At 65.2% G+C, this 45,376-nt stretch carries 36 protein-coding genes and 2 tRNA genes; 21 read left to right on the top strand and 17 right to left on the bottom strand.

The window, feature by feature from the left end:
• Positions 1-554: 554 nt before the first annotated feature.
• Complete coding sequence (locus tag E4P29_RS25350; protein WP_135047950.1) at positions 555-2,144, bottom strand: adenylate/guanylate cyclase domain-containing protein; 1,590 nt, start codon at positions 2,142-2,144, stop codon at positions 555-557.
• A 42-nt stretch (positions 2,145-2,186) separates the two neighbouring features.
• Between E4P29_RS25350 and nucS the strand changes: the two genes are divergently transcribed.
• On the top strand, positions 2,187-2,858 hold the full coding sequence (nucS, locus tag E4P29_RS25345) for an endonuclease NucS (RefSeq protein WP_135047948.1): 672 nt from the start codon (positions 2,187-2,189) through the stop codon (positions 2,856-2,858).
• A 41-nt stretch (positions 2,859-2,899) separates the two neighbouring features.
• Positions 2,900-3,217, top strand: a complete 318-nt coding sequence (locus E4P29_RS26490) for an ATP/GTP-binding protein (protein WP_072692233.1) — start codon at positions 2,900-2,902, stop codon at positions 3,215-3,217.
• 28 nt (positions 3,218-3,245) lie between these two features.
• On the opposite strand, the gene E4P29_RS25335 is transcribed toward E4P29_RS26490, so the two are convergent.
• Complete coding sequence (locus E4P29_RS25335; protein ID WP_135047946.1) at positions 3,246-4,208, bottom strand: hypothetical protein; 963 nt, start codon at positions 4,206-4,208, stop codon at positions 3,246-3,248.
• A gap of 59 nt (positions 4,209-4,267) precedes the next feature.
• Positions 4,268-4,744, bottom strand: a complete 477-nt coding sequence (mce, locus tag E4P29_RS25330; protein ID WP_135047944.1) for a methylmalonyl-CoA epimerase — start codon at positions 4,742-4,744, stop codon at positions 4,268-4,270.
• Between the two features lie 112 nt (positions 4,745-4,856).
• Between mce and E4P29_RS25325 the strand changes: the two genes are divergently transcribed.
• The 3 genes from E4P29_RS25325 (at position 4,857) to E4P29_RS25315 (ending at position 7,479) form a co-directional block, all read left to right on the top strand.
• Positions 4,857-6,047, top strand: a complete 1,191-nt coding sequence (locus E4P29_RS25325) for an acetyl-CoA C-acetyltransferase (protein ID WP_135047943.1) — start codon at positions 4,857-4,859, stop codon at positions 6,045-6,047.
• Between the two features lie 65 nt (positions 6,048-6,112).
• Entirely contained in the window at positions 6,113-6,484 is a 372-nt protein-coding gene (locus E4P29_RS25320) for a DUF3817 domain-containing protein (protein WP_209205517.1), read from the top strand.
• 47 nt (positions 6,485-6,531) lie between these two features.
• Complete coding sequence (locus E4P29_RS25315; protein ID WP_245154494.1) at positions 6,532-7,479, top strand: tetratricopeptide repeat protein; 948 nt, start codon at positions 6,532-6,534, stop codon at positions 7,477-7,479.
• Positions 7,480-7,484: 5 nt separating this feature from the next.
• On the opposite strand, the gene E4P29_RS25310 is transcribed toward E4P29_RS25315, so the two are convergent.
• Genes E4P29_RS25310 through E4P29_RS25300 form a run of 3 tightly spaced genes read right to left on the bottom strand, consistent with a single transcriptional unit; the run spans position 7,485 to position 13,153 of the window.
• On the bottom strand, positions 7,485-8,933 hold the full coding sequence (locus tag E4P29_RS25310) for a metallopeptidase (RefSeq protein WP_135047939.1): 1,449 nt from the start codon (positions 8,931-8,933) through the stop codon (positions 7,485-7,487).
• On the bottom strand, positions 8,934-11,135 hold the full coding sequence (gene glgB, locus E4P29_RS25305; protein WP_032368540.1) for a 1,4-alpha-glucan branching protein GlgB: 2,202 nt from the start codon (positions 11,133-11,135) through the stop codon (positions 8,934-8,936).
• Between the two features lie 11 nt (positions 11,136-11,146).
• On the bottom strand, positions 11,147-13,153 hold the full coding sequence (locus E4P29_RS25300) for a maltotransferase domain-containing protein (RefSeq protein WP_135047937.1): 2,007 nt from the start codon (positions 13,151-13,153) through the stop codon (positions 11,147-11,149).
• 204 nt (positions 13,154-13,357) lie between these two features.
• Between E4P29_RS25300 and glgP the strand changes: the two genes are divergently transcribed.
• Positions 13,358-15,889 (top strand): alpha-glucan family phosphorylase, encoded by a 2,532-nt coding sequence (glgP, locus tag E4P29_RS25295; RefSeq protein ID WP_135047935.1) that lies wholly within the window; start codon positions 13,358-13,360, stop codon positions 15,887-15,889.
• A 7-nt stretch (positions 15,890-15,896) separates the two neighbouring features.
• Here the strand turns inward: glgP and E4P29_RS25290 are convergent, their stop codons facing one another.
• A complete protein-coding gene (locus E4P29_RS25290) occupies positions 15,897-17,945 on the bottom strand; it encodes an ATP-dependent DNA helicase (RefSeq protein WP_135047933.1) in 2,049 nt (682 codons plus the stop codon).
• A gap of 50 nt (positions 17,946-17,995) precedes the next feature.
• Positions 17,996-19,345, bottom strand: coding sequence for a nicotinate phosphoribosyltransferase (locus E4P29_RS25285; RefSeq protein ID WP_135047931.1), 1,350 nt, complete (start codon positions 19,343-19,345; stop codon positions 17,996-17,998).
• Between the two features lie 57 nt (positions 19,346-19,402).
• On the opposite strand from E4P29_RS25285, the gene clpS reads away from it, so the two are divergent.
• From clpS to E4P29_RS25245, 8 genes are all read left to right on the top strand, one after another.
• Positions 19,403-19,762: an ATP-dependent Clp protease adapter ClpS gene (gene clpS, locus E4P29_RS25280; RefSeq protein WP_245154493.1), complete on the top strand. Its 360-nt coding sequence runs from the start codon at positions 19,403-19,405 to the stop codon at positions 19,760-19,762.
• A gap of 44 nt (positions 19,763-19,806) precedes the next feature.
• The gene (locus tag E4P29_RS25275) at positions 19,807-20,376 is read left to right on the top strand and encodes a DUF2017 domain-containing protein (protein WP_135047929.1); all 570 of its coding nucleotides are present in this window, start codon (positions 19,807-19,809) and stop codon (positions 20,374-20,376) included.
• Between the two features lie 9 nt (positions 20,377-20,385).
• The gene (locus E4P29_RS25270; RefSeq protein ID WP_135047927.1) at positions 20,386-21,471 is read left to right on the top strand and encodes a P1 family peptidase; all 1,086 of its coding nucleotides are present in this window, start codon (positions 20,386-20,388) and stop codon (positions 21,469-21,471) included.
• Between the two features lie 51 nt (positions 21,472-21,522).
• On the top strand, positions 21,523-22,152 hold the full coding sequence (locus E4P29_RS25265) for a rhomboid family intramembrane serine protease (protein WP_135047925.1): 630 nt from the start codon (positions 21,523-21,525) through the stop codon (positions 22,150-22,152).
• Positions 22,153-22,264: 112 nt separating this feature from the next.
• On the top strand, positions 22,265-23,023 hold the full coding sequence (locus E4P29_RS25260) for a cyclic nucleotide-degrading phosphodiesterase (RefSeq protein WP_209205516.1): 759 nt from the start codon (positions 22,265-22,267) through the stop codon (positions 23,021-23,023).
• 21 nt (positions 23,024-23,044) lie between these two features.
• Positions 23,045-23,830, top strand: a complete 786-nt coding sequence (gene rph, locus E4P29_RS25255; RefSeq protein ID WP_027497665.1) for a ribonuclease PH — start codon at positions 23,045-23,047, stop codon at positions 23,828-23,830.
• Positions 23,823-24,437: an RdgB/HAM1 family non-canonical purine NTP pyrophosphatase gene (gene rdgB, locus E4P29_RS25250; RefSeq protein WP_135047923.1), complete on the top strand. Its 615-nt coding sequence runs from the start codon at positions 23,823-23,825 to the stop codon at positions 24,435-24,437. The genes rph and rdgB overlap by 8 nt, the downstream gene beginning before the upstream one ends.
• A gap of 2 nt (positions 24,438-24,439) precedes the next feature.
• Positions 24,440-25,249 carry an alpha/beta fold hydrolase gene (locus E4P29_RS25245; protein ID WP_135047921.1) on the top strand — a complete coding sequence of 270 codons (810 nt, stop codon included), beginning with the start codon at positions 24,440-24,442 and terminating at the stop codon, positions 25,247-25,249.
• 2 nt (positions 25,250-25,251) lie between these two features.
• Here the strand turns inward: E4P29_RS25245 and E4P29_RS25240 are convergent, their stop codons facing one another.
• From E4P29_RS25240 to E4P29_RS25225, 4 genes are all read right to left on the bottom strand, one after another.
• Positions 25,252-25,605 carry a DUF3817 domain-containing protein gene (locus tag E4P29_RS25240; protein WP_027497662.1) on the bottom strand — a complete coding sequence of 118 codons (354 nt, stop codon included), beginning with the start codon at positions 25,603-25,605 and terminating at the stop codon, positions 25,252-25,254.
• Positions 25,602-26,003 carry a transcriptional regulator gene (locus E4P29_RS25235; protein ID WP_167735615.1) on the bottom strand — a complete coding sequence of 134 codons (402 nt, stop codon included), beginning with the start codon at positions 26,001-26,003 and terminating at the stop codon, positions 25,602-25,604. The genes E4P29_RS25240 and E4P29_RS25235 overlap by 4 nt, the downstream gene beginning before the upstream one ends.
• An 89-nt stretch (positions 26,004-26,092) precedes the next feature.
• A complete protein-coding gene (locus E4P29_RS25230; protein ID WP_135047919.1) occupies positions 26,093-26,752 on the bottom strand; it encodes a maleylpyruvate isomerase family mycothiol-dependent enzyme in 660 nt (219 codons plus the stop codon).
• A 70-nt stretch (positions 26,753-26,822) separates the two neighbouring features.
• A tRNA-Leu gene (locus E4P29_RS25225) sits at positions 26,823-26,904 on the bottom strand.
• A gap of 83 nt (positions 26,905-26,987) precedes the next feature.
• On the opposite strand from E4P29_RS25225, the gene E4P29_RS25220 reads away from it, so the two are divergent.
• Positions 26,988-27,776 carry a TetR/AcrR family transcriptional regulator gene (locus tag E4P29_RS25220; protein ID WP_135047917.1) on the top strand — a complete coding sequence of 263 codons (789 nt, stop codon included), beginning with the start codon at positions 26,988-26,990 and terminating at the stop codon, positions 27,774-27,776.
• Here E4P29_RS25220 and E4P29_RS25215 read toward each other — a convergent pair.
• Entirely contained in the window at positions 27,743-28,474 is a 732-nt protein-coding gene (locus tag E4P29_RS25215) for a hypothetical protein (protein WP_135047915.1), read from the bottom strand. The two genes, E4P29_RS25220 and E4P29_RS25215, sit on opposite strands and share 34 nt — an antisense overlap.
• Positions 28,475-28,907: 433 nt before the next feature.
• Here E4P29_RS25215 and E4P29_RS25210 point away from each other — a divergent pair, with 433 nt between their 5' ends.
• Both E4P29_RS25210 and E4P29_RS25205 read left to right on the top strand, forming a co-directional pair.
• Positions 28,908-38,240, top strand: a complete 9,333-nt coding sequence (locus E4P29_RS25210; RefSeq protein WP_135047913.1) for a type I polyketide synthase — start codon at positions 28,908-28,910, stop codon at positions 38,238-38,240.
• Positions 38,240-38,632, top strand: coding sequence for a holo-ACP synthase (locus tag E4P29_RS25205; protein WP_008715184.1), 393 nt, complete (start codon positions 38,240-38,242; stop codon positions 38,630-38,632). The genes E4P29_RS25210 and E4P29_RS25205 overlap by 1 nt, the downstream gene beginning before the upstream one ends.
• 77 nt (positions 38,633-38,709) lie before the next feature.
• On the opposite strand, the gene E4P29_RS25200 is transcribed toward E4P29_RS25205, so the two are convergent.
• Positions 38,710-39,426 (bottom strand): TetR/AcrR family transcriptional regulator, encoded by a 717-nt coding sequence (locus E4P29_RS25200; RefSeq protein WP_167735614.1) that lies wholly within the window; start codon positions 39,424-39,426, stop codon positions 38,710-38,712.
• A 280-nt stretch (positions 39,427-39,706) separates the two neighbouring features.
• Between E4P29_RS25200 and E4P29_RS25195 the strand changes: the two genes are divergently transcribed.
• Together E4P29_RS25195 and E4P29_RS25190 are read left to right on the top strand one after the other, a co-directional pair.
• The gene (locus tag E4P29_RS25195) at positions 39,707-40,999 is read left to right on the top strand and encodes a hypothetical protein (RefSeq protein WP_135047911.1); all 1,293 of its coding nucleotides are present in this window, start codon (positions 39,707-39,709) and stop codon (positions 40,997-40,999) included.
• Between the two features lie 74 nt (positions 41,000-41,073).
• On the top strand, positions 41,074-42,438 hold the full coding sequence (locus E4P29_RS25190; RefSeq protein WP_135047909.1) for a dipeptidase: 1,365 nt from the start codon (positions 41,074-41,076) through the stop codon (positions 42,436-42,438).
• A 3-nt stretch (positions 42,439-42,441) separates the two neighbouring features.
• Here the strand turns inward: E4P29_RS25190 and bcp are convergent, their stop codons facing one another.
• Positions 42,442-42,915 carry a thioredoxin-dependent thiol peroxidase gene (gene bcp / locus E4P29_RS25185; RefSeq protein WP_135047907.1) on the bottom strand — a complete coding sequence of 158 codons (474 nt, stop codon included), beginning with the start codon at positions 42,913-42,915 and terminating at the stop codon, positions 42,442-42,444.
• 78 nt (positions 42,916-42,993) lie between these two features.
• On the opposite strand from bcp, the gene E4P29_RS25180 reads away from it, so the two are divergent.
• Positions 42,994-43,215 (top strand): DUF3618 domain-containing protein, encoded by a 222-nt coding sequence (locus E4P29_RS25180; protein WP_027497653.1) that lies wholly within the window; start codon positions 42,994-42,996, stop codon positions 43,213-43,215.
• Positions 43,216-43,307: 92 nt separating this feature from the next.
• A tRNA-Lys gene (locus E4P29_RS25175) sits at positions 43,308-43,381 on the top strand.
• 330 nt (positions 43,382-43,711) lie between these two features.
• Here the strand turns inward: E4P29_RS25175 and E4P29_RS25170 are convergent.
• Both E4P29_RS25170 and E4P29_RS25165 read right to left on the bottom strand, forming a co-directional pair.
• Entirely contained in the window at positions 43,712-44,842 is a 1,131-nt protein-coding gene (locus E4P29_RS25170; protein ID WP_167735613.1) for a site-specific integrase, read from the bottom strand.
• A gap of 61 nt (positions 44,843-44,903) precedes the next feature.
• Positions 44,904-45,376: XRE family transcriptional regulator (locus E4P29_RS25165; protein WP_135047903.1), on the bottom strand; the 473-nt coding region annotated here is incomplete at its 5' end.

The raw sequence follows: 45,376 nt of genomic DNA, 5'->3' as shown, positions 1-45,376 counted from the left end.
GAAGCTAAGCCCTCCAGCGCCGATGGTACTGCACTCGACAGGGTGTGGGAGAGTAGGACACCGCCGAACACAACATCCCGAAATGCCCCTGACCCTCCACGGTCAGGGGCATTTTGCATTCGAAACCCCCTACTGCCACAACAGTATTCGCCGCTCTCGTTCTACTGAACACGCAGGCACCTACACCTACACCGGCACCCCCCAGTCCCACCACTCGCCGTACGGACTGCCCATCCAGCCACCCCCGATCGCGAACGCGCGCGCACCTGCCGAACGCGCGCGCGTGTGCGGCCGTCGAACAGAACCCGACCCCAACGAGTCGACTACTGCCATCGAAGCTTGGCGATCAAGCCTCAGTCGGCTCGCTCAACACTTCCATTCGGCAAATGCGCTCGCATTCGCGAGGCGCGCGAAGAATCGTCAGCGATGTCGTGGGCGTTCGACAAATGCGCGTGCATTCGCGAGGGGGCCGGGCACAGGACGGCCGAGTAGTCAGTGACGGAAACGGCTGAAGCGCAGTGCGCTTTACCTACTGAGCCCAGTGATTGGGTGGATCAGGCGTTAACGGATTCGGCCTCGTCTGCGGAAACCTTCACGTCCTTGGGGTTCGCTAGAACTGTCTCTGCCGATCGTCCGCGAAGGGTTACACGATCACCGAATTCCCAGCGGTCCGCTTCGTTCTTGGCAGCACCGTCTACCGCTGTCTTGGATGCGAGTATCGCACCGGGAGCGCTCTTGGCCAGTTCCGATAATCGGGCAGCCTCGTTGACCGGATCGCCGATGACGGTGTATTCGAATCGCGACTTTGCTCCGACATTGCCGGCAACGGCTCGGCCGGCTGCAACGCCGACGGCTGCGCTGCATTCGGGTACTTCGACCAGTAATCGGCGAGCAATCGCACGTGCGGCCGAGAGTGCCGATCCGCAATGATCCGGAATGTCGTTCGGTGCTCCGAAGATGGCGAGCGCCGCGTCGCCTTCGAACTTGTTGATGAAGCCACCGTGTTCGTCCACCTCGTCGACGACGACCGCGAAGAAGCGGTTGAGTAGATCCACCACCTCGGTCGGCGGTCGTGATGCGGCCAATTCGGTGGAGCCCACCAGATCGATGAAGAACACTGCAATATCGCGTTCTTGGCCCCCGAGTTCACTCTCTGACTGCAAGGCCTTCTCGGCTACTTCGTGTCCGACATGTCGTCCGAACAGGTCGCGGATCTTCTCTCGATCGCGCACACCGTCGGCCATCCGGTTGAAACCGCTCTGCAGTTCCCCGAGCTCGGTGCCGTCGTACACCGCGAGTCGGACATCCATGTTGCCCTTCTCGACTTCGGCCATGCCCGCCCGCACGTTGTTGATGGGGGAGGTGGTCGCGAAACCGCCCAGGACGGTCAGTGCGAATCCGAAGACGATGGTGATTCCGCCGAGCGCGAGGATGGACACAGCGAGCTGGTTCGCACTGGTCTCGGGTCGAAGGAAGCGGAACACCGCGATCATCATCAGGCCGGAGACCGGAACGCCGGTTCCCAGCAACCACGACAGGATGGAACGCCCCATGACTCCGGCGATTCGGATGCGCCGTGGGTCACCTGCTTGCAGGGCGCGAGCCGCGATGGGTCGCAGAGCGAATTCGCTGAGCAGGTAGCTGAACGCGCACACGACCGTACCGCCCGCGGCAATGGTGAACGCCACCTTCGGGATTGCCTGGGGGTCGATGATGCCGTCGATCGTCGTGAGCAGAATCAGTCCACCGGTCCATAGCGCAACCTGCATGCGCGTCAGGCGCCAGGGCATGGCCAGCGTCGCGACCTGCTCGGATCGGGTGGGCTCGCGATCCTCGATGCCCCACCGCAGACTGCTCAGCGCACGTGTGGTGCCCCAGACGACACCCACCAGGAACGCGAGAAAGACGTACACCGGGACGACGATGAAGTTCACCCACCAGTAGTGATCCATATTCAGAACGTCCGGGCCTGGAACGACGACACTGATCAGGACACCGACGATGACCGCACCGATCAGGTTCGACAGGACCAGAAACACCGTCAGCAACAGCTGGATTCGGATCCGGCGTCGTCGTGGCGATTCGGTGGTGTCTCCGAGGAGCCGGGAACCCAGCGGAGCGGCAGATCGTCTGAATTGGGGCATGGTGGTCACAGACTAACGGCCGTGCTGCCTTATGGTGGTCGAGTGCGTTTAGTTATTGCTCGTTGCCAAGTGGACTACATCGGCCGCCTCACCGCACATCTGCCTTCCGCTCGACGCCTGCTGCTCGTCAAGTCCGACGGATCGGTCAGTGTGCACGCGGACGACAGGGCGTACAAGCCCCTCAACTGGATGTCTCCGCCCTGTTGGATGGTTGAGACCACCGAGGACGAGACCATCAAATGGGTGGTCACCAACAAGGCGGGCGAAGAACTTCGCATCACGATCGACGACGTCGAACTGGATTCCAGTCATGAATTGGGTATCGATCCGGGGTTGGTCAAAGACGGTGTCGAGGCTCATCTGCAGGAGTTACTCGCAGAACACGTCAACACCCTCGGTGAGGGGTACACGTTGGTACGGCGTGAATACATGACGGCAATCGGACCGGTGGATCTGTTGTGCCGCAACGCAGATGGCGGCACTGTCGCCGTCGAGATCAAGCGTCGCGGTGAAATCGACGGTGTGGAGCAGTTGACTCGGTACCTCGAATTGCTCAATCGTGATCCGTTGCTGGCACCGGTCAGCGGTGTGTTCGCCGCACAGATCATCAAGCCGCAGGCGAAGACCCTGGCCACCGATCGCGGTATTCGTTGTCTGACACTCGACTACGACGTTCTCCGCGGCACCGACAGCACCGAGTTCCGGCTCTTCTGACGGCTGTCTGCCGAAGCGGCGCGATTCTCTACACTGGATGCGTGCCTCGTCGCAATCAGCCCCGCAAAGCGAGTCGGAGTGGTCCGAGCAGTCTCGGCCCGGCAACCGATTCCGTCCTGGGCGGCAATCGCGTCGAGGTGGGTCCTGACGGGGACACGTACACGACGCGGATGATTCCCGGTGCCAAGGCCGTCAAGACCTACCGTTGCCCGGGCTGCGATCACGAGGTGCGGCCAGGGGTTGCCCACATCGTCGCGTGGCCGTCGGACGATTTCGGTGGGGCAGACAACCGGCGACATTGGCACACCGGATGTTGGAGCGGCAGAAACACGCGAGGCCTCACCCGTAGGTGGTCTTAGCGAGTGAGGACTCGCGTGTGCTGCGAAGTCAGGACGCCGAGTCGGCGGATTCCTTCTCTTCTTCGTCGTCCTTCTCGGCCTTCGCCGCAGCCTTCTCTTCTTCTTTCTTGAGGATGGCCGTCGGGTCGGGGTTGTCCAGCAACTCGCTTTCGCGGTTGACCGAGGCCAGCATGGCCGGTACCGAATCGAGCTGGCCCCGGATACCCAGTAGCTGAGCGAGGACGCGACTTCGCAGCACGCGCAGCTCCTCGGCCAATTCCTTCGAGTGCGCGATGCGTCGCTCGGCCTGCTCGCTCGCGGACTGCAACCGGCGTGCGGCTTCGGTTGTCGCCTCTTCGATTCGGCGAGCAGCATCGGCCTTGCTCGACGCCTCCAATTCTTCGAGCGCGGTGAGCACCTTGGTGCGGCGCTCGGCCATCGTGATCTCGAAGTCCTCCTGAACCTCGGCGCGCTTGGCTTCGGACTCGGCGGCCAACTTGTCGCGCTCGGCCTGTGCCTCCTCGACGACGCGCGCCGCTTCGGTACGTGCCTGCGCCATGGTCTGCTCGTGCTCGGTTTCGAGTGCCGTGCGGCGCTCCTCGAGTTCTGCGACCAACGACTCGTGACGGCTTCGCAGGCGAGTGCTCTCTTGCTGCGCAACCGAGATCATTTCCTCGGACTCCGCATGTGCCTTCGCGCGAACCTCGGAGGCCTCGTCCGACGCCAGTCGCAACATGCGGGAGATGCGATCGCTCATGCCTTCCGCGGTGGTCGGCGGCACCGAGAGACGGTCGATGTCCTTGCGCAGCTCGTCGATCTCGTCGCGAGCGTCGTCGAGTTGCTTGGCCAGATCACGCGCCTGCGCCGCGGCGGCATCACGGTCGGCCGTCGTCAGGCGTAATTCAGCGTCGAATCGCTCGAAGTAGTTGGTGACTTCGTCGCGATCGAACCCCTTCCGAACGATGGAAAAGGGAAGTTGCACCGTGGAAGTGCGTTCATGATCGATGGCCATGGCCGTCAATTTACCGGTGAGTCAAGTGGAGAGCCATACGGCGTAATCACCGGGTTCGGTCAGTGCGCGTTCTGGTTCGGTTCGACCAGTTCGATCAGTACTCCGCCTGCGTCCTTGGGGTGGACGAAGTTGATACGCGAGTCGGCCGTACCGCGGCGGGGAGCGTCGTAGAGCAACCGAACGCCGCGGGCGCGCAACTCGGAGGAGATCTCCTCGATGTCGGTGACTCGATACGCCAACTGCTGGAGTCCGGGGCCGTTTCGGTCGATGAACTTCGCGATGGTCGAGGATTCGTCGATGGGTGCGAGCAACTGCAGTGCTGCGGACTTCTCGCCCGCCCCGGGGAACGAGAGCATCGCCTCGCGGACTCCCTGTTCCTCGTTGACTTCCTCGTGCACCGCAACCATGCCCAGGTGGTCGGTGTACCAGGCGATTGCGGCATCGAGATCGGGTACCGCGACGCCGACGTGGTCGATAGCCGTCACCAGGTCGGAGCGAAGTGGGGCACCCGTGTAAGACTGCGTGCTGGAGGTCATGGACAAGACGTTAGCGTCAGCTGCGTCACGGTGTTCCGCCAGGCTGGTATCGGTAGGGAGCCTGGCGAGCGTTGATCTCGACAAGGCCGTCTTCACACTTTCGGAGGAAATCGTGACCACAACAGTCATCGTCGCCGGTGCTCGTACGCCCGTCGGGCGCTTCTCGGGTGCTCTCAAGGACTTCTCGGGTTCCGACCTCGGCGGAATTGCCATCAAGGGCGCACTCGAGAAGGCAGGCATCGCTCCGGACCAGGTCGACTACGTCATCATGGGTCAGGTCCTCACTGCCGGTGCCGGTCAGATTCCGGCGCGTCAGGCCGCCGTCGCTGCGGGTATCCCGATGACCGTTCCGGCCCTGACGATCAACAAGGTGTGCCTCTCCGGCGTCGACGCCATCGCGCTCGCTGATCAGCTCATTCGCGCGGGGGAGTTCGAGATCGTCGTCGCCGGTGGCCAGGAATCGATGACCCAGGCACCGCACATGCTGGAGAAGTCGCGGGCTGGATTCAAGTACGGCGATGTCACCATGCGCGACCACCTCGCGTACGACGGCTTGTACGACATCTTCACCGATCAGGCCATGGGTGCGCTCACCGAGCAGCGCAATCAGAGCTCCGAGGCAATCAGCCGTGAGGAGCAGGACACCTTCGCGGCCGCGTCGCATCAGAAGGCTGCCGCGGCGTGGAAGAACGGGGTCTTCGACGACGAGGTAGTGCCCGTGTCGATCCCGCAGCGCAAGGGTGAGCCGATCCAGTTCACTGCCGACGAAGGAATCCGGGCCGACACCACGGTCGATTCCCTCGGCAAGCTTCGCCCCGCGTTCGACAAGGCGGGCACGGTCACTGCCGGATCCGCGTCGCAGATTTCCGACGGTGCCGCCGCCGTCGTCGTGATGAGCAAGGAAAAGGCCGAGTCGCTCGGTTTGAGCTGGCTCGCCGAGATCGGCGCGCACGGTGTGGTGGCCGGCCCCGACTCCACCCTGCAGTCGCAGCCCGCTCGCGCCATCGCCAAAGCCTGCGCGAAGGAAGGCATCGACCCGAAGGACCTCGACGTCGTCGAGATCAACGAGGCATTCGCGGCGGTCGGAATCGCGTCGACGCGTGAGCTCGGCATCGATCCGGAGATCGTCAACGTCAACGGCGGGGCGATTTCGATCGGTCATCCCCTCGGAATGTCGGGCGCTCGCATCGCACTGCACCTGGCTCTCGAACTGCAGCGGCGAGGTGGCGGAGTGGGTGCCGCAGCATTGTGCGGCGGCGGCGGACAGGGCGACGCGCTCATCGTTCGAGTCCCGAAAAGCTGAGTCGGTAGTGGCTCTGGTCCGATGAGACCAGAGCCACTACGTTCTGTCGTAGCAAACCGGGCACAATAGCGGGCATGACGAATTTCTTCGACCTGAGCAGCACGGCCAAACGCTTCCGTTTCATTGCCGTGCTCGAAGCGTTCACCTGGCTCGGTCTACTGGTCGGCATGGCGTTCAAGTACCTGCCGGCCGACGGCAACGAAATCGGCGTGAAGATCTTCGGGCCCATCCACGGTGGGGTGTTCATCGTCTACCTTGCCGTTGCCGTGCTGACGGCGGTGAAGCTGAAGTGGGACATCAAAGCCACCCTGCTGGCGCTGGTCGCGGCATTCCCGCCGTTCGGAACCGTGGTCTTCGAGATCTGGGCCGTGCGTACCGGACGCCTTGCCGAGCTGAGCACCGGCCGACCCGCTGCCGACGCGAAGGTTCTGTCCTGACCGCCCGCCAGTGGATGACGCATCGCGTTAGTGACAAACTGTAGGACGTGACTCGACCCGGTTCCCGTCCTCCTGTCCGCCCGTCGGCCGCCGTCCCCGCATCCATTGCCGGAGCCGTCGACCTGTCCGTTCTCAAGGACCGTCCGGCACCTGCTCCCGCTGCCGAAGCCAGTGGCGATGCGGGAGGGTTGGCTCCGATCGTCGACGTGACCACGGCCAATTTCGAGGCCGAGGTTCTGCAGCGATCGATGCAGGTACCGGTCATCGTCGACCTGGGATCGGCTCGGTCGCCGCAGTCCCAGGCGTTGACGCGTCAGCTCGGGCAACTTGCCGTCGAGGCCGGCGGCACGTGGATACATGCTCGCGTCGATGTCGACTCCAATCCGCAGATCGCACAGGCATTCGGCGTGCAGGCCATTCCCACGGTGGTTGCCGTCGCGGGTGGGCAACCACTCGCCGATTTCCAGGGAACGCAGTCCGACGAGCAGTTGCGTCAGTGGCTGCAAGCCGTCGAGCAGGCAACCGCCGGAAAGCTGTCCGGTCCACCCGGGTCGGCTCCCGCCGCCGAGCCGGAACCCGAGGTCGAGGATCCGCGCATCGTCGCTGCGGAAGAGGCGATCGACGAGGGTGACTTCGACAAGGCAGCGGCGGCGTATCAGGCCATCATCGACGCCGAGCCGAAGAACACCGACGCGGTCGCCGCGTTGCGTCAGGTCAAGTTCCTGCATCGGGTGCAGAACGTTGCACCCGATGCCGTCGAGGTGGCCGACGCCGATCCAGGCAACGTGCAGGCCCGGATCGATGCGGCCGACGCGGAAATGGCCGGGCAGCAGCCCGAACAGGCTTTCGCACGGCTCATCGACGGAATCAAGATCAGTGCAGGGGACGACCGCACGGCCCTGCGTACCCGACTGCTCGAGCTGTTCGAGCTGTTCGACGCCGCCGATCCTCTGGTGGTCTCGGCGCGTCGCAAACTCGCGTCCGCTCTGTACTGAATCCCTCAGCTGTAACGCGAATCGCACAGGGGCTTGCCGCCGAGAACTCCCGAGCGGAACGCATCGACTCGGGAGAAGCCGGACGGCAGCGTTGTTCCATTGACGTCGCTGGCGGCCAATCCGTCGCTGAGCAGGCCTGAGACGGCCTCGTCGAGATCGCCGGGAGATAGATAGACTTCGAGACCCGTCGAACCGTTCTCGGCGCTCATTGCAGAGGTGATGACCCCGGACAGGCACGCCGAACGGAGAGCGGTCTGCGGATCGTCGAGGGTCTGGCCCGCTTGCTTCTGCACCGCAAGCGTGTAACGCGAGGCGAACAGCACATACGCGCTGTAATCACCGGATACGTTGAGCGGCAGTATGTCTCCGCGCTGAGGTGTCTCGGGTTGTCCTCTTTCGGCCAGGTCCTCCACGTCGACACCGATGGTGTTGCTCGACGGGCAGTACGACACCGGAGCGGTGGCCTCGGCGTCGGTGCACCGAGTGTCAGACCCTGAGAAGTCCACGGTCGGCGGATCGGCGACGGGCAGCACCTTCTCGAAGGATCGTGTGAACGCTTCGAGCGAGTCCTCGGTGACCGGTAGTTCGCCGGATTCGTCGGCGCTGTCGAACTTCTGCGGCAACGACGCTCGGCGTGAGTCGATTTCGGCCTCGTCGATGCCTGTGCAGGTTGCCGCACCGTCCCTGAATCCGATCTGCACTGCCGTGACGCGCTCGAATGCGGACCCGTGCACCGATTCGGGATCGTTGGGGTCCACGTCGCGCACCGCGACGGTCGCAGCGAGAACACCGTTGAGCCCATCCGAGGTGTTGATGGTGAAGTGCGGCGAATCGCCCTCTGCGACATGGCGGATGAATGCGCCGGCGAAACAGTCGGCTTGCTGCTCGGCCACGATGGTCGGGGTGTCGTCGCCGACGAGTCCCGACTGGTGCTGGATCGCGTGACCGTATTCGTGCGCGATCACCATGACCACCGACATCGGCCCGAACGCGTCGACCAACGCCGGAAGCAGAATGGTGCGGTCCCACCCGATCGAGTCGTCGCGGGTGCAGTACGCGGCATTGGGGACACCACCGGTTCTGTCTCCACAGAACCGGATTCCGGATCCCTCGTCCTCCGACGCATCCCACGAGGTCAATGTCGAGACCGGCGTGAACGAGCCCTTGAACAAGGCCGGATACTGCTCCACCCAGAACTGCTGGATGTCATCGATCGCGTTGGTTGCCAGGATGTCCGAGTCGGTGCCTTCGGCGTTCTCGACGGCGATGGTCGAATCCGGTACTCCCGGACGCGGTCCGCTCGGTCCGCTGGTGACCGGAAGGCCGGCGACCGTGAACGGATTCTCGTAGATCGAAACCGCATTACCGCCGACGGTGGCGGCGCACGATGTCAACAGTAGTAACCCTGCAGTGGCGGCCGCAGCCAGAAGTCGTGGTCTGCGGCCGCCGGTCATCTACTGCTCCAATTTGATCCAGATCGCCCCGTTGGCGGGAAGTGCAACCTGGCCTGATGCCGGTCGACCGTGCCACGAGTGCGATGTTGCCGTCACTTCACCCAGGTTGCCCATTCCGGAGCCGCCGTACTCCGTTGCATCGGTGTTGAGGATCTCGATCCAACGGCCTGGTTCCGGTAGTCCCACACGATAGCTGCCGTGCTCGGAACCGGAGAAGTTGAAAATACACGCGACGACCGAACCGTCGGAGCCGTACCTCAGAAAGCTGAGCACGTTGTTCTCGGTGTCGTTGGCGTCGATCCACGAGTAGCCACTGGGCGAGGTGTCCAGCGTCCACAGTGCCGGATGGGATCGGTACGTCGAGTTCAGATCTGCGACAAGCGATTTCACACCTCGGTGCAGCGGCTCCTCGTCGATCTGGTACCAGTCCAGGCCTCGCTCCTCGGACCATTCGCGAGTCTGACCGAACTCCTGGCCCATGAACAGCAACTGCTTGCCCGGATGTGCCCACATGTAGGCAAGCATTCCGCGCAGCCCTGCGGCCTTGGCGTAGTCGTCCCCGGGCATACGGGTCCACAGCGTGCCCTTGCCGTGCACCACCTCGTCGTGGCTGATGGGGAGCAGGTAGTTCTCGCTCCACGCGTAGACGAGTGAGAACGTGATCTCGTGGTGGTGGTAGCTGCGGTGGATGGGATCGCGCCCGACGAAGCCGAGGGTGTCGTGCATCCACCCCATGTTCCACTTCATGTTGAACCCGAGCCCGCCCACGTTCGTCGGGCGAGTGACGCCCGGCCACGCGGTCGACTCCTCGGCGACGGTGACCACTCCGCGGTGCTTCTTGTGCACCGTGGCGTTCATCTCCTGCAGGAAGGACACTGCTTCGAGGTTTTCTCGGCCACCGTAGATGTTGGGCGACCAGCCACCCTCGGGACGCGAGTAGTCCAGGTACAGCATCGATGCGACGGCGTCGACGCGCAGTCCGTCGATGTGGAATTCGTCGATCCAGTAGAGCGCGTTCGCGACCAGGAAGTTGCGGACCTCGCGTCGGCCGAAGTCGAAAACCAGTGTGCCCCAGTCGAGTTGCTCGCCTCGCTGCGGGTCTCCGTGTTCGTAGAGCGGCCCGCCGTCGAATCGGGCGAGGGCCCATTCGTCCTTGGGGAAGTGGGCGGGTACCCAGTCGACGATGACACCGATGCCTGCACTGTGCAGGTGATCGACGAAGAACCGGAAGTCGTCCGGACTGCCGAACCTGGACGTCGGTGCGTAGTAGGACGTCACCTGGTAACCCCAGGATCCGCCGAACGGGTGCTCGGCGACCGGGAGCAACTCCACGTGGGTGAAGCCGGTCTCGATGATGTACTCGGCCAGTTGCTCGGCCAGCTCCCGGTAACCCAGGCCCGGTCGCCACGACGCCAGATGGATCTCGTAGACGCTCATCGGAGCCTGGGTGGGTTCGATGCCGGCTCGGGTGTCGAGCCACTTCTCGTCGTTCCAGGTGTACGTCGACGCGGTCACGACAGACGCGGTGGACGGCGGAACCTCGGTGGCGAAGGCCATCGGGTCGGCCTTGTCCTTCACCGAACCGTCGGAGCCGTGGACGCGGAACTTGTACAGGGCACCGGGTTCGATGTTCGGGACGAACAGCTCCCAGACTCCGGTGGAGCCGAGGACGCGCATCGGCCAACTACGGCCGGTCCACCCGTCGAAGTCGCCCACCAGCGTGACGCCCTGGGCGGCAGGGGCCCACACCGCGAACGAGGTGCCGGTGACGGGACCGTCGGGAGTGGCGTACGACTGCTGGTGCGCTCCGAGGATGTCCCACAGCCGCTCGTGGCGACCCTCGCCGAACAGGTGCAGGTCGAGTTCACCGAGGGTCGGTAGGAACCGGTACCCGTCGGCGGATTCGGACACGTGCCCACCCGGCCAGGTGACCACGAGCCGGTAATCGATCAGGTCCTCGACAGGGACCAGCGCAGAGAAGAGGCCGTGGGCGACGTGGGTCAACTCGTGGTCGACGCCCCCGACGCGTGCGATCACTTTCTCCGCGTCGGGCTTCAGCGCGCGAATTGCTGTTCCGCCGGGCACGGGGTGCGCACCGAGCACGGAATGCGGGTTGTAATGCCGACCAGCGGCGAGGAGATCGAGGTCGTTGTCGGACGGGGCTGCGACGGTGTCTTCGGGCGTCGTCGGATTCTTGGTCACGTTGAATCCACTCACTTTCGGTTGCCGCGGTAGGCCAGTTCGATTCGTGCCGGATAGGGAATGTGGGGGAGCGTGAATATGTGCGCCACCGAGGTCCAGGGCTCGAGTCGGACGAAGTTGGTGTGGCCCCAGTCGTAATGGATGCCGCTCACCTCGTCCTTGATCGTCAGGGTGTCCTGCCAGTCGTGACCGAGCGCGGGCATGTCCAGATGGACGGTGCCCTCCTCGGCTCCGAACGGGTTGAGGTTGATGACCACCAACACCGAGTCGCCGGTCTGCGGATCGAACTTGGAGTATCCGATCAGCGCTTCGTTGTCGATCGTGTGGAAATGGATGTTGCGTAGTTGCTGCAGGGCCGGATGCGCGCGGCGGATGGAATTGAGAGTGGTGATCCACGGCTCCAGCGATTCACCACGGGCGAGCGCACCCTCGAAGTCGCGCGGTCGCAACTGGTACTTCTCGGAGTCCAGATATTCTTCGCTGCCCTCGCGCACGGCCTGATGTTCGTACAGCTCGTACCCGGAGTACACGCCCCACGTCGGAGCCAGGGTGGCGGCGAGAGCTGCTCGGAGAGCGAACATTCCGGGTCCACCGTGTTGCAGGCTCTCGTGCAGGATGTCCGGGGTGTTGACGAACAGGTTGGGCCGCGCGTCGTCGGCGCGTCGGGCATGCTCCTCGGCGAACTCGGTCAGCTCCCACTTCGCGGTACGCCACGTGAAGTACGTGTACGACTGAGTGAACCCGCGTTGCGCGAGACCGTACATGCGCACCGGCCGGGTGAACGCCTCGGCCAGGAACAGCACGTCCGGATCGGTCTTCTTGACCTCGGCGATGAGCCACTCCCAGAAGTCCGGTGGCTTGGTGTGTGGATTGTCGACTCGGAAGATCTTGACGCCCAACGAGATCCAGTATCGGACCACGCGTAGCACTTCCTCGTAGATGCCACGACGGTCGTTGTCGAAGTTGATCGGGTAGATGTCCTGGTACTTTTTCGGCGGATTCTCGGCGTAGGCGATAGTGCCGTCCGGCAACACGGTGAACCACTCGGAATGTGTTGCAGCCCATGGATGATCCGGAGCGGCCTGGAGGGCCAGATCGAGCGCCACTTCGAGGCCGTGTTCTCGCGAGGCGTCGACGAACGCACGGAAGTCGTCCTCGGTTCCCAGCTCGGGATGGATCGCGTCGTGCCCGCCGTCCTTGGATCCGATCGCCCACGGCGAACCGACGTCCTCGGGGCCCGGAGTCAACGTGTTGTTCGGGCCCTTGCGGTTGATCGTGCCGATCGGGTGGATCGGAGGCAGGTAGACGATGTCGAAGCCCATGCGCGCGATGCGGGGCAACTGCTCGATGGATGTCGCGAACGTGCCGTGCCGCGGTGATCCGTCTTCGTTCCACCCGCCCGTGGAGCGCGGGAAGAACTCGTACCAGGCACCGTTGAGGGCCAGGTTTCGGTCGACCCACACGTTCACTGCCCGCGATCTGGTCACCAGCTCGCGGAGCGGGTGCTCGAACAGCAGCTCGGTGACCGACGATGCGAACGCCGAGGACACTCGCGCCGGCAGCGGACGGTCGGTGTCGCGCAGGCCGGCGGCGACGTCGGCAAGCAACTGCCTGCTCTCCGCAGGAACGCCGGTGGCAGCGCGGAGGAACAGGCGCGCCCCGATCTCGAGGTCGTTGGCGAGTTCGTGGGCGCTCTGGCCCACTCCGAGCTTCGCCTCGACGGCGTGGCGCCAGGTGCTGATCGGATCGCTCCACGCCTCGATACGGCAGATCCAGTAGCCGGGCCGGGATGGGACGAACACCGCGTCGAACGTGTCCGGCTCGTGGCCGGGCGTCATCGGGATGCGTTCGAGCTTGCCTCCCGGTCCGCGCACCGACAGCGTTGCGGCCACCGCGTCGTGACCCTCGCGCCAGACGTCGGCGGAAACTGGAAACGTCTCGCCCACCACCGCTTTCGCGGGGTATTTCCCGGTCGTCGTATCTGGAAGGACATTGTCGATACCAAGTCGACCTGTCACTTCACACTCCATTCTTCGTTAGAGGTATGGCTGCGCGGGCGCAACCTCTGATCGAACCGATATTTGGTGTGCTTCTACTCGTCAACCGTAGTGCAGCAGCGCAGATGGCGCGTGCGCCGACGCATACTGACCGCGACGGGCGCACGAGGAAATTTTCGCCGAGCGCCCCATCGACACAGGTATCCGTGGGTAGGGTTCGGCTCTGTGAAAGCCTTGCGTCGATTCACCGTCCGAGCCCACCTTCCCGCCCGTCTGAATGCCCTCGCCGAGCTGTCGACAAACCTCAGGTGGTCGTGGCACTCGGCCACGCAGGATCTCTTCGAGCACATCGATCCGCTGCTGTGGACCGAACTCGAACGCGATCCGGTGGCCGTGCTCGGTGCCGTCGCACCCGGCCGGCTCGAAGAACTCGGCGAAGACGCATCGTTCCTGGCCGAACTGGACGCCGCCGAGGCGGACCTGCACGACTACCTCGCCCGACCGCTCTGGTACCAGAACGAACTCGCCGAAGGGAGAGCTCTGCCGTCGGGCATCGGCTATTTCTCGATGGAGTTCGGGGTCACCGAGGTACTGCCGAACTACTCCGGTGGGCTCGGCATTCTGGCCGGTGACCACCTCAAGGCGGCGTCGGATCTCGGGCTACCGCTGATCGGTGTCGGACTGCTCTACCGCTCGGGGTACTTCAGGCAGTCGCTGACGGCCGACGGGTGGCAGGCCGAGCGTTACCCGTCCCTGGACCCGCACGGTCTGCCGCTACGACTGCTCACCGACGACAACGACTCACCGGTGTTGATACACGTGTCGATGCCGGGATCGCGCGTGCTGCGGGCCCGCGTGTGGATCGCCCAGGTGGGACGTGTTCCGCTGCTGCTGCTCGATTCCGATATCGCCGACAACGATCCCGAGCTCAGAGGAGTCACCGACCGTCTGTACGGCGGCGATCAGGACCACCGCATCAAGCAGGAGATCCTCGCCGGTATCGGCGGAGTACGCGCGATCAGGGCCTACACGCGCGCGCACGGGCTGCCCGATCCCGAGGTGTTCCACATGAACGAGGGCCACGCCGGCTTCCTCGGGGTCGAACGCATCCGTGAACTCGTCACCGGTAGTGGGTTGGACTTCGATTCGGCGCTAGCCGCCGTCCGTGCGGGCACGGTGTTCACCACCCACACCCCGGTGCCTGCCGGTATCGACAGGTTCCCCGCCGATCTGGTGCGGCACTATTTCGGCGGTAGCGACGGTGCACCGGATTCGGCCCTGTTGCCGGGGTTGCCGATGAGCAGAATTCTGGCGCTGGGCGGCGAGAGTGATCCGTCGGTGTTCAACATGGCGCACATGGGTCTTCGCTTGGGACAGCGCGCCAACGGAGTGTCGAAGCTGCACGGGATCGTCAGCCGCGAGATGTTCAACGGCCTGTGGCAAGGATTCGATGCGTCGGAGGTACCGATCGGATCGGTGACGAACGGTGTCCACGCGCCGACCTGGGCCGCGCGAGAATGGGCTGAGGGGCAGACCCGCGGGCCGTTGTCCTCGGAGCAGGTGTGGTCCACACGAAATGCGTTGCGCGCGCAGTTGGTGGACGAAGTGCGCCGAAGGGTGCGCCGCTCGGCACTCGAGCGAGGGTCGACCGAGGCCGAGATCAGCTGGACGGCAAATGTTTTCGACCCCAACGTGTTGACCGTCGGCTTCGCGCGACGCGTACCGACGTACAAGCGTCTGACGCTCATGCTGCGCGAACCCGAGCGATTGCGGGCAATGTTGCTCGATCCCGTCCGCCCGGTTCAGCTGGTGGTAGCCGGAAAATCGCACCCGGCCGACGACGGGGGAAAGGCCCTCATTCAGCAGATCGTCAAGTTCGCCGACGAGGCGGATGTGCGACACCGCATCGTGTTCCTGCCCGACTACGACATGTCCATGGCGCGCTTTCTGTACTGGGGTTGCGATGTGTGGCTGAACAATCCGCTGCGACCTCTCGAGGCCTGCGGTACGTCCGGAATGAAGTCGGCGCTCAACGGCGGCCTCAATCTGTCGATTCGCGACGGATGGTGGGACGAGATGTACGACGGCGAAAACGGGTGGGCGATCCCGACGGCCGACGGCATCACCGACGACAATCGCCGCGACGATCTGGAAGCTGCTGCCCTCTACGAGTTGCTCGAGCAGGCGGTCTTGCCGAAATTCTACGATCGCGGGGAGGACGGGGTGCCGGCTCGCTGGATCGAGATGGTCCGGCACACACTGGAACAGCTGGGACCGAAAGTGTTGGCTTCGCGGATGGTTCAGGACTACACGCTCGGCTACTACGCGCCCGCTGCGCACTCGGCCCGCGCGGTGTCGGCCGACGGCTACCACGGCGCCAAGGATGTCGCGTCGTATCGCGGCCGCGTCGAGCAGGCGTGGCGCAACGTGAAAGTCACCCGAGTCGACAGCGAGGGGTTGCCGGACACCCCCGTCATCGGTGCCGAATTGTCGCTGCGCGCCATCGTCGACCTCGGCGGTATGGAACCGGGTGCCGTCGTGGTGCAGGCCGTAGTGGGACGCGTCGACGAGGGCGAGGATCTCAGCGACATTCGCACCACCGAGATGTCGCACGTGGGCAGCGAGGGCGGCGAGCACGTGTATGCGGGCGAGACGCGACTGCCGCACAGTGGAGCGGTGGGCTACACGGTGCGGGTGTTGCCGCGGCACCACGGGCTTGCCTCCGATGCCGAGCTCGGTCTGGTGTCGACGCCTTAGGGAGCAGCTACTTTCCGGCCAGGCGGGTGAGGGCCTTGCGGACCACCTCCGGGTCGGAGGTCTCCCAGAACGGCGGTAAGGACGCGCGCAGATAGCCGCCGTACCGGGCGGTCGCCAGGCGCGAATCCAGCACGGCGACAACACCTTTGTCGTCGACGCTACGGAGCAGTCGACCGACGCCCTGCGCCAGCAGCAGGGCCGCGTGGTTGGCGGCCACGGCGAGAAAGCCGTTGCCGCCACGTGATTCGACGGCCTGCTGCCGAGCCACCAATAGCGGATCGTCGGGCCGGGGGAACGGAATTCGATCCAGGATCACCAGGCTCAGCGACGGACCGGGCACGTCGACGCCCTGCCACAGCGACAGCGTTCCGAACAGTGAGGTGGCCTCGTCGTCGGCGAACTTCTGCACCAGTGCGCCGGTGGAATCGTCACCCTGGCACAGGATCGGGGTGTCGAGTCGCTCGCGCATCTCCTCTGCCGCGGCCTTGGCAGCGCGCATCGACGAGAACAGCCCGAGCGTCCGACCACCGGCCGCCTCGACGAGCGATTCGATCTCGTCGAGTGAGGACTTGGACAGGCCGTCGCGTCCGGGCGGAGACAGGTGTTTGGCGATGTACATGATGCCGGCGCGAGCGTGATCGAACGGCGAGCCGACGTCCAGCGAATTCCAGCGAATGGATCCGTTGTCCGAGGGTGGTTCCACTCCCGACGCCATGGCGGTGTCACTGCGGGAAGGTTTCTCTGCGGGCAGGCCCCAATTGACGGCCAGACCGTCGAAGGATCCGCCGACGGTGAGAGTCGCCGAGGTCAGCACCACGGTGGATTCGGCGAACAGCCGTGCCCGCAGCAGCCCGCCCACCGAGAGCGGAGCAATGCGAACGGTGCGCTTGACGTTTCCTCGGAAATCGTCGACTGAATGCCAGACGACGTCCTTGCGCTTGGCCGGATCGGGCTCGTCGAAGGCTGTGAGTACTCGTACGGCGCTGTCGTGCACCTCGTCGACTGCCACGAGTGCTGCGCTGCGGGCCGCGGCGGCCTCGGGATCGCTGCTCGCCATGCCCTGTTTGTTCGGGCCGATCGCGGTGCGCACGGCCCAGGCGGCGTCACGGACGGACGCCAGGGCCGGTCCGACGCCGTCGGGAAGAGACTGCCATCGCCCGGGTGGTAGTTCGTCGAGAATCGCGGCCCAGTTCTCGGCAGCTCCTTCGAGCTGATCGACGGTCTCTTCCTCGATGAGCTTGGCGCTTCGGCGTGCGGCCGCGGTGACGGTAGCGGCCGAAAGCTCCTCGGTGGCAACGCCGGTCACTCGGTCCACCAATTCGTGGGCCTCGTCGACGACCACGACGTCGTGCTCGGGCAGGATCTGAATTCCGGTGATCGCGTCGATAGCGAGCAGCGCGTGGTTGGTCACGACCACGTCGACCTGCGCGGCCTCGGTGCGGGCGCGCTCGGCGAAGCAGTCCTCGCCGACGGGGCACCGCGATTTCCCGAGGCACTCGCGAGCGGTGACGCTGACCTGACGCCAGGCCTGGTCGCTCACGCCGGGCACCACGTCGTCTCGATCGCCCGTTTCGGTCTCCGAGGACCACTTCGTCAGTCGGACCACCTCGCGGCCCATCCGCGAGACGGCGAACGGGTCGAACAACTCCGCGTCCGGTGCCTCCTGTGCGGCACCGGTGTGAATCTTGTTCATGCACAGGTAATTGTTGCGGCCCTTGAGGATCGCGAACTTCGGACGTCGACCCACAGCCTCGGTGAGTGCGTCGGACAGGCGCGGAAGGTCACGGTCGACCAACTGTCGCTGCAACGCGATCGTGGCCGTCGAGACGATGACGGTCTTCCCCGATTCGACCGCATGCCTGATGCTGGGCACGAGGTACGCCAGGGACTTGCCGGTGCCCGTGCCCGCTTGTACCGCGAGATGCTCACCGGTGTCGATCGAATGCGCCACGGCAGAGGCCATCGTCAGCTGATTGCTGCGTTCCTTGCCACCGAGCGAGTGCACCGCAACCTGCAGGAGAGCGGGAACGGTGGGCAACTCGGTCTTCGACGGCACCGAAGCAGACTACTGCCGATCGCCCACCGGGTTCGGCACCGACACCGCCCCTAAGCGTCGACGAAGCGGGTCGGTATCGCCGGTTCGCCCTGGGACAGTGCGAGCCCCTCCCACGGCAGGCTGACCAGGCGTCGCGCGAGGAGGTCCCGGCCGTCTGTCAACGTCGGTAGATCGGCGACGCGGTGGCCGCCACGCACCAGCGGCGTGGTCAACGTCTCCACCGTCAGACCGTCCTCGACGGCCGGGGCAGCGTCGAACGGGTGGACTACTTCCTCGACGGCCGTACCGGTACCACGTGCCGTCCGCAGCGCGGCCTTGGTGCCTCCGCGCGATTCCTTGTGACTGCTGCGCTTGGCGACGGGTATGCCGTCGACGGTGACGAGCTTGTAGACCATTCCCGCAGTCGGCGCGCCAGAACCGGTGACAAGCGATGTGCCGACGCCGTACGAATCGACGGGTTCGGCACGCAGCGCGGCGATCGCGTACTCGTCGAGGTCTCCGGAGACGACGATCCGCGTGTTCGGCGCACCGAGCGCGTTCAATTGGGCGCGGACCTGACGGGCGAGGACACCGAGGTCGCCGGAGTCGATGCGGACACCGCCGAGCTCCGGACCGGCCACCTCGATCGCGTTGGCCACGCCCTGCTTGATGTCGTAGGTATCGACCAGCAGTGTCGTTCCCACCCCGAGCGCTCGGACCTGAGCGGCAAAAGCGGCCTTCTCGTCGGGGCCGTCGGCTGTGGTGTGCAGCAGCGTGAACGAATGGGCCGACGTGCCTGCTCCGGGGACGCCGTGGCGTCGGACCGCTTCGAGGTTGGACGTCGCGGTGAAGCCGGCCAAGTAGGCCGCGCGCGATGCCGCGACCGCCGCCTCCTCGTGGGTGCGCCGCGATCCCATTTCGATGATCGGCCTGGCCTCGGCGGAGGCGACCATGCGCGCGGCCGCCGAGGCGATCGCACTGTCGTGATTGAGAATCGAGAGCACCACGGTTTCCAGGACGACGCACTCGGCGAACGTGCCGCGGACCGTCAGGACGGGGGAGCCGGGGAAGTACAGCTCGCCCTCGCGGTAGCCGTCGATGTCGCCGGTGAAGCGGTAGTTGCGCAGCCACTCGACGGTGTCGGCGTCGAGAAACTTCGACACGACACGCAGCTCGTCCGGGCCGAATCGGAAGCGATCGACGGCGTCGAGAATGCGCCCGGTGCCCGCGACGACGCCGTACCGTCGGCCGCCGGGAAGCCTGCGGGCGAAGACCTCGAAACTGCACGGTCTGTCGGCGTAGCCGCTGGCCAGAGCCGCGGACAGCATCGTATACTCGTACTGGTCGGTCAGCAGCGCAGTGCTGACTCCGTCGCTGGAAAGCGTGTGATCGGTGGTCGCGTCATTGCTCACCTCGATCACACTACGAGCGCAGGGGCGAACGTGTGGGGTCGGCCCGACACGCCGTACCCTGGTGCCATGCCTTGGTTGACGGTGGATGGATCGCTTCTGCCCGTGGACGGCTTCTCGGCACTCGAGGTCGCGGCGGCGTCGCCGCAGGCGGTCCCGGCCCAAACCGAGGCCGTTGCTGCCGACGAGGCGCACGACACTCCGTGGGTCACCATCGTGTGGGACGACCCGGTCAACTTGATGCACTACGTCACCTACGTGTTCCAGAAGCTCTTCGGCTACAGCAAGGCCAAGGCCACCGAGTTGATGATGCAGGTGCACTCCGAGGGCAAGGCGGTCGTGTCTAGCGGCGAGCGCGATGCGATGGAGAACGACGTGAAAAGGCTGCACGCGGCGGGCCTGTGGGCCACCATGCAGCAGGACAAGTAGTCAGCAGTTCGCCACCTCTACGTCAGAGAAGGACATCACCGACAGTGCGCACGTGGACGAGACGGAATTCGTTGTCCGGGGTCAAGATCAAGTCCGAGATCGACGCTCGTGAGGCGGCGGTGCTCGAGTCCCTGGTCGCATCTGTTCTCGGCCTGCTACGCGATCGTTCCGCCGCTGCACCCACCGACGAGCTCGCCGCGCTGACCGGGCTCCGCACGGGCCACAACAGCCCGCCGGACGATGCAGCGCTGGCCCGGCTGCTGCCGGACTTCCACCGCGCCGATCCCGAACACGACGATCAGGATCCGGCCGATCTGAACGGTGCCCTCCGCGGGTTGCACGAGCCCGAGATCATCGACGAGAAGTTGGCTGCCGGGGCAGTGATCCTCGCGACCCTGCCCGATTCCGGCGGAAAAATCGTGCTCACCCAGGAACAGGCCGACGCGTGGTTGACGGGTCTCAACGACGTGAGGCTGGCGCTCGGGACCACGCTGGGCATCAGTGCGGACACTCCTGACGTACTCGACGAGGGCGATCCTCGTGCTCCACATCTGGACGTGTACCACTGGTTGACCTGGATGCAGGATTCCCTGGTCCAGGTCCTCGTTCCCTAGGACGCCGACGTGACCACAGCCTTCTCGAAGCCCGGGCCCCGAGACTGCTTGACCGATGTGGCCGGTCTGTTGGTCGGCCATCATCACGAACTCGACGACGACGCCGCGATGGGGTCCGGTTCGGCCACCGGCTGCACGGTGGTGCGCTTCCTCGGTGGGGCGACGGCGGCCGTCGACGTGCGGGGCGGCGGACCGGGAACGCGCGAGACCGATCTGCTCGATCCGAGCCATTCCGTTCAGCAGGTCGACGCGATCCTGTTGACTGCGGGCAGTGCGTACGGGCTTGCGGCTGCCGACGGCGTCATGCGGTGGCTCGAAGAGCACGAACAGGGCATCCCGATGGACAGTCCGGCTCACGTCGTGCCGATCGTGCCGGCTGCGGTGATCTTCGACCTTCCGGTCGGCGACTGGGCCGCGCGCCCGACCGCGGAGTTCGGCTACCGTGCTGCTGCCACGGCGGCGACCGAGTTCGCGACGGGATCGGTCGGGGCAGGAGTCGGTGCTCGCGCCGGCGTGCTCAAGGGTGGGGTGGGCACCGCGAGCACAGTGATCGAGGGCGGTCCGGCCGACGGAGTGACGGTCTCGGCGCTGATGGTCGTCAACCCTGTGGGCGCGGTGTTCGATCCGCGCACGGGGTTGTTGTGGGGCACCGGCACACTGGGGCCTGCGCACTTCGGCATGCGCATTCCCGACGTCGACGAGGTGCGGGCCACGGCGGCGCTCGAACCCAAGGCCACTGCTCTGAACACCACGATCGGCGTAGTCGCCACGGATGCGCCGCTGTCGTCGGCGTCGTGCAAGCGGGTAGCCGTCGCGGGCCACGACGGACTCGCGCGGGCCATCCGGCCTGCGCACTCGCCACTCGACGGCGACACCGTCTTCGCCGTGTCCACGGGCACCAGGGCCGTCACCGCCGAGTCCTCTGTGCCCGCAGCATTCTCCCCGGAACTACCGGTACTGGCCGCGGTCACCGAAGCCGCTGCTCTCGTCGTGGAACGGGCGATCGTCGATGCTCTGCTCGACGCCACGTCCGTGGCCGGCATCCCCACCTACCGCCAGATCTTCCCCTCCGCATTCGCGGCACCGCGTCCCTGACCGGCAGGTGGCCCTACCGGTACCGTGGTGAGACCGAGGTTGGAGGCGATCATGAGTGAGACCGGCAAGCTTCCCGGTGAGCGAGAGCGGCCCGCGTGGATGCAGGCAGCCGTCTTCGTCGGAGGATTCGTCGCGCTGCTGTGGATCATCGAGATCATCGACGTCGCGAGCGGTTCACGGCTCGAGCAGAACGGTATCGAGCCTCGTTCCGCCGACGGCTTGTGGGGCATCCTGTTCGCGCCCGTGCTGCACGACGACTGGCAGCACCTGATCGCCAACACGGTTCCCCTGATCGTGCTCGGATTCCTGGTGTTGCTCTCGGGCATTGCGCGTGGTCTGGCTGCTACCGGGATCGTCTGGGTGATCGGCGGCGTAGGTACCTGGCTCACGGCCGGCACCTACAGCAACACGATCGGCGCATCGATTCTGATCTTCGGCTTCATCACGTACCTGCTCGTTCGTGGATTCTTCACCCGACAACTCGGCCAGCTCGCGATCGGGGTCGTGGTGTTCGTGCTGTACGGCAGCGCGCTGTGGGGCGTGCTGCCGAGCGATCCGAACATCTCCTGGCAGGGCCATCTGTTCGGCGCGGTGGGCGGGGTTGTCGCGGCTCGGCTGCTTTCCGCCGATGCCCGGGCCGACAGAGCACGCGCCAGAGCACTCGATCGTCCCACTCGGTAGGCGGTACGTAACCACGAGCACAGCTGCGTTCGGGCGTGAAATTGGCCGACTCGCGCTGTGAATACTGCCCGAACGTTTCGAGTGACGCGCTCGGCGTGGCAGCATGGCTTGCATGCGAATTACCGTCCTGGGATGTTCGGGCAGTGTGTCCGGACCCGATTCACCCGCGTCGGGTTACCTCCTGGAAGAAGAGGAGACCGCGCCGGTCGTTCTCGACTTCGGGCCCGGCGTTCTCGGGGCTTTGCAACGTTATGTCGATCCGGGTGACGTGAGCGTTCTGCTCTCGCATCTGCACGCCGATCACTGCCTCGACGTTCCCGGTCTGCTCGTGTGGCGTCGCTACCACCCGAACCCGCCGGAGGGGCGCGCGATCGTCTACGGACCGAAGGACACTGCGTTTCGGCTCGGGGTGGCATCGGCCGAGTGCGGCGGTCAGATCGACGACATGTCCGACACCATCGATCTACGCCGCTGGGTGGACGGCCGAACCGTCGAATTCGGAGCGCTGTCGATTCTGACCCGGCAGGTGTTTCATCCGCCGGAGTCGTACGGCATGCGGGTTACCACCGGCGGCGGAAAGATCTTTGCGTACAGCGGCGACACAGGCATGTGCCAGGCGGTGCAGGATCTGGCTCACGGTGCCGATGTCTTTCTCTGCGAGGCGTCGTGGACCGACAGCCCGGATCGGCCCGAGGGCGTCCACCTGTCCGGTATCGAGGCAGGGCGCATCGCTCGGGAAGCCGGAGTGGGGGAGCTGCTACTGACGCACATTCCGCCGTGGACCTCCCGTGAGGACGTCATTGCCGAGGCGAAAGCGGAGTTCAGCGGACCGGTGCATGCCGTCGAGCCAGGGGACGCCTTCACCGTATGACGACGCGCTAGGCTTCGAGTCGTGTCCAGACGAGAAGACGGCAGAGCGGACGACGAGCTCCGCACCATCAAGATCACCCGCGGATTCACCACTCACCCGGCAGGGTCGGTGCTGGTCGAATTCGGCAACACCAGGGTGATGTGCACGGCCAGCGTCGAGGAGGGCGTACCGCGTTGGCGGAAGGGATCCGGTCTCGGCTGGCTCACCGCCGAGTACGCGATGCTTCCCGCTGCCACCCACACGCGTAACGGACGCGAGTCCGTCAAGGGCAAGGTCGGCGGACGCACTCAGGAGATCTCCCGACTGGTCGGGCGCTCATTGCGCGCCTGCATCGATCTGGCAGCGATCGGCGAGAACACGATTGCCCTCGACTGCGATGTGTTGCAGGCCGACGGTGGCACCCGTACCGCCGCCGTGACCGGGGCGTTCGTGGCTCTCAGCGACGCCGTCACCTACCTTCGAGCAGCCGGACGCCTTGCCGACCCGCAGCCGATCTCGTGCATGATCGCCGCGGTCAGTGTCGGCGTCGTCGACGGCCGGGTGCGTCTCGACCTTCCGTACGAAGAGGATTCGCGAGCCGAGGTCGACATGAACGTCGTCGCGACCGACACCGGCACTCTGGTGGAGATCCAGGGAACCGGCGAGGGCGCGACCTTCCCGCGCACCACCCTCGACAAGCTCCTCGATTCTGCGTTCGTCGGCATCGACAAGCTGTTCGAGGTGCAGAGGGAGGCGCTGGCGTTGCCGTACCCGGGGGATCTGCCCGAGCCGGCCACCGCAGAAACGAAGAAGAAGTTCGGTGCTTGACACCAAGCTGCTGGTAGCCAGTCGTAACGCCAAGAAGCTGCGAGAACTGCGACGGGTACTCGACGCCGCCGGTTTGGTCGGTATCGAGTTGGTCGGTCTCGACGAGGTGCCGCCGTTTCCGGAGGCACCCGAAACCGGAGCGACGTTCGAGGACAACGCGGCGGCCAAAGCGCGCGACGGTGCGGCGGCAACCGGATTGCCCTGCGTCGCCGATGATTCCGGAATCGAAATCGACGCGTTGAACGCGATGCCCGGGGTGCTGTCTGCGCGCTGGTCCGGAACTCACGGGCAGGACGAGGCCAACACAGCGCTGGTTCTCGCGCAGCTGAGTGATACCCCCGACGAACGGCGTGGGGCGGCTTTCGTGTCGGCGTGTGCGTTGGTGGTCCCGGGCGGAGCCGAGACCGTCGTTCGCGGCGAGTGGCGCGGCGTTGTAGCGCGAGAGCCGCTGGGGGACAACGGATTCGGTTACGATCCGATCTTCGTGCCGGAGGGGGACGGCCGCAGTGCCGCGCAGTTGAGCCCGGACGAGAAGGACGCGGCCTCTCATCGCGGCCGCGCGCTGCGCAAGCTGGTTCCTGCTCTCGAAGCGTTGACGGGGCGATAGTCGTGGCGGCGCGGGCAGTGTTGACGAGAACCACGGTCGTGCTCGCTGCCGCTGCCCTGTGTTCGGTTGGCATCCCCGCTTCGGCAGCGCCGGTCGCGGGATCGTTCGCCGAGGCCTTGGTCTACTCGGTGGCCCATCCAGGTGCGACGCCGTCGGGCGCGAACGATTACTCGTGCGTTCCCGGCGCTCGACATCCCGAACCGGTCATCTTGGTGCACGGTTTTTTGGAGAACTCCTACGCGAACTGGTCCTCGCTGTCTCCGGCTCTGGTCGATGCCGGATACTGCGTGTTCGCACTCGACTACGGCAACACCGGGACGGTGCCTGCGTTGGGAGCTCTGGGAACGATTCCCGAGAGTGCCGCGGAATTGTCCACGTTCGTCGATTCCGTGCTCGCGGCGACGGGTGCGCAGAAGGTGTCGATCGTGGGCCACTCGAAGGGCGGGACGGTGCCGCGCTACTACGCCCGCTTCCTCGGCGGTGATCACACCGTCTCGCGGATAGTGGCGCTGTCTCCGCCGAACTATCCGACTGCCGGTCCGCCGGTGCAGGACGACGTGCTCGAGCGGTTGAACGAGGGCAGCGACACAGTCGCCGGGATCGATTACACGACGATCGTGACCCGATACGACCAGGTTGTCGTTCCGTACACGGCGTCGCTCCTCACCGGAGCGGGGAATACGAACGTGGTGCTGCAGGACGTATGCCCCGGCAATGTCGTCGAGCACACAGGAATCTCGTACGATCCGCTGGCTCAGCGGCTGGTGGAGAACGCGCTGGATCCGGAGAACGCGCCGCCGATCACTTGTTGACGTCAGACGCCGAAGTCGGCCTTGACCTGCTTGGTGCGCTTGTGTTCGACGTAGAACGACAGGAACGGAACAGTGCCGGCCAGCAAGGTGCCGATGGTCCGGCCGGCCGGCCACCGCACCTTGATGGCAAGGTCGATCGTCAGGATCAGGTAGACGAGGTAAACCCAACCGTGCACTACCGCAATCCAATTGGGCACATTCTCGACCTTGAAAATGTACTTCGCGACCATCTCTGTCACCAGGACGAGCAACCAGATACCGGTGACGTAGGCGAGCACGCGATAGCGCAGCAGCGCCGACGCGATCTTCCGAGTCTTGTTGGTGGACGCCTTGGTCTTGTCCGGTGCCGAACTCACGTGGTGCTCCTGTCGGTCCCGCGGGATTCGTTCAGCTCCGCGAGGTAGCTGTTGTACTCGAGAAGTTGTCTGGCCTCGGGGTCGTCCAGATCGGCGAAGTCCGGGTCTGCCGCGCGGCGCTGGGGGAGGAGATCGAGAGGGACCTCGGTGGGCCCGTCGGGCTGCCCGGCGTCGGGCTCGTCCTGGTCCTCGTCTTCGAGGCGGACGAACTTTCGGTAGGCGTAGACGACGAACCCCGCGAACAATGGCCACTGGAACGCGTAGCCGAGGTTCTGACCGTTGCCGCCGACCGCCTCGAAGCGTTCCCACTGCCACCAGCCGAGACCGAGACACACCGCCGCGGACACGATCACCAGCGCAATGAGCGCGGGCCGACGCTTCGGGCGGGATGAGGTCACCACTCGACGGTACCGGAGCAACTACTACCGAAGGTAGTCACGTCGGGTGGCCGGCCGGTGATTCTCACCATGGACGGGCCGGGTTCGACTCACGACCGACGACGGTTTGCCCGTGCTTCGGCAAGTTTCTCGGCACCGGGACCGGTGATGTCGGCGAGAGCGCTACTGCGCCCCGTCAGCACCAACGCCAGGGTGCCCGCCGATCCCTCGACGACGGGCCCCTCGCCCCTACTCCAGTCCAGATCGGTTGCGCGCCACTGCAGTCGAAGCTCGGGCCCCTTGAACGGTGCCGCACCGCTTTCCGGCACCAGGAAGTCGAGAAGCGTGGTCATGCGGTGCTCGGGGACGTGGTGCTCGATACCGAGCGGCCTGCACACGTCCAGTCCGTGCACGATGACGTCGGACAACGGGGCCAGCGGACCGTGGCCCGGCGGGGTGAACTTCTTGTCTGCGTGAGCTGTCAGGAGCGCGGGTAATTCGTCGCCGTGCTTGCGCTTCACTCGCTGGGTCATCAGTTGATTGGCGCGATCGAAGTTGCCCCGAGTGCGCACCATGGCGAGTCCGAACTGCCACAGCGGGACGATCAGGGGCACCACGAGATGGGCGGCGACGTCGCGGACCGTCCAGGCGTCGCACAGCGATGGGGTGTCCCACTGTTCGGGCGTGAAGGTATCGAGAGTGCGTGCGAGGGAGCGACGTTCGTCGGAAATGTGGGCGAAGATCGCGTCGTCGTCGGGATCGCTGGACATACGAGCCACCTTCACACGTCGGAACCTGCAGACCTGGGAGTCTCGAGAAAAGCCGGTTGAACAACCGTTGTGCGCGAGGGGGGACTTGAACCCCCACGTCCTGAGACACTGGAACCTAAATCCAGCGCGTCTGCCAATTCCGCCACTCGCGCGTGCCGATGAAGTCTACAACCGATGCTGCTGTGCGTGCGACGCGGTTCTTCGAGCCACGTCGACGTCCGATTAGGCTCGCCGGGTGGTGAAGAAGGAGAACTCGTTCGATCCGGCGCGCATCCTCGAACTGCTGTGGCGGGTCGACGCGAAACCGAGCCGAACCGGCCTGAGCGTCGACGCGATCGTCGACGCGGCAATCGAGATGGCCGATGCGAACGGGTTGGAGTCGGTGTCGATGCGCAATGTGGCCGAGCATCTCGGGGTCGGTGCGATGTCGCTGTATACCCACGTGCCGGGGCGTCAAGAGTTGACGGACCTGATGATCGATCGGTCTCTGGCAAATTTGTACACCCACGTCGACGAGCCGGCATCGGTCCCCGGTGGGTGGCGGTCCGCGTTGCGTTTTGTTGCCGAGCGCAATTGGGAACTCTATCAACGACATTCGTGGCTGCTCGACGCCATCGGTGCGCGTCCGGTGCTCGGTCCGCACACCAACGACAAGTACGAGGCAGAGCTGCGAACCCTCGTCGGTACCGGGCTCGGTGACGTCGAGATCGATTCGGTGTTGACACTGGTTCTCACTCACGTCTCGGGGACCGCGAGGGCCTCGGCTGCGGTCGATCGGGTGAAGAAGCAGTCGGGAATGTCCGACGCTCAGTGGTGGGCAGCTACTGCACCCGTCATCGAGCGGGTGATGACGCGGGAGCGTTTTCCGGTGTCGTCCCGCATCGGGACGGCCGCGGCGACGTCGTACGACGCCGCCAGCGACCCCGTGCATGCCTATCGTTTCGGTGTGGAGTGCATCCTCGATGGCATCGAGGTGATGATCTCGCAGGTTCAGCCCGCCGATCGGAGCGCAGCCTCGGAGTGACGCTGCGTCGGTCTGCGCAGCTTGTGCTGGTAGCGCCAGAGCGCGTGCTCGAGCGAGGCGAGATCGATGTGGAGTGCGTCCGCTGCGGCGTCGAGAATCGCGGGGGAGCGATCCTCGGCGATGTCGGCGGCGAGGTCTCGATGGAGTGGTTCGAGAGCGTCGGCGACGAACGCGGTCAGATGTGCGGTCGCCTTGTCGGTGCGTACGCCGAGATGCATGAGCATGCACTCCCAGGTGGTCTCGCCGAGGCCTGGAATGGCGCGGAACGCGTCGAACTGTTCCGCGGTGTGCGCCATGAAGTCGGCCGAACCGGTCAACCCCGACGTGATCAGCGTCTGCGCTGCCACGGCGGCTGCCGCCGCTTTGGTTCGGCTGTTTCCTGGAACGAGCTGACGGTTGGACAGGATCTGCACGAGCCGATCCGGATCCGAAGTCAGTTCTGCAAGGGTTGTCAAGTCGTCGAGTCGGTTATCGCCGCGGTGTGACCGCCACCGTCCGATGGCCGCTCGCACCCCACTGGTCGGTCCTCCGTAAGGAGCGCGCGCGGAGAAGATGGCGTCGAGCAGCGCCGCCTCGGATTCGTCGCGCCACCCCGGTGTCCAGTGCGGCGAATTCGATTGCGAGGCAATCAATTCGATGTGCAACAGCATTGCTTCGAGCTCGCCGGTCGTGCAAGTGTCCGTAACCGATGAATACATGAATTCCCCCCGGAGTTCGTCGACCGCCCTATCGGATGCGGTTCGTAGGAGAAAGCTAGACGACCCCACCGACAGGTCACCGGACGCTCGTGGAGTGCTCGAGATCACATCACAAAAAGATAACGAAAAATGCGAGGGTTCCCTCATGTTTTGCCGTCGCTGCCGAGTCTCCCGCCAGGCTCGATACGGGTTACTCACGAGTTGGGTAAACAGAAAGTAAAGGCGCTTGCTCGGGCGTACTCGCTGGTAGCACTCGGACGTCCGAGCAAACCTGAGGATTTCCTCATGATTTTGTGTCAATCTGGAGCAGCGCGAAGGAGACCTGTCGACGAAGACAGGCTCACGCTTTGCCCTGTTGCCCACGACGCACCACGGCAGTCATCACAGCGAACGCCTCGACCCCCCGAGACGTCCACGAGAGGAATCTTCAGCCTTGACGATCAACGAGAGCACACCATCACACGGACGCGGCTCGCGAAGCACAGGCAACGCAGGCAAAGCCCCTAGAAGCAGTGGCGGCTCTCGGACTCTGGCAGATCGATTCGCCGCGGGCGAGCCGTACGCCCTCGCGTTCGGTGGTCAGGGTGCGCCCTGGCTGAGTTCGCTCGAAGAGCTCGCGCGCGATTCCGCACTCGAGCCCGAACTGACCGATCTCGTCAACGAGGCAGCAGCAGTGCTCGCGCCCGTGTCCGACGAGCTGCTGGTCGTCCGCTCGGTCGGCTTCGACCCGATCGGTTGGATGCTCGAGCAGGACCTCGCCGACGACGACACCGCCGGCTCCTACGGGCCCTCCGAAGCGGCACTGACCTCGGCTGCGGTATCTCTGCCGGGCGTCTTCCTCACTCAGGTCGCCGCGTTGCGTGCGCTGAAGCTGCAGGGCCTCGACCCTGCCCAGACCCCGCCGGTCAAGGTGGTCGGACACTCGCAGGGCCTCATCGCCGCCGAGTCCGTCGCCGCGGACGGCGCACAGGACGCCAATTTTCTGGCCATTGCGCAGTTGGTCGGTGCTGCTGCCGGACTCGTCGGACGTCGCCGCGGCATCATCGGTGCCGGTGATCGTGCGCCGATGGTCTCGGTCGGCAACGTCGAACCCGAACGTCTGCAGGCAATAGTCGACGAGCTCGCGCTACCGGGAGCACCCGAGCGCTCCGCCGCTCTGGCCATCCGCAACGGTCGTCGCCGCGTCGTGCTGTCCGGGCCGCCGGCTCAGTTGGCTCGCGTACAGGAGAAGTGCGAGCAGATCGCGGCTCGGGAAGAACGTGAGCGCGATGCCAAGAAGCGCGGCGGCGCGGTGTTCGCACCCGTCTTCGAGCAGCTCCCGGTCGAGATCGGCTTCCATCACCCCGCATTGACCGACGCAGTGGAGCTCGTCGACGCCTGGGCGCAGCGTTGCGGTCTCGATGCCGCCCTGGCCCGCGATCTGGCGCAGAAGATCCTCGTCGATTCCGTGGACTGGGTCGACGCCATCGACGGTGTCGTCGAGGCCGGCGCGGACTGGATCCTCGACCTCGGACCCGGCGACCTGCTCACCCGCATGACCACCCCGGCGCTGCGTGGACAGGGCGTCGGCATCATCGCGGCATCCTCGCGCGGCGGCCACCGCAATCTGCTCACTCCCGGTGCCGCTCCCGAGGTGCAGCCGGCATGGTCGGCATTCGCGCCCAAGCCCGTGACGCTGCCCGACGGCCGCGTCGTCGTCGAGACGTCCTTCACCAAGATGACCGGACGTTCGCCGATCCTGCTCGCCGGCATGACGCCGACGACGGTCGACGCGAAGATCGTTGCGGCCGCAGCCAACGCAGGCCACTGGGCGGAGCTCGCCGGTGGCGGACAGGTCACCGAAGACATCTTCACCGACCGCGTCGCCGAGCTTTCCACGTTGCTCGAGCCCGGCCGTGCCATCCAGTTCAACTCGCTCTTCCTCGACCCGTACCTGTGGAAGCTGCAGCTCGGCGGTCGTCGCATCGTGCAGCGGGCCCGTGCAGCGGGTGCGGCCATCGACGGCGTCGTCGTCACAGCAGGCATCCCCGAACTGGACGAGGCAGTGGCTCTCATCGAGGAGCTCTCCGAGGCCGGCATCAGCTACGTCTCCTTCAAGCCGGGTACCGTCGCGCAGATTCGCGCAGTGATCCGCATCGCGAACGAGGTTCCGTCCTACCAGGTCAACGTCCATATCGAGGGTGGTCGCGCAGGCGGGCACCACTCGTGGGAAGACCTCGACGACCTGCTGCTGACCACCTACGCCGAGCTCCGCTCGCGCCCCAACCTGGTGATCTGCGTCGGCGGCGGTATCGGCACCCCCGAGCGCGCAGCGGAGTACCTCACGGGCACCTGGTCGGCCGTGTACGGCTACCCCAAGATGCCGCTCGACGGAATCCTCGTCGGTACCGCTGCAATGGCCACCCTCGAAGCCACGACGGCTCCCGAGGTCAAGCAGCTTCTCGTCGACACACCGGGAACTCCCGACTGGGTCGGGGCCGGAACCGCCAACGGCGGAATGGCTTCGGGCCGTAGCCAGCTCGGTGCCGACATCCACGAAATCGACAACGCGGCATCGCGTTGCGGCCGACTGCTCGACGAGGTCGCCGGCAACGCCGACGCCGTGGCCGAGCGCCGCGACGAGATCATCGCCGCACTGGACGGCACCGCAAAGCCGTTCTTCGGTGACGTCGCCGAGATGACCTACCAGCAGTGGCTGAGCCGCTACCTGGATCTGGCCATCGGAACGGACTCACGCAGCGAATTCGACTGCGGTGGCGACATCACCGATGCCGTGACCGAGGCCCGTGAGTCGGTGTGGCTCGATGTCACCTGGCGCACCCGCTTCCTCGAAATGCTGCAGCGCGCCGAGGCACGTCTGCACCCGGTCGATCGCGGACCCATCCCCACGCTGTTCGCCGACGCCGAGGTGCTCGAACGTCCCCGCGCAGCACTGAAGTCGCTGCTAGCTCAGTTCCCCGACGCCGCAGACGTAGTTCTGCACCCGGCCGACATCACCTTCTTCACCTCGCTCTGCCGCATGCCCGGAAAGCCGGTCAACTTCGTTCCCGTCGTCGACGGTGACGTGCGCCGCTGGTGGCGCAGCGACTCGCTGTGGCAGGCACACGATGCCCGTTACTCGGCCGATCAGGTCTGCATCATCCCCGGAACCGTTGCCGTTGCAGGTATCACCCGCGTGGACGAGCCGGTCGGCGAACTGCTGAACCGATTCGAGAAAGCCACTGCGGACCAGCTTCTCGCCGAGGGTGTCGAACCGGCGGCCATCGCCAGCCGTCGCCACGCCGAGATCGCGCCCGGACTGCTGGGCATCGTGCTGGCAGCACCCGACGTCACCTGGGCCTCGCGTATGACGCAGAACCCCGTCGCACGCCTGGGCGATCCGGCCGACTGGACCGTCGAGTCCGACACCGTCGCGACGCACCCACAGACCGGCTCCTCGTTGACCGTGCTCGACTCCGAGCACGTCGAACTGCTGGTCCCGCTCGCTCCGGGTAAGGAAGTACGCATCCGTTTGACGGTGCCTGCCTCCACCATCGACGGCGGCGCTCCGGTCGTCACCGCAGAAGATGCACAGCAGGCCATGTCGGCACTGCTCGGAGTTGCTGCCGGCCAGGAGCTTCCGGCCGTCAAGGGCGGCGTTGCGCGGCTCAACATCGCGTGGATCCCCGATCTGATCGCCGACCACGCCGGCGTAACCGGATCCGGACTGCCCGACACACTGACCGTCAGCGGCAAGGCCGTTCCCGACGTTCTCGTCGGTGCCTGCTGGCCCGCGGTCTTCGCCGTCCTGGGTGCCACGCGCACTGGCCAGACGGGTCATTCCGCAGGCTCCACTCCAGGTGAGGGCATCGACGTCATCGAGGGCATGCTCGACCTGGTGCACCTCGATCACAGCGTCAACCTCGTCGGTGAATTGCCCACCGACACTTCGATTCTCGTGGTCAAGGCCGCAGCAGGAGAGGTGCTCGATACCGACCTCGGTCGAGTCGTCGAGGTCACCGTCGAGATCGGTGCCATGCTCGGTGAGGGTCTCGACGCCCCGGCCGTCGCAACCCTGGTGGAGCGCTTCGCCATTCGTGGACGCACCGGCAAGGGCGAGTTGGTGGATCCGGCTCGCGCCGGCGGTTCGCTGAGCGCCGACGCCAAGGACACCCCGCGTCGTCGCCGTCGCCAGGCCACCATCGTGGCCCCGCGCAACATGGCCGCATTCGCGCAGGTCTCGGGCGATCACAACCCGATTCACACCTCGGATGCCGCGGCATTGCTCGCCGGCCTCGGTAGTCCGATCGTGCACGGCATGTGGCTCTCGGCTGCGGCGCAGCAGACCGTCACGGCGGTCGATCACGAGGACACCAAGACTCCTCCGCGTCGTCTCACTGCCTGGACCGCTCGTTTCCTCGGGATGGTCCGCCCCGGAGCGGAGATCGACGTTCGCGTCGACCGCACCGGATTCGATCAGGGTGCCGAACTGGTCGAGGTGTCCTGCCGAGTCGGCGGCGAACTGGTCATGGTCGCCACCGCACGCACCGCCGCGCCGAAGACCGTCTACGCGTTCCCCGGCCAGGGCATCCAGCGCCCGGGTATGGGACTGGACGCACGCGCTCGCTCCAAGGCCGCGCGTGAGATCTGGGAGCGTGCCGACAAGCACACGCGCAGCGCGCTCGGCTTCTCGATTCTCGCTGTCGTGCGCGACAATCCGACGTCGCTCAAGGCCCGCGGGGTCACGCACAAGCATCCCGACGGTGTGCTGCACCTGACGCAGTTCACCCAGGTCGCGATGGCCGTTCTCGGTGTCGCACAGGTTGCCGAGCTGCGTGAATCCGGTGCGTTCGTGGACAATTCGATTCTCGCCGGCCACTCGGTGGGTGAGTACAACGCACTCGCCGCCGTCGCCGGTGTGCTTCCGCTCGAAGCCGTCCTCGAGGTCGTCTTCCAGCGTGGCTCGGCCATGCACGCACTCGTTCCCCGTGACGAGAACGGCCGAAGCGACTACCGCATGGCAGCCATCCGCCCGTCTCAGATCGGCCTGGCCGACGAGGACGTGCAGGGCTTCGTCGCCGGTGTCGCAGCAGAGTCCGGTGAGTTCCTCGAGATCGTCAACCTCAACTTGCGTGGCTCGCAGTACGCCATCGCAGGCACCGTTGCCGGCCTCGGTGAGCTCGAGAAGAAGATCGCCATCCGCCGGGCAGAGTTCGGCGGCAAGGCCGCCTACATCATGGTTCCGGGCATCGACGTGCCGTTCCACTCGACCGTGCTGCGCGGGGGAGTCGACGACTTCCGTAGCCGCCTGCAGACCCTGCTGCCCGAGCAGCTGGATCCGGCGATCCTGGTGGGGCGCTACATCCCGAACCTGGTGCCCAAGCCGTTCTCGCTCGACCGCGAGTTCGTCCAGGAGATCGCCGATCTGGTGCCGTCCGAGCCGCTGAACACCGTTCTCGCAGAGTTCGATTCGTGGGCCGCACGGCCGAGCGATCTGTGCCGCGTGATCCTGACCGAGCTACTGGCATGGCAGTTCGCCAGCCCGGTCCGGTGGATCGAAACTCAGGACCTGCTCTTCGCGGACGAGTCCGACGGCGGCATGGGCGTCGAGCGCTTCGTCGAGATCGGTCTCGGTGCAACGCCGACCGTGGCCAACCTCGCGTCGCAGACTCTCAAGCTGCCGGGCCGCTTCGGCCACCCGGTCGAGGTACTCAACCTCGAACGTGAAGCCGCGATCGTCTACGGCACCGACACCGACCCGGCTCCGGCCGACGAGGACGAGGCAACTCCGGCTCCCGAGACCGCTGCTCCCGCAGCCGCGGCCGCTCCGGCTGCAGCACCCGCTCCGGCCGCTGCACCGTCGGGCGGACCGCGCCCCGACGACATCGCCTTCGTCGCCGCCGACGCGACGAAGATCCTCATCGGACTGTGGACCAAGCTGCAACTCGATCAGATCGGGCCCGCCGACACCATCGAGGCCCTGTGCGACGGCGTGTCCTCGCGTCGTAACCAGCTGCTCGTCGACCTCGGTTCCGAGCTTTCGCTCGGTGCCATCGACGGTGCAGCCGATGCCGACATGGGCGCGCTCTCGGGCACGGTCAACAAGCTGGCTCGTACCTACAAGCCGTTCGGTCCGGTGCTCAGCGACTCCATCAACGATCACCTCCGCAAGGTCTTCGGCCCCTCGGGACGACGCCCGGCCTCGATCGCCGACCGCGTCAAGAAGACCTGGGAACTGGGCGACGGCTGGGCGCACCACGTCACCGCCGAGGTCGCTCTCGGTACCCGTGATGGTGCCTCGGTTCGTGGTGGCGCACTCGGTGGCCTGGCCGACGGCGCACTCGCCGACGGCACTGCCGTCGACAACGTCATCGACGCCGCGGTTGCTTCGGTTGCCGCTCGTCGTGGAATCGCAGTGTCCATGCCGCAGGCAGGCGGTGGAGCCGGTGGAACCGTCGACGCCGCTGCGCTCGGTGAGTTCACCGAGCACATCACCGGCCGCGACGGCGTTCTCGCCTCCGCCGCCCGGTTGGTGCTCGAGCAGCTCGGCCTGGCGGACGCGCCCAACGCACTGCTGGCCGAGAACCCCGATGCTGCTCTGGTGGAGCTGGTTTCGGCCGAGCTCGGCTCCGACTGGCCTCGCCTGGTCGCTCCCGCGTTCGACGCCAAGCGCGCCGTGCTGATCGACGACCGGTGGGCAACTGCCCGTGAAGATCTGGCTCGGTTGTGGCTCGGTACCGCAGGCGATGTCGCCGTCGAGTCCTTCGCTGGTGCAGGCAATGCCGTTGCAGCTCAAGCACAGTGGTGGAAGGCCAAGGCCGACTACGAGAACAAGACCGTGCTCGCCGAGACCTTCGGACGCATCGCGGACATCGCGATCGCATCCGAGGACAAGGGCCAGTGGGCCGACGACGTCGCAGTCGTCACCGGCGGCAGCAAGGGATCCATCGCCGCGGCCGTGACCGCTCAGCTGTTGGCCGGCGGTGCGACGGTCTTCGTCACCACCTCGAGGCTCGACGACGAGCGCCTGGGCTTCTACCGCTCGCTGTACCGCGACAATGCTCGCAACGGAGCGTCGCTGTGGGTGGTTCCGGCCAACATCGCGTCGTACACCGACGTCGATGCCCTCATCGAGTGGATCGGCAGCGACTACATCGACACTGCCGGTGGCGCAAAGACATTGGTCAAGGCAGCTGCCACTCCGACGATGCTGTTCCCGTTCGCCGCACCTCGGGTCATGGGCGAGATGTCCGACGCCGGAGCTCGCGCCGAGATGGAAATGCGTGTGCTGCTCTGGTCGGTCGAGCGTCTGATCACCGGACTGTCGAAGGTCGGCTACGACAATGACATCGACACTCATCTGCACGTGGTTCTCCCCGGATCGCCGAACCGTGGAATGTTCGGTGGCGACGGTGCCTACGGTGAGTCGAAGGCCGCGCTCGATGCAGTCGTCGCGAAGTGGGGCTCGGAGAAGAACTGGGCCGAGCGGGTGTCGATCGCGCACGCTCACATCGGGTGGGTGCGCGGAACCGGCTTGATGGGCGGCAACGATCCCATCGTCGAGGCGGTCGAAGCCGAAGGTGTCCGCACCTGGTCGACCGAGGAGATGGCGACCGAGCTGCTGCGGCTGAGCACCCTCGACGCACGTCGTCGGGCTGCTCAGGAGCCCATCGTCGCCGATCTGACGGGCGGCTTGGCCAACACCAAGCTCAACCTCGTCGAGCTTGCTCGCGACGCGGCCGCTGCTGCGGCCGAGAAGACCGAAGAGGCCGTGGACAGTTCGGTCATCGCCGCGCTGCCTGCACCTCCGCGTCTCGCCCCGACCACTGCCCCGGCGTGGCCCGCCCTCGATGTCGATCCGAAGGACCTGATTGTCATCGTCGGTGCAGGTGAGCTCGGACCCTACGGTTCGGCGCGCACTCGCTTCGAGATGGAGGTCGACGAGCAGCTCTCTGCCGCAGGTGTTCTCGAACTCGCGTGGAACACCGGCCTGATCGCCTGGGAGAACGATCCCAAGCCGGGCTGGTACGACATCGAGTCCGGTGACCTCGTTCCCGAGGAGGACATCGCCGACAAGTACCACGACATCGTGGTCGAGAAGTGCGGTATCCGCACGTACGGCGACGACGGCGCAATGGTCGGTAACACCGCTCCGCTGATGACCTCGATCTTCCTCGACAACGACCTGACGTTCGTCGTCGGAACCGAGATCGACGCACGGTCGTTCGCGGCTGCCGATCCCGAGCACACGCTGATCACACCGGTTCCCGATTCGAGCGACTGGCAGGTCACTCGCAAGGCGGGCACCGAGATTCGCGTTCCGCGCAAGATGAAGCTCACCCGTACCGTGGGTGGTCAGATTCCGACCGGATTCGATCCCACCAAGTGGGGCATCTCGCCCGACATGGCGAGTTCGGTGGATCGTGTTGCCCTGTGGAACATCGTCACCACGGTCGACGCCTTCATCTCCTCGGGCTTCAACCCGTCGGAACTGATGCGCTGGGTGCACCCGACGTTGGTCGCCAACACTCAGGGCACCGGCATGGGCGGCATGGAGTCGATGCGCTCGCTGTACATCGACACCCTGCTCGGCGATGCTCGTGCGAACGACATCCTGCAGGAGGCTCTGCCGAACGTCGTTGCTGCACACGTGGTTCAGTCGTACATCGGTAGCTACGGCGCGATGGTTCACCCAGTCGCCGCCTGCGCAACCGCTGCCGTCTCGGTCGAGGAGGGCGTCGACAAGATCAAGCTGGGCAAGGCGCAGCTCGTGGTCGCCGGCGGATTCGACGACCTGAGCACCGAAGGCATCATCGGCTTCGGCGACATGTCGGCCACGGCGGACTCGGCAGCGATGTCCGCCAAGGGAATCAGCGATCGACGCTTCTCTCGGGCCAACGACCGCAGGCGTGGAGGGTTCGTCGAATCGCACGGCGGCGGAACGATTCTGCTCGCTCGCGGCGATCTGGCACTCGAGATGGGCCTGCCCGTCCTCGGAGTGGTGGCCTACGCACAGTCGTACGGCGACGGAGTGCACACGTCGATCCCGGCTCCGGGACTGGGCGCACTCAGTGCCGGTCGCGGCGGCAGGGATTCGGCACTTGCGCTCTCGCTCAACGCACTCGGCGTCAGTGCAGACGACGTGGCCGTGATCTCCAAGCACGACACCTCGACCGCAGCCAACGACCCCAACGAGGCCGAGTTGCACACCCGCCTGGCCAAGGCCATCGGCCGATCGGACGGCGCTCCGCTGTTCGTCGTCTCGCAGAAGTCCCTCACCGGGCACTCGAAGGGTGGAGCGGCTGCCTGGCAGCTCATCGGCCTGTGCCAGGTGCTGGCCAACGGTGTCATCCCGCCGAACCGCAGCCTCGACTGCGTCGACGACAAGATGACCGGTTTCGAGCACCTGGTGTGGGCTCGTGAGCCGCTGCGCTTCGGTGACTCGGTTCCGCTGAAGGCGGGTCTGCTCACCTCGCTCGGCTTCGGGCACGTGTCCGGACTCATCGCGTTGGTGCACCCGCAAGCATTCCTCGAGGCTGTTCCGGCCGAGCGGCGTGCGGAGTACATCGCGAAGGCGAACGAGCGTCGTATCGCCGGTCAGCGCAGGCTGATCTCCGCGATGGTGGGTGGCGACTCCCTCTACGAGCGGCCCGACGATCGACGACTGGGACATGACGGGACGCCGGCCAAGGCGTCACGCGAACTGGAGGCCAACGTGTTGCTCAACGAGTCCGCTCGCCTCGGCGAGGACGACGTCTACTCCTCCGGTCTGCCGGGTGCCATCTGATGGCAATCTTGGGAGTGGGTTTCGACCTGGTGACGGTGTCCGACTTCGCCGAGCAGATGGAAAAGGTCGGCACGACGATGATTCGCGACAGCTTCACCGCGGGTGAACGTCGGCACGCGGCGACCAAGAGCTCCGACCCGACGCGGCACTACGCAGCACGGTGGGCCGCCAAGGAAGCAGTTCTGAAAGCCTGGGCGACATCACGTTTCGCACGGCCGCCGCAGATCGGCGACAATCCGTATCCGTTGATCGAGGTCGTCAACGATGCGTGGGGCCGACCGTCCATCAAGCTGCACGGAATGGCACAGGAGTTTCTGCCGACGGTCAAGATTCACCTGTCGCTGACACACGACGGCGATATCGCCGCCGCGGTGGCGATCCTGGAGGAGTGACTCCACGCTGAACGACGACAAAGGCCCGTCCGATCCACGAGATCGGGCGGGCCTTTCGTATGGGTGAAGCGGGTGGGTCAGGCGTCGTCGGTGTTGACCGACCCGCCGGAGCGCCTGCTCTCCTTCTCTGCGACGAGCAGATACGCCATCATGATTCGCTTGAGTTCGGCCACCGCATCTTCGTGGCTCTGGCCGTCCTGCACCGAGAAGTTCAGCATCGAGTAGACGATGTGCACCAACACCTGGGCCATCAGATTGCGACGGTGCCGCGGTGTGCGCGGCGTCAACGGTCCGAGCATGCGTGAGACCTGATCGGCGAACTCGCGCTCGTGAATGACCCCGGTGGCGCGGGTGGACGGTGTCGACTGCATCGCGAGCCATACCTCGCGGCGCGACGGGTCCGTCATCCACATCCCGGCCATGTGGTCGACGAAATTGTTCAGGAACCGTACCCAGTCCAGGGACGGCACCTCGCCGTCGAATTCTGCCAATTCCTGTTGCACGCCCACCAGGTCCTGGCGATTGAGTTCGCAGACGATGACGTACTTATTGGCGAAGAACTGGTACAGAGTGCCGATCGGCAGCTCCGCCCGTGACGCGACTTCTTCACACGTGAACGATTCGAAGCCCACGTCGCTGAGCAGTTCACGCGACGCCTGGAGCAACGCGTCGAATTTACGTTGGCTGCGTTCCTGCGTGGGTCGGCGCCTCGGCATCAGCTCCTGAGTCTGCGCCGTCGACTCGAGCGCGGCGTCGAGACGGCGCGAGGACTGGGCACGAGCAGAGGAATCCACCCGGTCAGGCTATCCGTCGCGGGTGCACTGTATCCACTTCTGTCGTGCGGGTCGCATCGCCCACTCCGAATTCGATCGCTGTTGTAGGGGAGCGCTGTATGCGGCGACAGCCATCGGGCCGTCGGTTTGTGACAATCCCCAAGGCTGATATCAGCCAGGCAAACGGGCAATCGGTATGGTTAGAGGTAACGAATCAATTTCCGTGCAGGGTGGTCGTCGTTCGTGTCCGCGGGGCGACGGTCATGGTCGGGAGCCTCACCCCGAGCACAGGGAGACTGAAGTGGCAACAATCGGTACAGCGATCGAATCCGGCTCGATGCAGACGGTCTTGCTCGAGCCGACCTCGGGGGAGGTGCTCGCGCACTCCACCACCCCACTCGACCCCGACGTGACCGCGATTCTACTGCGCGCGATCTCGGATATGCGTGCCGAGGCAGCAACGCTGAACGTGTCGGTTGACGCCGTCGCCGTCGTGCATCGGTCCGAGTCCGAGCGCGCCGAACTCGCCGGGGCAGTGACCGACGAGTCGACGGTGTTCGTTTCGGCATCCCAATCGTTCCTGTCCTGGTTGGCCCGTACGAAGGACCTCGCCGACGCGAGCACGGTGCTGCTCTACTACATGGGCGAACACGGCGTATCCATCTCTCTCGCCGACGCAGCCGATGCCACGCTCACGCCCGCCAAAAATGCTGCCTTGGACTCGATGTCCCCCGAACGAATCGGCAGCACAATTCCGCTGGTGTGGGAAGTGGTCGACGAATCCGGCAAGAAGCCACAGGCCGTGGCGCTGTTCGGAGACAGGTCGAGTAACCGGGACTTGATCGACATTCTCTCCCTCGGTCTGGGTGTGCCCGTCGTGCGAGTGGGTGCCGCAGATCGTGTCGCTGCCTGCGGAGCGGCCTGGCTCGCATCGGTTTCGGCCGAGGATCAGGTCCTCGTGGATACGAAGACAGTCGACGAGTCCGACGAGGCCGCAGTGCCGGAGACGGTCCCTTCGGTGGTGCTCACGGCTCCGGTGGCAGCAACGGGCAGGTCGAGTTCAGTGACCGGCGGCCGCAAGCTGATCTTCGCTGCCGTGCTGCTCGCCGGCGTGGCCTCGGCCGGTGTCGCCGTCGCGGCGACGCTGCCGAGTGACGGGGACAGCACCGCCGGGCAGAGCGCCGACCAACTCGACAGCGGTGCCGATTTGGCCGGCGCGACACGCTACGTCGATCCGATGACCGTTGCGCCGATTGCGCCTGTACTGCCGGCCGACGCCGTGCCGAAGACGCTACCGCCCACGGCGGGTTCGGCCGTCGAGCCGACGACCACCTCGCCGACCGGTACGACACAGCAGTGGACTACACAGCAAGGGGCTCCGCAACAGGGGGCGCCGCAGCCCTGGGTGCCGCAGGACGTTTCGCCTGCAGGTACCCCGAAGCCCGCTGCGGCCACCGTGGATCCGCCGCAGTTGACTGTGCCCACCGTCGTTCCCGAGCCGGGCAAGTCCCAGGAGCAACTCGAGCGGGAAGCCTGGGATCGGCACTGGCAGCACACAGGTGAGTGGATCGCGCAGGAATTGGCCGGAGGCTGACGTGTCGCTTCGGTAGGTGCGAGCAAATGACAGACTGGCGAGAGCCCGTCTGTCATTTCTCGTCTGGAGGAACCATGCCGACCGATGTACGCCCCGCTGACATTCGATCCGCGATCGCGGAGTCGATGCCTCGCGCGAAATCGGAGCTGGCAGAACTGGTCCGGTTTCGATCTGTGCACGATCCTCGGCAGTTCCCGGTGGAGGAATGCGTCGGTGCAGCGCAGTGGGTGCAGCGGGCATTCGTCGACGCCGGAATCCCCGACGTGCAGTTGATCGAGACCAGCGACGGCTCACTGGCTGTCGTCGGTTCTCGGCCGGCACCGGCGGGAGCGCCGACCGTCCTGTTGTATTCGCACTACGACGTCCAGCCTCCCGGCGACAGAAGCTATTGGGACAGTGAGCCTTTCGAGCTGACCGAGCGTGACGGTCGGTGGTACGGCCGAGGTGCGGCCGACTGTAAGGGCAACATCTTGATGCATCTGCTGGCGCTGCGCGCGGTGGGGGAGTCGCTCGACGTCGGCGTGCGGATCGTCTGCGAGGGTTCGGAGGAGATGGGCACGGGCGGGCTCGAAGCACTCGTCGACGAGCGGCCCGAGTTGTTCGCTGCCGATGTCGTGGTGATCGGGGACACCGGCAACACTGCGGTGGGTCTGCCGACGGTCACCACCACTCTTCGTGGGATAGCCAACGTCGTCGTACATGTGGAAACGCTTGCCGGAGAAGTACATTCCGGAATGTACGGGGGACCGGCACCCGGTGCGCTCAGCGCGCTGATCCAGGTGCTGGCGACACTGCGCAACGAGCACGGTGACACCACCGTCGACGGTCTCGACGGTGCGCAGACTTGGGATGGCGTGCCGTACGACGCCGAGCAGTTCAGATCCGACGCCGGGGTGCTCGACGGAGTCGCACTGGCGGGTTCGGGCACCGTGGCCGACGCGGTATGGGCGCGCCCGGCTCTGACCGTTCTCGGAATCGACTGCCCGCCCGTCGTGGGCTCGGCCGCCGCAATCTCCCCTCGTGCCTCGGCACGGCTCAATTTGCGAGTTCCGCCAGGCATGGATCCGCAGCAAGCTCAGGACGCGTTGGTGGCGCACCTGGAGGCACGCACGCCGTGGAATGCACGCATCACCGTCGAGCGAGAAGCGATCGGTTCGCCGTTCCGGGCCAGAACGGACGGCCCGGCCTACGCAGCGCTGTCAGGTGCCTTGGAAGAGGCATTCGGACGCCCCATGGGGACGGCGGGGCAGGGCGGGTCCATTCCGTTGTGCAACGCGCTGGCGGAGGCGTTGCCGGACGCCGAGATCGTGCTCATGGGCGTCGAAGAACCCCGATGCCGGATCCACGCCCCCAACGAGAGCGTGGACCCGACGGAAATCGAGAAGATGGCCGTCGCCGAAGCATTGTTCCTGCACCGACTGGCCACATCGCAGAGCTAGTGATCAGACCGATAGATCGCGGCGCAATTTGGCGACGTGGCCGGTGGCGCGAACGTTGTACTGAGCCACCTCGATCTTGCCTTCCTCGTCCACCAGGAACGTCGAGCGAATGACGCCCTCGTAGACCTTCCCGTAGTTCTTTTTCTCCCCGAACGCGCCCCACGCCTGCAGGGTCGTTTTCTCCTCGTCGGCGAGCAGTGGGAACGTCAGCTCTTCCTTGTCGCGGAACTTGGCGAGCTTGGCCGGCTTGTCCGGGGAGATGCCGATGACTTCGAGGCCTTCACCGTTGAGCTCGGCGAGGCTGTCGCGGAAGTCGCAGGCCTGCTTGGTGCAGCCCGGCGTGCTCGCGGCGGGGTAGAAGTACACGATCACCTTCTTGCCTGCGTAGTCGGCGAGAGAGACGTCGTTGCCGTCGGCATCGGGCAGGGTGAACGCCGGAGCGGTGTCGCCCGGCTCGAGCTTGCTGTATTCGGTCACCGCACGAGAGTATCGAAATACCGCCGTGCTCTAGGCTCGAGTACGACCAAGACTATTTGCAGACAAGTTGGAGGACACGTGGCCAAGGACACCGACCGAATCGAGCGCGAGATCGAGGCCGCTCGCAATCAGCTGGCCAGCACGCTGGACGAGCTGAGCGTCCGTGCCAGCCCCAAGAACATCGTCGCCAACACCAAGCAGACGGTGGTGGCCAAGCTCAACGAGCCGGCCGTGAAGTTCACTCTGCTCGGAGTCGGCGCAGTGGTAGCAGTTCTCGTGGTTCGCAGGATCTTCAACTGACACAACAGGTGCCTTGACCAGCCGATTTCACATCTGGCCGCATCTGCTGTTAATGTTTCTCCCGCACCGCAGAGAACACGCGGTGCGGATCGGCGCCATTAGCTCAGTTGGTTAGAGCAGCTGACTCTTAATCAGCGGGTCCGGGGTTCGAATCCCTGATGGCGCACGCCGAAACACCCCGTCACCAGCGTAAAGCTGGAGGCGGGGTGTTTTGCTGTGACGGGGTTTTGCCCCAACTCATCACTTACTCATCACTTTGAGGGCAAAGTGATGAGTTGCTCGCTCCGCCCCTACTAGGAGGTTCGCGCGACCCATGGAGGTCGTCTTCGCGCCTGCGGTCCGTTTACGGTCTCGAAAGTTCAAGGATGGATCGGTTCCAGGTTGCGGCGAGCGCGATCGGTCCCGCCTGCCGAGATCTGGCCAGAATTGCCGATGATGGGGCCAGGCCCAACTGTCCGCGCGACGGGCTCAGCCGGACCTTGATGCATGCGGAGGCCTAAGCCTTGGGCGCAAACTTGTTCAGCGCGTCGCTCATGTCTGGGGCCAAGGTCACTCGCTGGATGTAGTGCGCCTCGGTGACCCTCGTGTTGGCGTGTCCCAGCTGAATCTGAGCTGCTTCGACCCCGTAAGTCTCTTTAACCAGAGTGGCTACGGTCTTTCTAAGGGTGTGAGGGGTTACCCAGTCGAAGTCGTCGCCGCGTGCAGCTCGCCACGATCTCCGGACGTTTGCCGGCGACACCCAATTGCCGGTGCCCGTCACGAACAGCGCGTTCTCCGGGTTCTGAAACGTTGGCATAGCGCGCCTACGTCGGAGTGCTCTGACTGCGAACGGCGGGAGCACCACGGTAAGCGGAGGTGCATCACCCTTTCGGAAGTTCTGACGGAACAGGCGTTCGCCGGCCGCTCGCGGAACAACAAGAGTTGCGCTGAATGTGACGGTCGGGATCGGCGAGTCCAGATCGACTTGGTCCCACTTCAAAGCCAAGAGCTCACCGATGCGAGCACCTGTGGCGATCAGGAGCATAAGAATGTCCTCGAGATCGGCACCGGGTCGCTGTCCGAGCTTCGGCCGTACGACCCCATGTTCGTCGACGGTCTGGTGGCGAGAGTAGTTCTGCACGCGTGCGCGCAATTCGTCGAGCTCGTCGGAAGTCAGCGCGCGGACTGCGGACTTCTTTGGGGTCGGTCTCGGCGTATCGCGAACTGGATTGTGGCTGAGTAAGTCGAACCGTACGGCGATACCGAGCATGCCGGACATCACGATCCGCGACATCCGAGCGCCACTCATGGTCCTCTCTCCGATCGAATTGATCAAAGAGTCGACCTTCCCTGCCGTCATTTCACGGATGAAGATCTCGCCTACAGCTGCCGCGCAGTAGGCGTTCCATGCTTGCCTGTAGCCCGTTATTGTCTGCGGCGAAACAGTTTTCGTCTTCTGAGCTATCCAATAGGTGAACAGCTCCGACATCGTGGACGTCTTGCTCAGTTCAGCACGCTGAGAAGGATGTGGTGGTTCGCGGTTGACAATTTTTTCCTGCAGCTTGCGCCGCGCTTCGGCTGCGGTTTTTCCACGAGCTTCGACCAGCCGTCGCTTGCCGTCCTGATCTCTGATGCGAACGCGCGCCACGCTGACGCCACCCGATGTCGTGGTCGAGATTCGGCCCCACTCGCCAAGTCTGAAGGGGTCCCTAGCCATCTAGTTCGTCTCCGACCGCCATTCCTAGTTCGGTCATCTTGTGAAAGAGGTCCTCCGACCGCCTGCGTGCATCCTCGTAGGCCATTTGCATGGTTTCGATGTGCTCTGCTGATTCGCTCTTCGACAAACCGTTGCGCAGTTGAACTCGCGCGCGCCGCATCGTCTGTAGCGACTGGAGCCATTCGCGTGTGATGCCGACACGGTCGTTTCGAGGGTCGAACTGCTCACGTACCCACATCCCGACCGACTCTTCGGTGTCGGTTTCGGTCCAGTCTGGCGACGGCTTCATGAGACCTGCTTCGCCGCTGAACCATCGAAGAGCGTCGTGCGATTCTTGCTCAAGCCCAGGAAGGATTTCGACCGGGCCTTTGGGCAGGTCTGGGTACAGAAGTTGGGCCGGTGATACGCCGAGTGCTGCTGCCAAGACAAGCAATTCGGGAACATCGATGCTCTTCTTGCGCCCTG

It is taken from the genome of Rhodococcus sp. 1R11 (assembly GCF_004563845.1).
In the GTDB taxonomy this organism is placed as follows: Bacteria; Actinomycetota; Actinomycetes; order Mycobacteriales; family Mycobacteriaceae; genus Rhodococcoides.
Note: the sequence above shows the minus strand (reverse complement) of the source record. Positions and strands in the feature narration are given on the sequence as shown.

Excerpts from the sequence above, each read along its gene's own strand:
- E4P29_RS25190 (WP_135047909.1), top strand. The coding sequence starts at position 41,074 with ATGCCGACCGATGTACGCCCCGCTGACATTCGATCCGCGATCGCGGAG.
- E4P29_RS25205 (WP_008715184.1), top strand. The coding sequence starts at position 38,240 with ATGGCAATCTTGGGAGTGGGTTTCGACCTGGTGACGGTGTCCGACTTC.
- E4P29_RS25215 (WP_135047915.1), bottom strand. The coding sequence starts at position 28,474 with ATGTATTCATCGGTTACGGACACTTGCACGACCGGCGAGCTCGAAGCA.
- E4P29_RS25310 (WP_135047939.1), bottom strand. The coding sequence starts at position 8,933 with ATGACCGGCGGCCGCAGACCACGACTTCTGGCTGCGGCCGCCACTGCA.
- E4P29_RS25265 (WP_135047925.1), top strand. The coding sequence starts at position 21,523 with ATGAGTGAGACCGGCAAGCTTCCCGGTGAGCGAGAGCGGCCCGCGTGG.
- E4P29_RS25260 (WP_209205516.1), top strand. The coding sequence starts at position 22,265 with ATGCGAATTACCGTCCTGGGATGTTCGGGCAGTGTGTCCGGACCCGAT.
- clpS (WP_245154493.1), top strand. The coding sequence starts at position 19,403 with ATGCCTTGGTTGACGGTGGATGGATCGCTTCTGCCCGTGGACGGCTTC.
- E4P29_RS25335 (WP_135047946.1), bottom strand. The coding sequence starts at position 4,208 with ATGGCCATCGATCATGAACGCACTTCCACGGTGCAACTTCCCTTTTCC.
- E4P29_RS25230 (WP_135047919.1), bottom strand. The coding sequence starts at position 26,752 with ATGTCCAGCGATCCCGACGACGACGCGATCTTCGCCCACATTTCCGAC.
- mce (WP_135047944.1), bottom strand. The coding sequence starts at position 4,744 with ATGACCTCCAGCACGCAGTCTTACACGGGTGCCCCACTTCGCTCCGAC.
- E4P29_RS25350 (WP_135047950.1), bottom strand. The coding sequence starts at position 2,144 with ATGCCCCAATTCAGACGATCTGCCGCTCCGCTGGGTTCCCGGCTCCTC.